This window comes from Arthrobacter sp. GQ119 (genome assembly GCF_059759125.1).
The window spans coordinates 115344-166958 of sequence record NZ_JCAXEA010000011.1; the positions used below are offsets into that span (position 1 = coordinate 115344).

Annotated in this window: 43 protein-coding genes and 1 pseudogene (1 of these 44 cut by a window edge); 25 read left to right on the forward strand and 19 right to left on the reverse strand. The window is 63.0% G+C overall.

All coding sequences use genetic code 11. The annotated features are described in order from the left end of the window. The 14 genes from AC6CH3_RS12005 to AC6CH3_RS12070 all read left to right on the forward strand — a co-directional run. Positions 1-1409, forward strand: the 3' portion of a protein-coding gene (locus AC6CH3_RS12005) for an IlvD/Edd family dehydratase (RefSeq protein ID WP_498132639.1). 352 nt of this gene lie to the left of the window's left edge; the window shows 1409 of its 1761 coding nt (coding positions 353-1761); its start codon lies beyond the left edge, outside the window; its stop codon occupies positions 1407-1409. Between the two features lie 65 nt (positions 1410-1474). After that, complete coding sequence (locus tag AC6CH3_RS12010; RefSeq protein WP_498132640.1) at positions 1475-2488, forward strand: D-2-hydroxyacid dehydrogenase; 1014 nt, start codon at positions 1475-1477, stop codon at positions 2486-2488. 32 nt (positions 2489-2520) lie between these two features. After that, positions 2521-3978 carry an APC family permease gene (locus tag AC6CH3_RS12015; protein WP_498132641.1) on the forward strand — a complete coding sequence of 486 codons (1458 nt, stop codon included), beginning with the start codon at positions 2521-2523 and terminating at the stop codon, positions 3976-3978. Positions 3979-4013: 35 nt separating this feature from the next. Further along, positions 4014-5021, forward strand: a complete 1008-nt coding sequence (locus tag AC6CH3_RS12020) for a Gfo/Idh/MocA family oxidoreductase (protein WP_498132642.1) — start codon at positions 4014-4016, stop codon at positions 5019-5021. A 310-nt stretch (positions 5022-5331) separates the two neighbouring features. Continuing rightward, positions 5332-6219: an ATP-binding cassette domain-containing protein gene (locus AC6CH3_RS12025; RefSeq protein WP_494035172.1), complete on the forward strand. Its 888-nt coding sequence runs from the start codon at positions 5332-5334 to the stop codon at positions 6217-6219. Continuing rightward, the gene (locus AC6CH3_RS12030) at positions 6216-7214 is read left to right on the forward strand and encodes an ABC transporter permease (RefSeq protein ID WP_498132643.1); all 999 of its coding nucleotides are present in this window, start codon (positions 6216-6218) and stop codon (positions 7212-7214) included. Before AC6CH3_RS12025 ends, AC6CH3_RS12030 begins: the two co-directional genes overlap by 4 nt. 91 nt (positions 7215-7305) lie before the next feature. Then, positions 7306-8274: a substrate-binding domain-containing protein gene (locus tag AC6CH3_RS12035; RefSeq protein ID WP_494035170.1), complete on the forward strand. Its 969-nt coding sequence runs from the start codon at positions 7306-7308 to the stop codon at positions 8272-8274. A gap of 109 nt (positions 8275-8383) precedes the next feature. Further along, positions 8384-11335, forward strand: a complete 2952-nt coding sequence (locus AC6CH3_RS12040) for an FAD-binding and (Fe-S)-binding domain-containing protein (RefSeq protein ID WP_498132644.1) — start codon at positions 8384-8386, stop codon at positions 11333-11335. After that, positions 11336-11533 (forward strand): hypothetical protein, encoded by a 198-nt coding sequence (locus tag AC6CH3_RS12045; protein WP_498132645.1) that lies wholly within the window; start codon positions 11336-11338, stop codon positions 11531-11533. A 375-nt stretch (positions 11534-11908) separates the two neighbouring features. Then, the gene (locus AC6CH3_RS12050) at positions 11909-12640 is read left to right on the forward strand and encodes a TetR/AcrR family transcriptional regulator (RefSeq protein WP_498132646.1); all 732 of its coding nucleotides are present in this window, start codon (positions 11909-11911) and stop codon (positions 12638-12640) included. A gap of 210 nt (positions 12641-12850) precedes the next feature. Continuing rightward, positions 12851-14335 (forward strand): APC family permease, encoded by a 1485-nt coding sequence (locus AC6CH3_RS12055; RefSeq protein WP_498132647.1) that lies wholly within the window; start codon positions 12851-12853, stop codon positions 14333-14335. A gap of 47 nt (positions 14336-14382) precedes the next feature. Beyond that, positions 14383-15129 carry a glucose 1-dehydrogenase gene (locus tag AC6CH3_RS12060; RefSeq protein WP_498132648.1) on the forward strand — a complete coding sequence of 249 codons (747 nt, stop codon included), beginning with the start codon at positions 14383-14385 and terminating at the stop codon, positions 15127-15129. A 28-nt stretch (positions 15130-15157) separates the two neighbouring features. Beyond that, positions 15158-15901 (forward strand): SDR family NAD(P)-dependent oxidoreductase, encoded by a 744-nt coding sequence (locus AC6CH3_RS12065; RefSeq protein WP_498132649.1) that lies wholly within the window; start codon positions 15158-15160, stop codon positions 15899-15901. Between the two features lie 355 nt (positions 15902-16256). Next, entirely contained in the window at positions 16257-18410 is a 2154-nt protein-coding gene (locus AC6CH3_RS12070; protein ID WP_498132650.1) for an amylo-alpha-1,6-glucosidase, read from the forward strand. Positions 18411-18518: 108 nt separating this feature from the next. On the opposite strand, the gene tpiA is transcribed toward AC6CH3_RS12070, so the two are convergent. The 3 genes from tpiA to AC6CH3_RS12085 all read right to left on the reverse strand — a co-directional run bounded on the left by tpiA (position 18519) and on the right by AC6CH3_RS12085 (position 20480). Continuing rightward, positions 18519-19331: a triose-phosphate isomerase gene (gene tpiA / locus AC6CH3_RS12075; RefSeq protein ID WP_498132651.1), complete on the reverse strand. Its 813-nt coding sequence runs from the start codon at positions 19329-19331 to the stop codon at positions 18519-18521. Between the two features lie 103 nt (positions 19332-19434). Further along, on the reverse strand, positions 19435-19698 hold the full coding sequence (locus AC6CH3_RS12080) for a hypothetical protein (RefSeq protein ID WP_498132652.1): 264 nt from the start codon (positions 19696-19698) through the stop codon (positions 19435-19437). Continuing rightward, positions 19695-20480, reverse strand: coding sequence for a transaldolase family protein (locus AC6CH3_RS12085; protein WP_498132653.1), 786 nt, complete (start codon positions 20478-20480; stop codon positions 19695-19697). Before AC6CH3_RS12085 ends, AC6CH3_RS12080 begins: the two co-directional genes overlap by 4 nt. 171 nt (positions 20481-20651) lie before the next feature. Here AC6CH3_RS12085 and ribB point away from each other — a divergent pair. Next, positions 20652-21251, forward strand: a pseudogene (gene ribB / locus AC6CH3_RS12090) (3,4-dihydroxy-2-butanone-4-phosphate synthase); the annotation flags it as partial. Between the two features lie 31 nt (positions 21252-21282). Here ribB and AC6CH3_RS12095 read toward each other — a convergent pair. The 9 genes from AC6CH3_RS12095 to AC6CH3_RS12135 all read right to left on the reverse strand — a co-directional run bounded on the left by AC6CH3_RS12095 (position 21283) and on the right by AC6CH3_RS12135 (position 30951). Then, positions 21283-22053, reverse strand: coding sequence for an SDR family oxidoreductase (locus AC6CH3_RS12095; RefSeq protein WP_498132654.1), 771 nt, complete (start codon positions 22051-22053; stop codon positions 21283-21285). Between the two features lie 18 nt (positions 22054-22071). Beyond that, positions 22072-23052 carry a sugar-binding transcriptional regulator gene (locus AC6CH3_RS12100; RefSeq protein ID WP_498132655.1) on the reverse strand — a complete coding sequence of 327 codons (981 nt, stop codon included), beginning with the start codon at positions 23050-23052 and terminating at the stop codon, positions 22072-22074. Between the two features lie 58 nt (positions 23053-23110). Then, entirely contained in the window at positions 23111-24598 is a 1488-nt protein-coding gene (locus tag AC6CH3_RS12105) for a sugar ABC transporter ATP-binding protein (protein WP_498132656.1), read from the reverse strand. A 70-nt stretch (positions 24599-24668) separates the two neighbouring features. Then, entirely contained in the window at positions 24669-25625 is a 957-nt protein-coding gene (locus AC6CH3_RS12110; protein WP_498132657.1) for a substrate-binding domain-containing protein, read from the reverse strand. Positions 25626-25693: 68 nt separating this feature from the next. After that, complete coding sequence (locus AC6CH3_RS12115; protein ID WP_498132658.1) at positions 25694-26707, reverse strand: ABC transporter permease; 1014 nt, start codon at positions 26705-26707, stop codon at positions 25694-25696. A gap of 30 nt (positions 26708-26737) precedes the next feature. Then, complete coding sequence (locus tag AC6CH3_RS12120) at positions 26738-27547, reverse strand: SDR family NAD(P)-dependent oxidoreductase (protein WP_498132659.1); 810 nt, start codon at positions 27545-27547, stop codon at positions 26738-26740. Between the two features lie 5 nt (positions 27548-27552). After that, a complete protein-coding gene (locus tag AC6CH3_RS12125) occupies positions 27553-29112 on the reverse strand; it encodes an FGGY-family carbohydrate kinase (protein WP_498132660.1) in 1560 nt (519 codons plus the stop codon). Beyond that, on the reverse strand, positions 29105-30076 hold the full coding sequence (locus AC6CH3_RS12130; protein WP_498132661.1) for a transketolase family protein: 972 nt from the start codon (positions 30074-30076) through the stop codon (positions 29105-29107). The genes AC6CH3_RS12125 and AC6CH3_RS12130 overlap by 8 nt, the downstream gene beginning before the upstream one ends. Continuing rightward, positions 30073-30951, reverse strand: coding sequence for a transketolase (locus AC6CH3_RS12135; RefSeq protein WP_498132662.1), 879 nt, complete (start codon positions 30949-30951; stop codon positions 30073-30075). The genes AC6CH3_RS12130 and AC6CH3_RS12135 overlap by 4 nt, the downstream gene beginning before the upstream one ends. A gap of 168 nt (positions 30952-31119) precedes the next feature. Here AC6CH3_RS12135 and AC6CH3_RS12140 point away from each other — a divergent pair, with 168 nt between their 5' ends. Both AC6CH3_RS12140 and AC6CH3_RS12145 read left to right on the forward strand, forming a co-directional pair. Then, positions 31120-31614: a ribose-5-phosphate isomerase gene (locus AC6CH3_RS12140; protein WP_498132663.1), complete on the forward strand. Its 495-nt coding sequence runs from the start codon at positions 31120-31122 to the stop codon at positions 31612-31614. 157 nt (positions 31615-31771) lie between these two features. Next, complete coding sequence (locus tag AC6CH3_RS12145; RefSeq protein ID WP_498132664.1) at positions 31772-32251, forward strand: 6,7-dimethyl-8-ribityllumazine synthase; 480 nt, start codon at positions 31772-31774, stop codon at positions 32249-32251. Between the two features lie 462 nt (positions 32252-32713). On the opposite strand, the gene AC6CH3_RS12150 is transcribed toward AC6CH3_RS12145, so the two are convergent. The 3 genes from AC6CH3_RS12150 to AC6CH3_RS12160 all read right to left on the reverse strand — a co-directional run bounded on the left by AC6CH3_RS12150 (position 32714) and on the right by AC6CH3_RS12160 (position 37925). Next, a complete protein-coding gene (locus tag AC6CH3_RS12150; protein WP_498132665.1) occupies positions 32714-33745 on the reverse strand; it encodes an NADPH:quinone reductase in 1032 nt (343 codons plus the stop codon). A 504-nt stretch (positions 33746-34249) separates the two neighbouring features. Further along, positions 34250-36406, reverse strand: coding sequence for an amylo-alpha-1,6-glucosidase (locus AC6CH3_RS12155; RefSeq protein ID WP_498132666.1), 2157 nt, complete (start codon positions 36404-36406; stop codon positions 34250-34252). Positions 36407-36596: 190 nt separating this feature from the next. Then, positions 36597-37925, reverse strand: coding sequence for an MFS transporter (locus tag AC6CH3_RS12160; protein WP_498132667.1), 1329 nt, complete (start codon positions 37923-37925; stop codon positions 36597-36599). 176 nt (positions 37926-38101) lie between these two features. On the opposite strand from AC6CH3_RS12160, the gene AC6CH3_RS12165 reads away from it, so the two are divergent. Further along, positions 38102-39319, forward strand: coding sequence for an integrase catalytic domain-containing protein (locus tag AC6CH3_RS12165; protein ID WP_498132668.1), 1218 nt, complete (start codon positions 38102-38104; stop codon positions 39317-39319). Positions 39320-39569: 250 nt separating this feature from the next. On the opposite strand, the gene AC6CH3_RS12170 is transcribed toward AC6CH3_RS12165, so the two are convergent. The 4 genes from AC6CH3_RS12170 to AC6CH3_RS12185 all read right to left on the reverse strand — a co-directional run bounded on the left by AC6CH3_RS12170 (position 39570) and on the right by AC6CH3_RS12185 (position 43688). Continuing rightward, positions 39570-41213: an FAD-dependent oxidoreductase gene (locus AC6CH3_RS12170; RefSeq protein ID WP_498132669.1), complete on the reverse strand. Its 1644-nt coding sequence runs from the start codon at positions 41211-41213 to the stop codon at positions 39570-39572. After that, complete coding sequence (locus tag AC6CH3_RS12175; protein WP_498132670.1) at positions 41210-42310, reverse strand: alcohol dehydrogenase catalytic domain-containing protein; 1101 nt, start codon at positions 42308-42310, stop codon at positions 41210-41212. Before AC6CH3_RS12175 ends, AC6CH3_RS12170 begins: the two co-directional genes overlap by 4 nt. Positions 42311-42317: 7 nt before the next feature. After that, entirely contained in the window at positions 42318-42608 is a 291-nt protein-coding gene (locus tag AC6CH3_RS12180) for a YciI family protein (RefSeq protein ID WP_498132671.1), read from the reverse strand. A gap of 183 nt (positions 42609-42791) precedes the next feature. Then, positions 42792-43688 carry a LysR family transcriptional regulator gene (locus AC6CH3_RS12185; RefSeq protein WP_498132672.1) on the reverse strand — a complete coding sequence of 299 codons (897 nt, stop codon included), beginning with the start codon at positions 43686-43688 and terminating at the stop codon, positions 42792-42794. A gap of 162 nt (positions 43689-43850) precedes the next feature. Between AC6CH3_RS12185 and AC6CH3_RS12190 the strand changes: the two genes are divergently transcribed. The 7 genes from AC6CH3_RS12190 to AC6CH3_RS12220 all read left to right on the forward strand — a co-directional run. Then, on the forward strand, positions 43851-44654 hold the full coding sequence (locus AC6CH3_RS12190) for an IclR family transcriptional regulator (protein WP_498132673.1): 804 nt from the start codon (positions 43851-43853) through the stop codon (positions 44652-44654). Between the two features lie 260 nt (positions 44655-44914). Further along, entirely contained in the window at positions 44915-46267 is a 1353-nt protein-coding gene (locus AC6CH3_RS12195) for an MFS transporter (RefSeq protein WP_498132674.1), read from the forward strand. A gap of 75 nt (positions 46268-46342) precedes the next feature. Further along, on the forward strand, positions 46343-47500 hold the full coding sequence (locus tag AC6CH3_RS12200) for a Gfo/Idh/MocA family protein (protein ID WP_498132675.1): 1158 nt from the start codon (positions 46343-46345) through the stop codon (positions 47498-47500). Positions 47501-47503: 3 nt separating this feature from the next. Beyond that, positions 47504-49627 (forward strand): FAD-dependent oxidoreductase, encoded by a 2124-nt coding sequence (locus AC6CH3_RS12205; RefSeq protein WP_498132676.1) that lies wholly within the window; start codon positions 47504-47506, stop codon positions 49625-49627. Continuing rightward, a complete protein-coding gene (locus tag AC6CH3_RS12210) occupies positions 49624-50472 on the forward strand; it encodes a sugar phosphate isomerase/epimerase family protein (RefSeq protein WP_498132677.1) in 849 nt (282 codons plus the stop codon). Before AC6CH3_RS12205 ends, AC6CH3_RS12210 begins: the two co-directional genes overlap by 4 nt. Next, a complete protein-coding gene (locus tag AC6CH3_RS12215; protein ID WP_498132678.1) occupies positions 50472-51308 on the forward strand; it encodes an aldo/keto reductase in 837 nt (278 codons plus the stop codon). The genes AC6CH3_RS12210 and AC6CH3_RS12215 overlap by 1 nt, the downstream gene beginning before the upstream one ends. A gap of 22 nt (positions 51309-51330) precedes the next feature. Beyond that, on the forward strand, positions 51331-51615 hold a 285-nt coding region (locus tag AC6CH3_RS12220), incomplete at its 3' end, for an FAD-dependent oxidoreductase (RefSeq protein ID WP_498132679.1).

Sequence of the window (51615 nt, forward strand, 5' to 3'; positions counted from 1 at the left end):
CAATCGTGCTGCTGGGAGGCTGTGACAAGACTGTTCCCGCCCAGCTGATGGGCGCAGCCAGTGCCGATATCCCGGCCATCATGTTGACCGGTGGGCCGCAGGAGCCTGCGCACTTCCGGGGGAAGCAGCTCGGGGTTGGCACGGATACGTGGAAGTACGCGGACGAACTGCGGGCAGGCAAAATCACAGAGGCAGACTTTGACGAACTTGAGTCGGCCGCGAAGCCTTCTGCCGGACACTGCAGCGAGATGGGCACAGCGTCCACCATGACGTCCCTTGTTGAGGCACTCGGCATGTGCCTGCCCGGCACCGCGTCCATCCCTGCAGTCGACGCGCGTCGCGGCGCAGCAGCCGAAGCGACCGGCCGGAGGGCAGTGGAAATGGCATTGTCGCAGGGTCCAAAACCCAGCGAGGTGCTGACGAAAGAAGCCTTCGACAACGCCATCACACTGCTCATGGCCGTGGGCGGCTCAACCAATGCCGTTGTGCATCTCCTTGCGCTCGCCCGGAGGGTGGGTTACGAACTGCAGCTGGACCGATTCCACGAGATCTCGCAGCGGACACCGCGCATAGTTAACGTCCGCCCCTCCGGGGAATACCTTGTACAGCAATTGTTCCAGGCAGGCGGTATTCCCACGGTGCTTAAAGCCCTGGCACCGCTGCTCAACAAGGACGCGATCACCGTCACTGGCGAGTCCCTCGAGAAAGGCTTTAGTTCGGCGCCCGAGCCGGACGGCGCCGTCGTAAGTACACTGGAGGCGCCATTCGATGCCTCAGGAGGCATCGCCGTCGTCCGCGGCTCCCTGGCCCCGAACGGCGCGGTGATCAAGCGGAGCGCTGCGTCCAAGGACCTGTTGCAGCACAAAGGCTCCGCAATTGTTTTCGAGGACATCTACGACCTCGGACGCAGGATCGACGACCCGGACCTGGATATCACAGAGGACTCTGTGCTCGTGCTGCGCAACAGCGGTCCCGTCGGAGCGCCCGGCATGCCGGAGTGGGGCATGCTTCCCATCCCGCAGAAGCTGCTGCGCAGGGGAGTGCGCGACATCGTGCGCATTTCCGATGCCCGGATGAGCGGAACCGCGTTCGGTACGACCGTGCTGCATGTCTCGCCGGAGGCTGCCGTGGGCGGACCGCTTGCAATTGTCCGCGACGGAGACCCGATCGTGCTGGACGTGGAGAACCAGCGCCTGGACCTGGACCTCCCCGCTGAGGAGATCGAAGCCCGGCTCGCCGGACTCAAGCTCCCCGAGCCAAAGTACCGGCGCGGATACGGGCGCCTCTTCATAGACCACGTCAACCAGGCGCACGAGGGCTGTGATTTTGACTTCCTGAAGGGCTTGCCGGATGAGGAGCCGCAACGGCTGCCCTATGGACTGATGAGCGGTTGGCAGGGCGGCTGGTAAACAGCCGCAATCACGAACAAAGGATTGAGGGCAGTTCCTGCGGGAGCGGCCCGGAAGGAGACGGCGTGTCACGACCAACAGTGATGGTGATTGTCCAGGAGGGCCGCCCGGTTCCTCCTCTAGAGCGCTTGGATGAGGAGGCCGAGGTCGTCGTCGTTCGAACGGCAGATGAGTTCCGGTCTGCCCAGCCCGGAACTGAAATACTGTTCCTCAACGATTTCCGCACCAAGCTCCTGCGCGAAGTAGGCCCCGGGGATCTGCGGTGGATTCACACCTCCAGCATCGGCGTCGACAGCCTCATGACCGATGAGATCATCAACAGCGACATCGTGGTCAGCAACTCGCGGGGAGTGTGCGAGCGGCCCATTGCAGAGTGGGTGCTGGGCGTGCTGTTGATGTTCACCAAGGACCTGCGCCGCACCATAGAACTTCAGCGGGCGCGAACATGGCAGCACCGCGAAACAGAGCCGCTGCTGGACCGAAAGGTCCTGGTAGTTGGCCCGGGGCCGGTGGGGCGGGAAACGGTCCTCCTGCTGCGCGCGGCAGGCATGGAGGTGACCGTCGTAGGCAGGACTGCCCGGGACGACGCGCAGCTTGGGGCCATCGCGTCCTTCGACGACCTCGACGTACTCCTCGGGGAGGCCCAGGATGTGGTCTTGACGCTTCCGCTGACCGGGGAGACCCGGGGCCTGTTTAACGCGGCGCGGTTCGACAAAATGCGGCAGGGCGCCCGGTTGGTCAATGTTGGCCGCGGCGCTGTAGTGGTGGAACAGGATCTCCTCGACGCCATCGACGCAGGACATTTGGGTGCAGCAGCCCTGGATGTCTTTGAACATGAACCATTGGCAGCGGAAAACCCGCTGTGGAGCCGCAACAACATCCTGGTGTCCCCCCATGCCTCCGGCGACCTGATCGGATGGCGTGGCCGGGTGGTGGAATGCTTTGCACGGAACCTGCTGAACTGGAAGACAGGCCAGCCGCTCAACGACGTCGTTGACCTGAAAAAGCTGGGTCCAGCTGCTCCAAAAATCGTGTCCCAGGCTGGTACAGTGCTCCCACAATCCGCGTCGGTAGTGTGATTCTGCACTACAACTTCAGTGACGAGGATTACATGTCAAGCACAACAAAAGGTACGACGATAACGCCGACCCAAACCCAGGACAGCAAGCTCAGCGGAAACATGGGCGTGGGCGAGCTCGTGATGAACGTGCTCGCCTTCTCCTCCCCGCTGACCACCGTCGCGGGCACCCTGCCCGTGCTGCTCCTTTTCAGCGGCCACACTGCTCCGGGCATCTACCTTCTGGTGACCCTGATGCTGCTGATCTTCTCGGTAGGTTTCGTCAGAATGAGCCGGAGCGTCGAGGCCCCGGGAGGCTTCTACTCCTTCGTTACAGCAGGCCTGGGAAAGCCAGCCGGCCTGGGAGGGGCGCTCCTGGCCCTGGTGGGGTACGTCTTCATCGGGTTCTTCGCACCGTCCCTGTTCGCACTGACGCTGCAAAGCTTTGTGGTGAACACCCTCAACGGTCCGGATGTCCCCTGGTACTGGTACGGGCTCGGCATCATTGCCATCACCACCGTGTTGGCGTACAACCGCATCGACCTTTCCGCGAAAGTGTTGACCGTGGTCATGCTGCTCGAGTCCGCCGTCGTCATCGTCTTCGATGTTGCCGCATTCGCCTCGGGTGACGTCGCACAAGGCGTAGGGTTCTCCATGCCATGGATCACCGACGCCGGCCTGGGCCTCGCGCTGCTGTTCGCCGTTGGCAACTTCTTCGGCTTCGAAGCCACGGTTATTTACCGGGACGAGGTCAAGAACCCCGACCGGACCATCCCCAGGGCCACCTACCTGGCCGTGGTCGGTATCGGCCTGTTCTATGCAGTGGCGGCCTGGGCCTACACGGCGTTCCTGGGTGCGGATAACGTCCAGGCCGCGGCCGAGGCCAACACAGTGAACCTGTTCAACGACGGCGCCACTGCACTGGTCGGCAGGATCTTTGCAGATATCGGGGTAGTCCTGCTCGTCACATCGATCCTGGCGTCGATGCTCTCGATCCAGAACATCGCGGCCCGGTACAGCTTCTCGCTTGGGGCTGATGGAGCGCTTCCTAAGGCCCTTGGCCTGGTGCACCCCCGGCACAAGTCTCCTTACGTGTCCGCACTTGCCGTCGGCGTCCTGTGGGCCGTGGCCACAGTGGTATTCACCGTGGTGGGGGTTGCCCCTGAGGCGCTGTACCCGATCGCCAGCGGAAGCGGCACCTTCTCCGTCCTGCTCCTGATGTTCATCACGAGCTTCGCTGTACTGGTGTACTTCCTCCGCCGCCGCAGCTTCGCTCCGGAATCGGTATGGAAGACCATCGTGGCGCCAATCGTCAGCGTGATCTTCCTCGGCCTGATTACCTACCTGGCCATCGCGAATTACCCCGAGCTGATCGGCGGCTCCGCAGTTATGACGGTCATTTTCATGACCTTCACTTTCGCGTTGTTCATTGGCGGAATTGTTTATGCCTACTTCCTGCGCTCAAAGCGCCCGGATGTTTATGCCCGCTTAGGCCGGCAAAAGATCGACTAAAAATTCCCCCCGATTTAAATATCTGGAGATCTGCAATGACGCAACAGATCAGAGTTGGCCTGTTCGGGACCGGCAGGATCGGTCAAGTACACGCCATGAGTCTGGCAACCTTGGAAGAAGCAACGCTGACATGGGTATGCGACCCCTTTATCGAAGGCGCCAAGCGCACGGCTGGCGAGTTCGGTGGCAGGGTCAGTGATGACCCCGAGGAAGTGTTTGCCTCTGGGGAAGTCGATGCCGTCATTGTGGCCTCCCCAACCGCCACCCACGTGGACCTGATGGAAAAATCGATCGACGCCGGCATTCCGGTGCTGTGCGAGAAACCCATCGACCTGGAGATTTCCCGTGTGGACGCCCTCCGGGCCAAGGCAGCCGCCACGGACGTCCCCATTGCCTTGGGCTTCAACAAGCGCTTCGACAGGCACTTCGTGGAGCTCAAACGTCGCGTTGCGGCCGATGAAATCGGGGTGCTGGAGCAACTGGTGATCACCAGCCGTGACCCAGGGGAACCGCCGGGGGCCTATCTTCCGCAGTCAGGGGGCATCTTCCGGGACATGACTATCCATGACCTGGACATGGCCCGCTACTTCATTCCTGACATCGTTGAGGTGTCATCCCGGGGTGCGAACGTGTTCAGCGACAACATCCGCCAGGCCGATGACTTCGATTCGACTGTGGTCACCCTGCGGGGCTCCAGGGATGAACTCGTGACGATCCTTAACTCGCGTCATTCCGCGTACGGCTATGACCAGCGCATCGAAGCCTTCGGTTCAACGGGGTTGCTCCAGGTAGCCAACAAGAACGACAGCCTGGTCCGGCATTGGGGCGCCAGGTCCGTCGAGGGGATCAGCCCCTACCAGAGCTTCTTCCTGGAACGCTATGCGGAGGCCTACCGTCTGGAAGTCGCCGAATTCCTCCGGGCAGTCCGTGGGCTTCCATCAAGAAGCCCTGGATTCGAGGACGGACGCGCTGCGCTGATTCTTGCCGACGCGGCGGAGCAATCCGCCAGGACCGGTAAGGCGATAGCGGTCGATCTCAGCTAGCTGTTCAAAATGCCGCCTGCTCCGGGCTTCTGACGTTTTCGCAACAACGTCAGAAGCCCGGAGCAGGCTTTTTTATGCAAAAGCCGCTCGTTTTGAATCGTCTCAAAGAGCCTGTTCCAAACTGGCACACATGTCTTATTCCCCCATCCGTCAAAGTTCAAGTAAGTGAAACAGTGTGGCGAAGGTCACGGGCTGATGGGAACTCCTTGGAGTCACCCCCGAGCCTGCAGAATCAAACAACGTAGTTTGACTCTCCTTCGTCAGGGTTTTTCACCGGTTCATTTGCACGGCCCTATCTAACGAGGATGAGATGACCGACGCACCACCAGCGACCCCTCCCTTGGTCGCCCTCAAAGACATACATAAGACGTTCGGGGCGGTATCCGCATTACGCGGAGTCAGCATCGATGTCATGCCCGGCGAGACCTTCGCGCTCCTTGGAGACAATGCCGCCGGCAAATCCACGCTCATGAAAGTACTGACGGGCGTCTACCAGCCCGATCGGGGCTCCATCGAGCTGGATGGGAAAAAGACCGAATTCCCTACGCCTTCAGCATCCCGCGACCAGGGGGTGGAGATGGTGTACCAGGACTTTGCGCTGGCAGACAACCTGGACGTCCGGACCAACGTGTTCCTGGGACGGGAACCACAGAAGAACATCCTTGGTCCATTCCTGCGGATTATCGACCGCAAGAAGATGGAAGCCGAGACCAACCGAGTGCTTGAACGGCTGGATATTCCCATCAACCCCCGCCTCAAGGTCAAGCGCCTCTCCGGTGGCCAGCGGCAGGCCGTCGCAATTGGCCGCGCATTGGCCTTTGATGCCCGCTTGATCATCATGGACGAGCCCACGGCAAACCTGTCGGTGGCCAAAGTGGACAAGCTTATTGAGGTGACCCAGCGACTCAAGGACCTGGGTATCGCCGTCATCATCATCACGCACCGCCTGGACGAGGCGTTTGCTGTTGCCGACAGGTTCGCCGTTATGCGTCAGGGACAAGTCGTGGGGCGCTTCAATGTAGGAGACGTCAGCGAAGCCGAGGTCGCACACCTCATTTCCCACGGCACCCTGGACAACTATGTCGACAACGGGACCGGCATTCCCGAGGAGCGCCGCAAGATCGGCAGCACCTCTTCCTTGCCCGTTGTGGACGCCATGGCGGCACGTGGAACAACTTTTAACGGGAGCGACGCATGAGCCTCACCATGGAAAGCCTGAAGACGAAGCTGGGCCCCGCGGACCTCGCGGACGGTGCCCTGTCCACCAAGGTCAAGCGCTTCGTCGGGGACTACGGGATCCTGATCCTCTTCGCCCTCATCATCATTTTCCTTGCGGTTGCGGCACCGAACTTCCTGACGCTGAACAACGTCGTCAACGTAGTCCGGCAGTCATCAATCATCGGGCTGATCGCGTTGGGCATGACCTTCGTCATGATCACGGCCGGCATCGATCTGTCCGTAGGGTCCATCGTCGGCCTGGCCGGCATGGTGTTCGCCATCATGGCACCTGCAAGCGGCGGGGCCTTCTGGATACCCCTCTTTGCGGGCCTTGCAGTGGGCCTGCTCGTCGGCTTCCTGAGCGCAGCAATGGTGGTGTGGGGCGCCATCCTGCCTTTCCTGGCGACGTTGGCAACGATGGCGATCGCACGCACGGCCGCCTTGGTTATCACCGACGGGCAGGTGGTATCCGGACTCAGCGGACCCGCGGAATGGCTTGGATCCGGATTTGTCGGTCCGATCCCGGTTCCGGTCATCATCTTCCTGATCGCCGCCGTTATCTGCGAGTTCGTGCTGAGCCGCACCAAGTTCGGCTCCCACGTTTACGCAGTGGGCGGCAATGAGGAATCCGCAAAAAAGGTGGGCATCTCCACCTCCCGTGTGCTGTTCACCGTCTACCTGATTGGAGGCGCGACAGCAGCACTGGGCGGCCTGGTCCTCACGGCCCGTCTTGATGGTGCCGCACCAGTTGCAGGTACCGGCTACGAGCTCCAGGTGATTGCCGCCGTTGTAATTGGCGGCACGAGCCTCTTCGGTGGCGTAGGCACTGTCAGAGGCACGGTCATCGGCGTGCTGCTGCTCGGCGTCGTGATGAACGGCATGAACCTGCTGGGCGTCTCCTCGTATTACCAACAGGGCGTCCAGGGAGTCATCCTGGTCCTCGCCGTGCTCCTGAACCGCTGGAAGTCGGACTAACCACCGCGACACAAGATGGCCCGCACCTAGGGCTCTCGCAATCATCAACAAATCAACCTCCCAAGCATCAAACCCATTGAAAGGAACAACCATGGGAATGCGACAGAAGTTCGCTGCTGCCACCGCCATGCTGGCCGCTGGTGCCCTTACCCTGACGGGTTGCGCAGGCAACAGCGCTGCCAGCAGCTCCGGGGACTCAGGTAAGTCCTACAACATCGGCGTTGTAGTCCTCGACCTGCAGGATCCGGACCTGGCACACATGACGGATGCCATGAAAAAGGCTGCCGACGAAAAGGGCGTCAAGCTCAACATCACGGACTCCAAGAAGGACGTCGGCAGCGAACTCAACCAGGTGGAGGACCTGCTCACCCGCCAGGTGGACGCAGTTATCATGCAGCCACTGGACGGGGAAGGCAGCCAGAACGCCGCCAAGCGGGTCATTGAGGCTAACGTCCCCCTCTTCATCCTCTCCACTGAATTCGCAGAAGGCGCCGATGTGGCCTACAAGAGCTACATCGGTGTGGACGACACCGTGGCCGGTGAAATGCAGGCGGAGTACCTGAACAAGACCCTGCCCGAAGGCGGCAACATCGTCTTCGCCGCGGGCATCTACGGTGCCTCCTGGACCGATCGGCGCAAGAAGGGCTTCGACAGCAAGATCAACGAGAACTTCAAGGTGGTGGCGGAATTCCAGGCGAAGGGCAGCCGTGACGAGGCCAAGCGAAACATGGAAGACACCCTGCAGCGCCTCGGCAAGGGCAAGATCGATGCGGTGGTGGCCAACAATGACGAAATGGCCATCGGTGCAGCCTCAGCCATCGCCGATGCCGGCCGCACGGCCGAATTCAAGGCGGTAGTCGGCGTCGACGGCACCGAACCCGCACTCCAGAACATCAAGGCGGGCACCATGTCGGCAACGGTCCGCCAGGACTCTGCAGGGCAGGGCGTAAAAGCGGTGGAAGTTGTGACCGAATTCCTCAACGGCGCAAACGTCGACAACCGATACACGCTGCCGTTCACGCTCATCACCAAGGAAAACCTCTCCGAATTCCTGAAGTAGGCAGTTTCCAGCAGAACGGGCGCAACGGATCCATCCGTTGCGCCCGTTCTGTTTTGGCACACTCCGGCAGCACACCTTCCTGCCTACACTTCCTTGGGATAACCGACGAATGGAGAACGCGACCATGCCCGATGGCGGCGGAGACACGAAGCTGAGGCAGTTGACTGCCGCGTTGCAAGGGCACGGAATCGAGGTGGATGATTCTCCCCGGCGGCTCTCCGAGTACTCCTACGATGCCTCCAACTACCGCATCCGGCCCGCCGCCGTTGCCTTCCCGGCGACTGTCGAGGACGTGCGGGCAGTCCTGCGGGCATGCTCGGCATTGGGCGTCCCCGTCACTGCCCGCGGCGGCGGCACCTCGATGGCGGGCAACGCCATCGGCAACTCCTTGGTGATCGACCTCTCCCGTCGCATGACGTCGGTGGGAAGGCTCGACGCCGGCGATGCGGCGGTGTGGGCGGACGCGGGCGTTGTGCTGGGGGAGCTGCGCTCGTACGTTGAGAAGGCCACCCATGGGGTGCTGACGTTCGCACCGGACCCCTCCTCAATGACGAGGGCCACGATCGGAGGTTCGATCGGCAATGATGCCTGCGGAAACCACTCCGTGGCATACGGCCGCATGACCCATCACGTGCAGGAACTGGAACTCGTCACTGCCGAGGGCGCCCATCTCCACGCGGGGCGGGACTTCCTGCGGGCGGTGGATGAAACGGACCTGCACTCCGTTGCCCGGGCCATCCAACTGCTGCAGGGCCTGAAGGAGTTGGCACAGGCAAACCTGGCTCCACTCCGCATGGAGCTGCAATCCATACCCCGGCAGGTTTCCGGATACCACCTGGGACATCTGCTGCCGGAACACGGTCTTAATGTTGCCGCCGCCCTCGCAGGCAGCGAAGGTACATGCGCCGTTGTGGTGCGGGCCAAGGTGGGCCTGGTCCCTAGGCCGCGCACCACCGCCCTGTTGTGCCTTGGATACGAGAACACCATTGAATCGGCACGCGATGTGGTGACCATCCTGGCCGCGAACCCCAGCGCGATCGAAGGCCTCGATGCCTCGATCGTGGACATCATGCGCCACCGGCGCGGCGCCGCCAGCGTGGATTCCCTGCCGCAGGGCAAGGCCTTCCTCATGGTCGAGTTTTCCGCCGATACGCTGGAGCAGGCAGCGTCCGATTGTGAACGCCTGCTGCAGAAACTCGGCGCCGACGGCCGGGTGGTTGACCATGCCGTCGTCACGGAACCCGGAGAACGCGCAAAGCTGTGGCGGGTGCGCGAGGACGGTGCCGGGCTCTCATCACGGAGGATCGACGGGGTCCAGACCTGGCCGGGCTGGGAAGATTCCGCTGTGGCACCGGAGCGGCTGGCAGACTACCTCTCGGAATTGCTGCCTTTGGTGGAGAGGTACGGCTACACCGCTTTCATGTACGGCCACTTCGGCGCGGGCTGTGTCCACATGCGCCTGGATTACGATTTCCGCAGTGACGCGGGGCGGCAGGCTTTCGCCGACTTCACCCGCGAAGCGGCCAGACTGGTGGTAGCCCATGGCGGTTCGCTGTCCGGGGAACACGGTGACGGGCGGGCGCGCAGCGAACTGCTTGAGGTGATGTACTCCCGCGGGATGGTGGGCATCTTCAAGGCATTCAAGCACCTGTGGGATCCTGCGGGGATCCTCAACCCGGGGATCATCGTGGACCCGCAGCCTTTCGCTGCGTCGCTTGCTCTGGAAGGTGTACCCCAGCCCGCGACCGACCACCGTGAGCGGCACGCGGTCCCGCGTGCCGCCGTCGTACCTTCCTCCGACAACCGAAGCTTGCTCCCGGTGGTGGATCCCTTTGTTGGCAATACCCATGCCTGCATCGGGGTGGGCCGCTGCAGGGCGACAACCGGCGGGTTCATGTGCCCCAGTTACCGGGCCACCAAGGACGAGAAGGACTCCACACGCGGCAGGGCAAGGGTCCTGCAGGAACTGACGCGGACCAGGGGAACCAGCCACAACGGCTGGTCGAGCCCGGAAGTCCGGGAGGCCCTGGACCTCTGCCTGTCCTGCAAAGCCTGTTCCGCGGACTGTCCCACGGGTGTGGACATTGCAGAGGCCAAGTCGCAGTTGGTGGATGAGCACTACCGCGGCAGGATCCGCCCGTTCACGCATTACTCCATCGGCTGGCTGCCCCGGTGGCTGCCGCTGTTGACCAGGGTCTCCGCACTGGCGAACCTCGGCACCCGGATCCGGCCGTTCCGGTTCGTGGGGGAGTTGCTGGGCGTCAGTGCACGACGGCGGCTCCCGGACTTCGCGCAGTCCAGCCGTATCCGCCGGCGGGTGCTGGAAGCCGGCTTCGCCGGCGACGCCGATGTCCTTCTGTTCATCGACAGCTTCACCCGCGCCTTCCGGCCCGAGGTAATTCCGGCAGCAGCGCGGGTGCTTCGCGATTCCGGCAGCTCTGTGGGATGTGCACCGGACGCCTGTTGCGGCCTGACGTGGATCTCCACCGGGCAGCGTGATGCTGCACGACGGCGGCTGGCCCGGTTGATCGGCAAGCTCGATGACGGCACGGAGCGGGACATTGTCGTCCTCGAGCCCAGCTGTGCGGCGACTATCCGCGACGAAGGTCCTAAGCTGGTGGGCGGTGCTGCCGCAGCACGCGTGGCCGCACGGGTGCGCTCTTTCTCCGTGGCGATCGATGAGGCCATCAAGAGCGGGTGGAAGCCGAAAACGATCCCTCCCGAAACGGCAGTACTCCAAACGCATTGCCATGAGCATGCCGTCTTCGGTTCAGGTGCACAGAAGCGGGTCTTGGAAGCATGGGGAGTGCCCAACCTCGTGGAATCGTCCTCATGCTGCGGCGTAGCGGGCAACTTCGGCTTCGAGGCTGAACACTTCGAGATGTCCATGAAAGTTGCGGAACACTCCATCGTTCCCGCCCTTAACAGAGGCGACGGAGAAGCTCTGGTGCTCACCGACGGGTTCAGTTGCGCGATGCAGGTTTCGCAGGTCGATCCTGACCGTTACAGCCGGCACCTCGCTGTAGCGCTGGACCCGGACAGCGCCAGTGCGGCGGAGTAAATGGAATACTTCGGAATCTTCCTGATTCTCGTGGCGGCCGTTCTGCGCCTGGCCGGCCGCCACTCCCGCAGGCCTACTCGGGAGACACGCAGCACTCCAACAATGCGCGCCGTCTACGTGATTCCACCAGGCGCGGCCGCGGTCATGGTGGCCGCCGCCGGAGTATTTATCTTCGCCACGAGCATCAACTCCCGGTAAACCTCCCGGCGACGGCGGTTGACGCCTGGTCGTGTCTCAAACTGACACGGTGGGCTCGGCGTCCGGGGCCGGATGCTGGAAGGGACCCAATAGTCCCACTAGTTTTGAGAGTTGATCTCGATGATGAACAGGAAGCTCGCACAAGGACGGCACGTTGAGTGGTTGCGAGCATCGGCACAGCCCAAGGAGACACATTCTGGAGAGCGCACTGGCCATCAGCTGAAGCGCTCCGGAAGGGTCGTGTACCACCTACTTCAGGAGATGGCAGAAGGCCGTGACATCAAGGACGTCATGCCTGCGCCATCGTCGGGTTCGTAATGCCTCAGAAGACTTGGTTGGGGGAACCCTAGTTAGCTTCTTCAGAATCGACCGGGCATGCGCCAGCTGCTAACGATCGTTAGTTACAATGGTGGTAACCGGGTCGAAGAGTTGAAGGATGAGATGAACCAGTTGCCGCGCGAGCGAGCAAACGCTGCTGTCAGGGAATTTCTGTCGAGTCGCGATTGGTCTACGCAAACACCGGCCAGGCGACGCATCCTTTCAGCATTCCTGCAGCTTGCGACGACAAAGGGTTTCGAATCAGTGACGATGAGAACCTTGGGCCGAGAGCTGAATATGAAGGCTCCGAGCCTCTACTCGAGCTTCCCTCAGGGCAAGGACGAAATCGTTGCCGAATCGCTTCGATGGTTTACGCACAGCTTCGCCCAGGACCTCCTCGCTGCAGCGGAAAAAGCCCACTCAGCGGAGGATTACTGGGCAGCACTTGTTCGCTTCCACCTTGCCCAGCAACTCCAGCGGCCGGAGGCCGACCTCTGGGACCTTTTGGTTGCCACAGACAGAGTGGCGCGTTTTTTGAGCGATGACATCCGCGATGAAGTCGAATTGTGGTCAAGTCTTCATGAGGATATGTATGCTGCGGCAGCCGAAGAAATGGGTTATCAGCTCTCTCCCCAAACCACCCGTGTGATTTTCACGCTGCTGGACGGAGCAGGGCGGTGGGCTGACTGGAGCGGCAACCATGCAGACCTTCCTGACCTGTTGGACGCCACAGTCGCACTGAGCCGCTCCATTCTCGAAGTCAGCAGCGGCAGCCGTTCCCCCGCCTGACTCGCAACCCTTGAAACCACGCACTGATGTCAGGGCGTGACCTTGGCGTGCCCGGGCGCGGTGCCACTAAAGACCGGCAATCGAAAATTTGGGGCAAAGTGTTGCCTAACTAACGCTCGTTAGCCTAGAGTCGTCACCAGGTCCGATGATGTGCCTGCAGGAACTCTCGACCTACCCAATTACCTGACGTAATTCGATAGGGAAGCAAAAATGAGCCAACACACTAGTGCCGAACGCGATGAGTCGGCCCTCCCCACCAGCCCAGAATTATCAAGCGAACTTCGCGGTCAACTTGGCGTGGGGAGTATTCTGTTCTCCGTTGTCGCGTGGGCCGCGCCGCTACTTGTCGTTGTGGGTCTGATGCCGTCGATGATTGCCTTCGGCGGCAGCGGCATCATCGCCGCCCTTGCAGTCTCCACGGTCATTCTGCTCTTGTTCTCGGTCGGGTACACGGCCGTCACCAGGTACGTTGAGCGCCCTGGCGCCTTCTACGCCTACATAACCGCAGGACTGGGAAAAGACGTCGGGCTTGGCGGCGCGTTCCTCGCCATGTCGGGGTACCTTGTGCTCTTGCTCTCCACATGGGCAGCGTTCGGAGTGTATGGGCGCCAGCTCGTCGTCGACACATTTCACGGGCCGGACTTGCCGTGGTACCTCTACGGGCTGCTTGGCGCTGTCCTTACCGGAGTAGCTGCGTACCGGAAGATCGAATTCTCGGCAAGGACGCTGGGCGTTGCCCTGATCTTGGAAGTCGTACTCGTCCTCGTGTTCAACCTCAGGGTCTTCTTAGACGGAGGCCCCGACGGTCCGCCGCTGAATGCCTTGACCTGGGAAGCCGCAAGTACCGGCAATTTCGGCTTGGTGCTGTTGTTCGCCATGCTTTGCTTCGGCGGGTTCGAGTCCTCGGCTATCTACCGCGAGGAAGCTAAAGACCCCAACAAGACGATCCCCAGGGCCACTTACGTTGCCGTTATCCTGATAGGGCTGTTCTACATAGTGGCAGCATGGGTAATGCTGACTGCCCTGGGCCCGCAGGGCGTCGCGGACGCCCGCGCCGGCGGCGCCGTGGCCTCCATGTTCGGCGAGCTAGCCGCCTCCTATGTCGGCAGCGTGGTTCCGGGCATCATCAATGTTCTCGTGATCTCCTCGACGTTCGCATGCCTGCTTGCCCAGCACAACGCCGTGGCCCGCTACGCCTACTCACTGGGCAAGGATGGCGCCTTGCCGCCCATCCTTGGAGTTGCACACGCCCGGCACCATTCCCCGTTTGTTGCGTCCCTCATTGTCAGCGCCCTCGAAGTCGCAGCAGTCATTGCCATTGCGGCAGGTACGGCCTTCGACGCTACGGGCGCGGACGCTTTTACGGTCTACATCCGCCTGAACGGACTTGGAGCGATCGTCGTCGTAGCGCTGCTGGTCCTCGTTTCGGTAGCGGTGCTCATCTACTTCAGACAGCACAACGTCCCAGGCCGCGGTGTATGGAAGACAAGGGTAGCCCCGGTGCTGGCCTTGGGCAGCCTGACCTTGGTGCTCGTGCTCAGCTTTCTGAACGTTGACGCACTCATCGGCGCAGGACCGCTAGCCTCCCTGTCCTTCACCCTCTTCATCCCCTTGGTCTGGGTGGGTGGAATTGTGTACGCGCGCTGGCTGAAGAAGTCGAAGCCGGGTGTCTACGAAAAAATCGGCCGCCAGTAGGCGGATTTGTCACGACCTGTTACATGACTACTGAAAAGGACATCAACATGACACAACGCCTCTCCGACAAGATCGCTGTCATCAGCGGCGGAGCCAGCGGCATGGGCGTCAGCCACACGCGCCGGATGATTCAAGAGGGGGCCCGTGTTATCTCCTTCGACCTCAACGAGGGTTTCGGCCCGCAGCTCGTGGAGGAATTGGGTGAAGACAACTTGCTCTTCCTTCGCGGAGACGTACGGCAAGCCGCGGATTGGGATCGGGTGGTGTCTGCCGGCCGGCAGCATTTCGGCACCCCAAACGTGCTGGTCAACAACGCGGGTATCTCTCCACTGCAACGGCTGGAGAAGGTGACCGAGGAAGAGTACCGGCATGTCATGGATATCAACCAGGTGGGCACCTTCCTGGGTATGCGGGCGCTAATTCCATCACTGCGGGAAGCTGGCGGATCCATCATCAACATCGCCTCGACGGCGGGGCTGGTGGCGTTTGCCGATTTGTTCCCTTACGTCGCCTCGAAATGGGCCGTGCGGGGGATGACGAAGGCCGCAGCGCTCGAACTGGCACGAGATGGCATCCGGGTTAACGCAGTGTGCCCCGGAGACACGGACACCCCGATGATCCGCGCGATTGCCGATACTCCCTCGGGGGCTCTCCCGCCTGCCGACAACCTGCCCTTCAAAAGGTGGGCGCAGCCGGAGGAGATCAGTGCCGCCGTCGTATTCCTTGCCTCGGATGAATCGTCCTACATGAGCGGCAGCGAACTTGTCATTGACGGTGCCTACACCGCGCAGTAGCACTCCAATGAACAGAAGGGAGAAAGACATGGATCGAGTCAAAGGCAAGATCGCGATCGTTAGCGGTGCCGGAAGCGGCATGGGCGTAGAGCACGTCCGCGCTTTGGTGCGCGAGGGAGCAAGAGTGGTGGGCTTTGATATCACGGAAGGGGAGGGGTCCAACCTTGTTGACGAGTTGGGCGGCGACCGCTTTCAGTTCCTTGCTAACCGCAGTGTCGCCTCAACATCAGACTGGGCCGAAGTGGTACGCCACTGTAATTTCACTTTTGGGGCGCCCACGGTCCTGGTCAATAACGCCGGCATTTTTCGATCGACGCGGGTCGAAAGCGCCACCGAGCAGACCTATCGTTCTGTCATTGACGTGAACCAAGTGGGTCCGTTCCTGGGCATGCAAAGTGTCATCGCAGCAATGAGGTTCGCAGGCGGTGGCTCCATCGTGAACATCTGTTCTACTTCCGGTCTCGTCGCCTTCGAGGACAACTTCGCATACGTGGCTTCGAAATGGGCGGTGCGGGGGATGACAAAGGCCGCGGCACTTGAGCTAGCCGCGGACGGCATCCGTGTAAACGCTGTCTGCCCGGGTGAGACCGAGACGCCCATGCTGCTCAACAGCGCCGAACCCGGCACGTCATTGCCGCCGGAGAGCTTCCCCTTCGGCAGGTGGGCCCGCCCCGAAGAGATTGCGTCCGCCGTGCTGTTCCTCGCCTCAGACGAGTCCTCGTACATGAGTGGCAGCGAATTGGTAGTGGACGGGGCCTATACCGCGGCCTAAGCCAGTCAGCGAGCTTGCCCGCCCCGTCGCTGACGGGGCGGGCAGGTAAGAAATGCTCAGCCGCCGCTGCCACAAAAGGCAGCAGTTCCGACCTCCGACGTCGGCCTCATGCTTCTATCTTTTTCGTGCGATTGGTGGTGGCAATGCAGGGGATGCAGAAGCGGAGGGTAAGTAGCGTCCGCTGAAGCCTTGGAAGGGCACGGTGGCCGTGGAGTGGAAGACCTCTCTTCAAATAGTCAATGCGGGTCTGGCACCTGGGGACTGACAGGAGTAGCTTCGTTGCAACGGATGGAGACCGGCTGGAAACTTGGATTTGCCGTGCGAACCGTCGGTGTAAAACCCAAAGGAGCCTGCGATGGCAGGATGGAACGCTGATACAGCAGCCGGGCCATTAGGCGCGACAGTCACGCTGGTCGAAGGATCCAACTTTTGCATTTCCTCAACCAACGGAGACATCCTTCCCGAATACCCACACGGAGTTTTCTATGAGGACATGCGCATCCTCTCGCGCTGGAATCTGAAGGTGAACGAGCAGTCGCTGGAGCCGCTGGCGGCAGAAACCAAGGAGCCCTACCGAGCGCTTTTCGCGGGCCGCGTGCCACGCATTGACGGGCAGGCGGACAGCCCGCTGATCGTAGAACGACTGCGGGAAGTCGGCACCGGCATCTTGGAGCAGATCACCATTCGGAACCACTCGGGACAATCCGCCGAGTGCGTGGTCGCCCTGATCGTCGAATCTGATTTTGCGGATCTCTTCGAAGTCAAAGAGGCGAGGGTGCAACGTCGCTGGGCTGAAACCCGCGAACGGGACGGGCACTCGCTGATCATCCATGCAGCGTGGCAGGACGTCGTTAAGGCTGTAGTCATTCACGCTGACGAAGCAACAGTCGAGGCTGAAGCCTTAACTTTTAGAGTGAGCATCCCGCGGCACGGCCACTGGACGACGCAGGTGAGCGTGGTCCCGGGAACGGACAGTGCGGGCAGTGTCTCGCTCTTTGAGCATCGGGACGAGGGCGGGTTGTCCCGACGCGATCGCCGTCGGCTGGAGTGGGTGGCCAAGATACCAGTGCTGCAAATGGGAAATCGCTCGATCGAGCGGACTCTTCGACGCAGCTACGACGACCTCGGCGCTTTGCGGATCGAGGATCCGCAACATCCTGACCGGGTGGTGGTGGCTGCCGGGGCGCCTTGGTTCATGACCCTGTTCGGACGGGACTCGCTGTGGGCATCGACAATGGCACTCCCGGTAGATCCGTCTCTGGCCCTTGGTACATTGCAGACCTTGGCGCAGCGCCAGGGTGCGGTGGTCGACCAGATGACCGAGGAGGAGCCGGGCAAGATCCTGCATGAGGTCAGGCTGGACGTATCCAGCGGGTTAGCCTTGGGCGGGAAATCGGTTTACTACGGCAGCGTGGATGCCACGCCGTTGTTCCTCATGGTGCTGGGCGAAGTGAGCCGCTGGGGGTTTGCCAAGGAGAGCATCGCCGCGCTCCAGCCCCACGCGGACCGAGCCAGGTCCTGGATTCAGGACTACGGCGACAAAGACGGAGACGGCTTCGTCGAGTATGCACGCCTCAACGATCGAGGGTTGATCAATCAGGGCTGGAAGGACTCCTGGGATGGGATTAACTTCGCGGATGGAACCCTTGCCGAGCCGCCTATTGCGCTCTGTGAGGTGCAGGGCTACGTATATGGCGCTCTTCTGGCCTCAGCGTGGATGGCCCATGATGCCGGCGACTCGGCTAAGGCGGCCGAGTTGCGAGAGCGGGCGGCCCGCCTGAAGCGGCAGTTCAACGAACAGTTCTGGTTGCCGGACAAAGGCTACTATGCCGTAGCACTGGACAAAGACAAGCGGCCCGTCGATGCCTGCGCTTCCAACATGGGCCACTGCCTGACGACCGGCATTGTTGATGGCGACAAGGCGCCGCTGGTGGTGGAGCGGTTGATGTCCCCCGAGATGTTCAGCGGTTGGGGCATACGCACACTGGCTTCCGATATGGACGCCTACAACCCTGCCAGTTATCACAACGGTTCTGTCTGGCCTCATGACAACGCGATTATCCAAGTGGGCCTCATGCGCTACGGCTTTGTCGCGGAGGCGCAGCGAGTCTCCACAGCGTTGTTGGAGGCCGCAGAGTTTTCGGAGGGGCGACTGCCCGAACTGTTCTGCGGCTTCAGCCGGGAGCAGTTCGCCACTCCCGTGCCCTACCCGACTGCGTGCTCGCCTCAGGCCTGGGCAGCTACGACACCCATCATGCTGGTGACAACTCTGATGCGCTACGACCCGGACGTTTCCCAAGGGGGAGTTTGGATGGATCCTGTGCTCCCGGAATCCTATGGCAACCTGCACATCACCAACGCGCCGATGGGCGCTGGCCCGATCACCATCGACATTTCCGGGTCCGCCGTATCCATCCAGGGATTACCCGAAGGAATGGCTTTCCACCGGGGCTATCTGCCGTGGGTCGGCGACCTGATGGAAGAAGACAGGCACGAAACCGAGAAGTAGCGGCAGCCCGTCCGGGCACAACGCCCGGGGGTGCAGCCGCAAGCGCAGCTGCACGCCTGGGCTATGCCCGCACGGCCGGGTCGGCCGGGCATGGGAACTGAACCTGAGTCAGCTGGCCAGTTGGCGCTCGAAACCTGCAATGTTGGCGAACTCGGCGGCATCAAGGCTCGCGCCCCCGACTAGGACGCCGTCGACGTCGGTCTCGTTCAGGATGGATGCGGCGTTGCCGCCCTTGACTGAACCGCCGTAGAGGAGCCTGGTCTTGGCGGCGACATCTGCATCGAACAGATTGCTGAGTTCGGTGCGGATCGCGGCGCACATCTCCTGTGCGTCTTCGGGCCCGGCGACTTCCCCGGTGCCGATGGCCCACACGGGCTCGTACGCAACCACGAGCCCTGCGGCCTCGTCGGGTGTGAGTCCCTCGACGCCGGCGCGCAGCTGGGTCAGGGTGTGCTGGACGTGAGTGCGGGCCTGGCGGATGTCCAGGCCTTCACCTACGCAGAGTACCGGGGTGAGTGTGTGGCGGTAGGCGGCCTTGACCTTGGCGTTGAGGGTTCCGTCGGTTTCGCTGTGGATGGTGCGGCGTTCGCTGTGACCTACGAGAACGTATTTGCAGCCGAGTTTGGCCAGGAACTGGCCGCTGATGTCGCCGGTGTAGGCGCCTGAGTCGAACTGGGACAGGTCCTGGCCGCCGGAGACGAGGTCCAAACCGTCATCCTGGATTAGGGTCTGCACCGCACTAAGGGTAGTGAAGGGCGGGAAGACAGCGACTTCCACACGGCCGTAGTCGTGCTTTGCCTCGGACAGGGTCTCTGCGAGATGCTGCAGCAGGCTGCTGCCCTGGACATGGTCCATGTTCATCTTCCAGTTGCCGGCGATCAAGGGCGTCCGGTCAAAGGCGCTGTTGGTGGGCGTGCTCATGTGTTCCTCCGTATTGCTTGTTGTGAATAGCGCATTTCTTTCGCTTCAGCCACGTGGGTTGCTGGCCGAAATGCGTGCCCCTGGGGGCGATGTCGTCGGCAGGTTATTGCTTCCGGGGCTGTTCGATTGTTGGCCTGGCCTGCAGCCGGGTGCCGTCCTGATTGTGCAGCAAATGCCGGGTGCCCATGCCAGGGCTTCGGATCCAGAGGATGTCCGATTTCTCGGTTTTGGTCTCGATCCTCGCCATGTAGGTGTATCCGCTGGGTACGGTGACTTCCACGAGGTCGCCCGGGTGGAGCGAGGTCCAGTCCTCGGCGACCGGATCGCTGGTGTCACCGCTGTCCGTATGTCTGGTTGAGTGCATCATGTCCGCGTTTCTCCCGGTGCAGAGGAGGCTGTGCCCTTCCGTGCGTTGGCGAGGGCGCCCTCGACGTCGGCCAGCAGTTCCTTCCAGCTGGCAACGAACTTGTCGAGGCCTTCGGACTCCAGCAGGGCCACGACGTCGTTGTAGGAGACGCCGAGGGCCTCCAGGGCGTTGAGCGTGTTGTTTGCCTCGGCGTAGGTGCCGGTGACGGTGTCGCCGGTGACCACGCCGTGGTCGAAGGTGGCGTCCAGGGTCTTTTCCGGCATGGTGTTCACGACGCCGGGGGCAACGAGTTCGGTGATGTCCTTGTTGACCTTCTTGTAGAGGTGCTTGGCCTCGGCGATCGTTCCGGCGCTGTCCCAAGCGAGGCGGGGGTCAACCTCGATGGACACGCGGCCGTCAACACCGTTGGTTGCCGCGGCGACCGGTGCGAACAGGTCGCAGGCGTCGGCGACGTCCGTCGTCGTGATCTCGGAGATGGTGTCCTCGATGGACGCGCCCGCCGCGGCTTCCCTAGCGATGACGGCGTCGTAGTCGTGGCCGGTGGTGATGGCGGCGTGGAAGATCGACGGGTTCGTGGTGACGCCCACGACGTTCTTCTCTTCGATCAGCTTCTGCAGGGTGCCGGTCTTGAGGCGGCCCCGGGAGAGGTCATCGAGCCAGATGGAAACACCGGCGTCGGAAAGCTGCTGGGTGGGAGTGGTAGGGGCGGGGTCAGGACTGGAGTCCGGGGAGAGCGCGCCGGAGGCATTGCGGCCGGATCTGGGAAGGTTTTCTGTTGACATGTGAATCGTGCTCTCGTTTGGACGCAGGGGCGGGATGAGGCTGTGCTTCCGGGATCTGGGAGGATGGATCAGCCGCCGGCGTGCTCTTTCCGGGGTGATGCAACAGTGAATGGCTATTCACTTTTGCAATAGTATGAATCGGTAGTTTTTGAAGAACCAGACAGGAAAAACATGGCACTTGCAGAGATCGATGTGGCAGTTGCTGCCCTGAAAGCCGGGCAGCCGATCATCGCTGTGGATGATGAGGACCGCGAAAACGAGGGCGACATCATCATGGCCGCTGAGCACGCGACCCCTGAATGGCTGGCCTGGATCATCCGGGTTTCCAGCGGCTTCGTGTGCGCGCCGATGACGAACGAACTGGCCGATGCACTGAAGCTGCCGCTGATGACCGAGGACAACAAGGACTCCCTCCGCACCGCATACACGATCACCGTGGATGCGGCCGGACAGTCAACGACCGGCATCAGCGCGACCGACAGGGCACGGACCCTGCGGGTGCTGGCCGATCCTTCCTCCGGCCCGGGTGATCTGATTCGTCCGGGACATGTGCTTCCCCTTCGTGCCGTTAACGGGGGAGTGCGGGAGCGTCCCGGCCACACGGAAGCCGCCGTCGACCTGCTCAAGCTTGCCGACCTCACCCCGGTCGGTGTCATCGCCGAGGTGGTGGACGATGACGGTGAAATGATGCGGCTTCCAGGCCTCCTGGAACTGGGGCGCGAAAAGGGCCTTCCCGTGGTCAGTATCGCCCAGCTGGTGGCCGCCCTGGATCACTGATCCAGGGCCGCCACGGGCGGCACATCTACTGGGCGCAGAAGCCGCCATCGACGAGGAGGTCGATGCCGGTACAGAACGATGCTGCGTCCGAGAGAAGGAACACGGCCGGTCCAGCCATTTCGGAAGGGTCGGCTATCCGCTTCATCGGTGTCTCCTGGGCGAAGATCTCCATCTGATGAACCATCTCTGGGCGTGAGTTCATCTTGGTCATGGTGTACCCGGGACTGAGGGCGTTGACGCGGACGCCGCGTTCAGCCCATTCCATGGCAAGGGACTTGCTCAGGTGGATGACAGCGGCTTTGGCGCTGTTGTAGTGTGCCTGCAGCAGGCCACGGTTGACGATGGTCCCGGACATGGAGGCGATGTTCACGATCGATCCGCCGCCATTCCTGAGCATGGCGCGGCCTTCGGCTTGGCAGCTGAGGAAGACGCCGGTGACGTCAATGTCGTAGACCTTCTGCCACTGTGCCAGCGGCATTTCCTCGGCGGGCGCGGCGTTGGCTATTCCTGCGGAATTAACGGCCAGGGTGAGCGGGCCAAGGTCGGCTTCAATCTTGGCGACGGCTTCCTCAAGCTCATCCGCTTTCGTCACGTCGGCCGCGACAAAGATGGCCCGGCCTCCGGCTTCCTTGATGCGGTGCACCGTTTCGTCCGGTCCATCTCCGGGAAGGTCAACGATGCCGATGGCGCCGCTCTGCTGGGCGATGCCGAATGCGATGGCCTGCCCGATACCGGAGCCGCCCCCGGTCACGAGAGCTGTCCGTCCGTCCAGGGCGAAGCTGAGTTTCGGGTTCAATTGCTGTCCTTTAAGGTTTTAGGGCGCCTTGTCTGATTCCAGCTTTAGCGCAGTGTTTTTGTCCGTGATGAGTATGTTGATCCAGTTGCCTTCTGCGGCCGCCCGTATCGCGGCGTACTTCCTGGCACCTCCAGCGATGCCGATGCGCCTGTCCACCCTGAGCATCTGCTCCGGGCTGATGCCCAGGACCCTGTCATTGAGTTCGGATTCGATGAGCGTTCCGTTCTTGTCAAAGAACCGCAGGCAGATATCGCCAACCGCTCCCGACGCGGCGAGGGCTTTGAGGTTGGATTCGTTGAGTGAATTGCCCGACTCGCGCAGAAGCGGTGATGGTTCGATGCTTCCGATACCCACGAGGAGGGTGTCCAGCCTGTCCCAGTCAGCGGCAACGTCAGCGACGAACGGATCCTCGAGCAGGGCGTCGCGGCCGCCACGGCTGGAAACAATGCCGGGAGCGGGAAGATAGCGTGGCGTGCCTTTGGTGACGGTAGCCAGCCGGTCCGCGAGGTGCGTGGCCCGCACCTGAACTTCAGGATTCCCTACACCGCCGATGACCTGGACGATGCTGTCCGCGGTCTTGACATTCCTCGGGGACATGGCATCCACCGTGGCCAGAAGAGTCGACGACCAGGACGACAGGCCGACCCTGTTGGCCCCCGTGAGCGTCACTTCGAGGTACCCCGCGGCTGCCGCGCCGATGCCTCGGATGATGGCTGCTTCATCGTCGGTCTGCAAGTCCGCGATGACCACGGCCCGCAGGCCGTACTTGGCCGCCACTGCGTCCTCCAGGTCCGATTCGGTTCCGGCAGGTGCCACCACAATGGTCCGGACGATGCCTTCTCGCACCGCATCGGTCAGCCACCGGGAGACCCTGGACTGGGAGACGTTGAGCTTTTCCGCAATGTACGCCTGGCTCAGGTTCTGCTCGTGGTACATCCTCGCAGCCTTGACCATCAGGCCAAGTTGTTGGGAACTGAAAGTCCTGGTTCTCGGTGCCACGGCGTTCCTTCGGTTGTCGTCAGGCAAGGGTCCAATTATTTCACGTTCCTCCTTTCTCTTAGAGTGTGGCCAGTGACATGACTTTTGAGGGCGTGGCCTCGGCGGCGTCGAGGATTCCCTGGTTTTGTCCGCGAGCGAGGACCATGACCCGGTGGGCGAGACCAAGCACTTCCTCAAGGTCGGAGCTGACCACGATGACGGCGTTTCCGTTGCGGGCCAGGTCGGCAACGACTTCGTAGATGGAGGCCCTTGCGCCGACGTCGATGCCGCGGGTGGGTTCATCGAGGATGATCAGCCGCGGGTCACGTTGCAGCCATTTTCCGATCACAACTTTTTGCTGGTTGCCGCCGGAGAGCGAGGACACGGGCAGCGCCACGTTGCCCTTCATCCCGATGCCCTTCGCCACTGTTGCGGCGAAGCTGCGCACCTTGGAGGGGGCGATCCAGCCCGATGAGCTGACCTTTCCCAGGTTGGGGAGGGCGATATTGTTCTCGATGGTGTCGCTGACCACCAGGCCCTGCTGCTTGCGGTCCTCGGGAATCAGGACGACGCCGGCTTTGATCGCGGCCATCGGGTCGTCGGCCTTCAGGTTTTTGCCGTCGACGACGACCGTTCCCAGCCTGTGCTCGGCGCCGGCGATCGCGCGGACGAGCTCGGTGCGTCCGGCGCCCACGATGCCGGCGATGCCGAAGATTTCGCCGGCCCGGACCGTGAAGGATACGTCGGTGAAGTCGCCGGCCTTGTCATGGAGGTCCTTGACTTCCAGCACGATCTCCTCCGTGGGCGGGGGCACTTCGGGGAAGAGCCGCTCGACGGGGCGGCCGACCATTTCTTCCACTAGTTGGTGGGGGGAGACTTCACCGGAAGCGTGCTCGGTGATCTTCTTGCCATCCCTGAGCACGACGATGCGGTCGGCGATCAGGGCGATTTCCGCTAGGCGGTGGCTGACGTAGATGAACGACACGCCTTCGGCTTTCAGTGCCCGGACGCACTCGAAGAGGGCGTCCGTTTCGGCTTGGCCCAGCGCGGCGGTGGGCTCATCGAGGATGAGCAGTGAGGCGTCGAGCATGAGGGCCTTGGCGATTTCGACCTGTTGCTGGCCGGCGACGCTGAGGTCGCGTACTTTGGCGTCCATGCTGCCGTTGAAGCCCAGGCGCTTGAGCTGGTTTTTGGCCTTCTCGCGCATCGTGCGTGCGTCGAGGAATCCGTTACGCATGGGCCATCGTCCGACCATGACGTTTTCGGCAACGGTCAGGTCGGGCAACAACCGCATTTCCTGGTGGATCAGGCCGATTCCGGCGGCTATGGCGTCCCCGGGGGACGTCGGTGCGTAGGGTTCCCCGTTCCAGGTCATGGTTCCCGTGGTCGGTTGCGTGACTCCGGCGATGATGCTGGAGAGGGTGGACTTGCCGGCCCCGTTTTCTCCGAGGAGGGCAACGACTTCTCCGGGGTTGATGTCCAGGTCAATGTCCTGAACGGCGATGGTGCCGGGATATTCTTTCGTGGCGCCGCGGACGCGAAGTCCACGGTTGTCCGCTGTAGGCATTTTGAGCTCCATTGGCTAGAGAAACGGCCTGGGCGGGTGGTGCCCCGGCGGGGCACCACCCGTGGGACGGTCAGGGGTGCTTGGTGATGAAGGGGGCGACGTTGTCCTTGGTGGTCAGGACGCCTTCCTGGAGCTGCTCGGCCGGAAGCTTTTCGCCATTGGCCAGCTTGATTGCAGATTCGAGGGCGAGTTTGCCCATGCCTTGCGTCGGCTGAGTGATGGTCGCGGCCAGGGTGCCGTTCTTTACCGCTTCCAGTCCGGCCTTGTCGCCGTCGAAGCCGACGATGGTGACGCCCTTGACGCCGGCGTTACGGACAGCTTGGGCTGCCCCGAGGGCCAGGGCGTCGGCACGGCCGAAGAAGATGTTGATGCTCGGGTTGGCCTGAAGCATGTCGGTGGCGAGCTGGTAGCCCTCGTCCTGGGCCCACTGCTGGGAGGCCTGGCGGGCGACTTCCTTGATACCGGGGAACTGTGTCATGGCCTCCTTGAAGCCGGTGTCACGGGCGACCTCAGGGGTCGTTCCGATCTGGCCCTGGATGACGCCGAGCTGTCCCTTGCCGTTGACCTGCTTTCCGACCCATTCGCCCAGGGTCTTGGCGGCCCCGACGCTGTCGGTGGCGATGAAGGTGTCACCGGGTGCGCCTTCGGGATTGCGGTCGACGGCGACGATGGGGATGTTCGCCGACTTGGCCGCGCGGACCGGGACGGTTGCCGCGGTCGCACCGGCGGGGATGTAGATGATCGCGTCCACCTGCTGGGTGATGAAGTCCTGAATCTGCGAAACCTGGGTGTTGGAATCGCCCTTGGCGTCGGCGACGACGACCTTGACGTTTTGTTCCTTGGCGGCCGCTTCGACCGACTGGCGGATCTGGTTGAAGAAGTCTGCCTGCTGGTTGGCTACCGCCAGGCCAATCGTCTTTTGCTGCTCGCCGCCGCCTCCGCCGGCGCCCGCGTTTCCGCCCCCGCAGGCTGCCAGGGAAAAGGTGGTGGCCACGGCAACCGCGGCTACTGCGATTTTTCTAAACATGTTCATCTCCATTGATAAATCCGATTTGGGTACTGCTGTTTGGTGAATCTGGTGAGGGATGGGACCGGTCAGGCCTTCTTGCGGCGCAGCACGTCTGCCATCACGGCGATGGCGATGACGAGGCCGATGACGATCTGCTGGATGAACGGTGACACTCCCATGAGGTTCAGGCCGTTACGCAGTACGCCGATGATCAGCACGCCGATGATGGTCCCGCCGATGCGTCCGACTCCACCATTCAGGCTGGCCCCGCCGATGACGACGGCTGCGATGACGTCAAGCTCATATCCCAGTCCGGCGCTGGGCTGGGAGGAGTCCAGACGGCTGGCAAGGACGATGCCGCCAAGCCCGGCCAGGGCACCTGCTGCCACGTAGACCCAGATGGTGACTTTCTTGACGTGGATACCCGCCAGTCGGGCGACTTCTGCACCGCCGCCGATGGCGTAGATGGAGCGTCCGGAGGCCCTGTATTTCAGCCATGCCCAGGCGATGAGGTACAAGGCCAGTACGACCAGCAGCGTGACGGAGAAGAATCCGAGGTACCTTTCGGAGGAGAAGCTGAAGAACCACTCCGGGTAGCCCACGATCTGCTGGCCGTCGGTGATCAGGTTTGCCATGCCCCTGCCGATGGACATCATCGCCAGGGTCGCGATGAAGGGTGGCAGGTTGGCGTAGGTGATGCCTAGGCCGTTGAGGGAACCGGCGAGGGCGCCCACGGCGATGGCTGCCAGCATGGCGGACCACATCGGCCAGCCGCCCTGATGGGAGAGCCAGCCCAGGACCATCGTGGAGAGTCCGAGGATGGAACCCACTGACAGATCGATGCCGCCGGTGATGATGACTGCTGTTGCTCCCACAGAGAGGATGCCGAGAACGGTCACCTGGTCCAGGATGTTGATGATGTTGCGGGTTGTCAGGAAGAAGGGCGAGGCAAAGCTCAGGATGATGATCAGGGCGATCAGGCCCAGCAGGGCACCACCGCTGCCCGAAAACATGCGTGCGCTGAGTTGTGAAAACATGGGCGCCTTTGTGGCGTTTTCCTGGGGTGCACCACCGGGCCGGTGGGCTAGTTGTTGACTCATGATTGACTCCGTTGGCAGTAGAGGTGGGCCCTAGTTCATGAACATTCCGCCATCAATGTTGATGGCCTGTCCGGTGATGTAGCTGCCTGCGTCCGATGCGAGGAACAAGAGCAGGTTTGCCACGTCGGTTGCTTCGGCGGGGCGCTTGAGCGGTATGCCGTCGATCCACTCTTGGATCAGTTCGCCGGGCTTGTAGTCACCCAGCCGGCTTCCCCATTCACGGTCGTTGTATTCCCACATCTCGGTCTTGACGATGCCGGGGCAGTAGCTGTTGACGCGGACACCGGACGGGGCGAGTTCTTTCGCCAGGGATTGCGTGAGGCCGATGACGCCGAACTTGCTGGCCGCGTAGTGGGGCGTGAAGATAAAGCCTTGCCGGCCCTGTCCGCTGGATGCGTTGAGAATGACCCCGTGGTCGCTGGCTTTCAGCAGCGGTGCGGCTTCCCGGCAGCACAGGAAGACAGCAGTGGTGTTGACGGCGAGGACTTTGTTGAATTCGTCCAGGCTGAGGTCTTCAAGGTTCGAGATGGTGATGATCCCGGCATTGTTGACCAGGATGTCCAGCCCGCCCCAGAGCTCGACGATCTTGGCGAACGCCGCCTTGACCTGCGCCTCGTCGGTGACATCGGCCACTGCGTGTTCGACGTCAAAGCCGGCTGCCCGAAGCTTTTCCGCCGACTCGTTGACCTGCTGGCTGCGATCGACAAGGAGCACCGATGCGCCGGCTTCGGCGAACGCCTGCCCAATGCCGTAGCCGATGCCGCTGGCTCCGCCCGTCACCAGGGCACGGCGCCCTTTGAAGTGGCCCTGAAAAATCTCAGATCCGATCATCGTGTTCATTGCTGTCACTCCGTTACTGCGGGGGCCAATGCGTCGTGCATTGTGCCGGATGAGTTGGGGACAAGGGTGGTGGGGTCTTCAGGGGACCAGCGTGCCTTGGCCACCGCCCGGGACCAGCTGGATTGTCTCCGGTCGGCATCCTGAACGGGCATGGCCGGCGCGATCGCCGTCCTGTTCCTCGGGAGCTCTTCGACTGTCTCCTGGCTGAGCAGTCCGGTCTCGATCGCGGCCATGTGGGCGACACCCAGTGCTGAAAGGTCCGGCACCGTGCTGCGCAGCACGGTGCGTTGGCTCAGGTCGGACTGCAGCTGCATCAGCCACCTGTTCGATGTCGGTCCGCCATCGGCCAGAACGGAACTGATGCGCGGAGAGACGGACTTCTCGGCCGCCCGCAACACATCTTCTATCTGCAGGGCGATCGATTCGAACGCGGCCCGGGCCAGATGGGCCGAGGTCGTGCCGAGGTTGAACCCGCTGATCGTGGCTTCTGCACGTTCATCCCACCAGGGGGCGCCGAGTCCGGCGAACGCCGGGACAAGGTTGACCCCGCCGCTGTCCTCGACAGTGCGGGCCAGCGAGTCCAGATGCGCAACGTCACAATCAAACACCTGCGACAGCCACACAGCGGTCGCACCCGTGGCGAGAATGTTCCCTTCGAAGGCATACCGGGGCGTCCCGTCATGCCATGCCAGCGTCCGGACCAGCCCGCCCATGTCGCCGGGGTGAACCTCGCCCTGAAGCAGGCCCATGACCGAGCTGCCCGTACCGTAGGTCGCCTTGACCGTGCCGGGGCCGCGGACACCATGTGCGTACAGTGCCGAGTGCGAGTCGCCCATGACGGCGTGGACCCGGGAGCTGCCGGCCAGACCACCCAGCAAGGGGGAGCTCACCGCGTTGGATGCCACGACCTCCGGGAGGACCTCGCGGGGAACGTTGAAGAGCTCCAGAAGTTGCAGGTCCCAATCGACTGCATCCAGGTTCAAGAGCTGGCTCCGGCTTGCGTTGCCCGCCTCGATCCGATGTTCGCCGGTGAGGCAGCTCAACAGCCATGAATCGACGGTTCCGGCCGCGATTTTTCCCGCCTTGCTGAGGCGGCGGTCCGGGTCGGCGCTGTCGAGCAGCCACTGGATTTTCAGGGCCGAAAACATGGGGTCGATCGGCAGACCGGTGGACCGGCGAACCAGATCGCCCGCGCCGTCGCCGATCAGGTTTTTCGCCTGTTCGGCGGTGCGGCGGTCCTGCCATCCCAGAACCGGTCCCAGAGGCTGTCCGGTTTCACGGTCCCAGATCATTGCTGACTCGCGCTGGGTGCTCACGCCGAGACCCAGGACTGTGTTGTCCAGTCCATTGAGGCTGTCAGTGACTGCCTTAGTTACGCTGTCACGTATGGCGAGTGGGTCCTGTTCGACCCACCCGGGCTGAGGGTGCTGCTGCGTGAGACTGACCTGCGCCCGGGCGATGATTTCACCCGAGCCATCCATGACCAGGGCCTTCGTAGCGCTTGTGCCTTGGTCCACCGCAACCACGACGGCGGATCCGGCAGCGGCAGGGGCCAAGTTAGTCACGGTTCAGGACCTCGCGTGCTGCGGCCGCAATATGGTCTGCGGTGAGGCCGAAGTGGTCCAGGAGGAAGGCAGTGCTGCCGGTGGGAGCAAAGTGATCTTTCAGACCGAGGATGCGGATGGGGACGCGGGCACTGTCTTCCAGTTGGCCTACGACGCTGGCTACTGCAGCCCCCAGGCCGCCGGCGACGTTGGCTTCCTCTGCTGTGATGATTGCACCGGTCTGACGGGCCGCCTCTTTAATGGCATCCTCGTCGAGCGGGCTAAGGTAGGCCGCGTTCAGGACCCGCGCCGAGACTCCTTCGGAAGCAAGGGTTCCGGCGGCCCAGAGGGCGCGGGACACTTCGGTGCCGGTGGCGATGATGGTTACGTCAGTGCCTTCCTGGGCGACGACGAACTTTCCGCGTTCCAGCCCGGCGTCGTCCTCGGAGACATGCGGGACCTTGAAGCGGCCAACACGGATGTAGGTCGGTCGCGGATCGGCCACGGCATTGCGGACCGCGGCGCGGGTCTGTGCGCCGTCGGCGGGTACGACGATATCCAGGCCCGGGAGCGGGCGCAGCCAGGAGAAGTCCTCAACGGAGTGGTGGGTCGGGCCCAGCTCGCCGTAGGCCATGCCCGGGCTCATGCCGCACAGGATGACGTTGTGCTGGCTGTAGGCCACGTCGGCTTTGATCTGTTCCAAGGAACGGCCGGTCAGGAAGGGGCCGGCGGCGCAAACAAAGGGGATGAGGCCTGCGTTCGCAAGTCCTGCCCCGACACCGACCATGTTCTGTTCGGCGATGCCGACGTTGATCAGACGGTCAGGGAACTCGTCACGGAATTTGGTCAGGTTGCTGGAGCCAACCGAGTCGTTGCACACCGCGACGATTCTGTCGTTGGTCCGGGCCAGCGCGATGAGTTCGTCGGCGAAGTCTTGGCGGTTGTCGAATGTGGGTGCGTCGTTCAGCACTGTGGTTGTCGTCATGACAGCTCCTGAAAAGCCTGAAGGGTTTGTTCTTTGGACGGTACTTTGTGGTGCCATTCGACGCGGTCCTCGATGAACGAGACGCCTTTGCCCTTGATGGTATTGGCGATGACGGCGACGGGGGAGCCTGTCGTGGACGGAGCCAGGGCGTCGATGAGTGCGTTGTAGTCGTGACCATCAACGACCCGTACTTCCATGCCGAATGCGGCCAGACGGGCGTCAAGGGGGTCCAGCCCGTTGGTCTCTTCAGTCCGCGCGCCCTGCTGCAGGCGGTTGCGGTCAACAACGAGGGTCAGGTTGTCCAGCTTCTGGTGGGAGGCTGACATCAGCGCCTCCCAGTTGCTGCCTTCCTGCATTTCGCCGTCACCGGTAACGACGAAAACACGCGAACCGTTGTCCAGGAGCTTGACGCCTATCGCGGTGCCGACCGCTACGGGGAGGCCATGACCCAGCGGGCCGGTGTTCGTTTCGACGCCGGGGACCTTCACCCTGTTCGGGTGCCCGTTCAGCGCCGACAGCGGCGCCATGAAAGTGTCCAGCTCAGAGACAGGGAAGAAGCCGCTATGGGCCAGGGACGAGTACAGCGCGGCTGCGCAGTGGCCCTTGCTAAGGATGAAGTGGTCGCGGTCTTCCTTACGGGGATGTTCCGGGTCGACATTCATCACGGCGTCAAAAAGGACGGTCAGGATGTCGGTGACGGAGAAGTCACCGCCGATGTGGCCCTGACCCGACTCAGAAATCATTTTCAGGATCGAGCGGCGGGTGGTCTGGGCGCGCTCGTGCAGTGTTGCGGCACGGAAAGCGGCATCACCGTCCAGGACCTCTTGGCGGAGGGATCGCCAGGACGTGGCCTGGGAAGCATCTGCAGTTAACATTGTGCATATCCATTCAGTAGTGACTGTATGTGCAATAATGTTACGCATGCCACATTTCATCTGTCAATGCACACCAGTGCCGGCAGGCGAGAGATGGCTGTCGCACTAACTACTTGGGGAACTCGTGCCCCTTGACGGGGCCGCCCCGATGGATGGAAGGAAGCCAACATGACCGAAAACCTCGCATTTCCGCGGGTACACATCGCTACCGATCACGCCGGCATGAAGCTGAGCGCCCATCTGGTCAGGCACTTGTCGGGGAAAGGCCATGAGGTTATGGATCACGGCCCCAAGGAATACGACGCCCTGGACGACTATCCGTCGTTCTGCATCAACGCGGCCTTAGCAGTGGCAGCGGATCAAGAAGCAGGCATCCACGCGCTGGGCATTGTCTGGGGCGGGTCCGGGAACGGCGAGCAAATCGCCGCCAACAAGGTTAAGGGCGTTCGCGCCGCCCTGGCATGGAACCACTCCACCGCCACACTGGCCCGGCAGCACAACGACGCCAATGTCGTGGCCATCGGCGGACGCCAACACAGCATGGAAGAAGCAACAGCCCTGATCGAGGCCTTCCTGCAGGAACCCTTCAGCAACGACGAACGCCACATCCGCCGCATCGGCAAGATCGCGACCTACGAAGCAACCGGCGAAGTCATCGGGTAACTCCCACCAAGGGAACGACCTACGCTGCGGTCCTGGGTGGCGCGGCATCCGGTCGCCATCCAAAGGAAGACGGGAACAAAATCACCATGAGCATGTGCCCGCCCATACCTTGGACACATACCCGCAAAAGTCGGTATCAGCGTGAAAGAATCCTCCAATGGCCTCCAAAAGAAAGGACCTCACCTTGTCACCTCTCGACCCTTCCTCTTTCCGAGTAGCGATCGTTAGTGCCCAATGGCACGCCGACATCGTTGATCGTGCAGTCGACAGCTTCCAGGCGCGGCTCAAGGAACTCGGCATCACCAACGTCGATGTCCACAAAGTGCCCGGAGCCTTCGAAATTCCGCTACACGTCCGACGGCTCGCAGCGTCCGGCCGCTATGACGCTGTAGCCACCTCCGCCTTGGTGGTTGACGGGGGTATTTATCGCCATGAATTTGTCGCACAAAGTGTCGTGGACGCCCTCATGAGAGTGCAGTTGGAAACGGACGTACCTGTATTCTCCGGCGTCCTAACTCCTCACCATTTTCACGAGCACGAAGAGCACCGCAACTACTTTTCCCAGCATTTCGTGACCAAGGGCAAGGAACTGGCAGACGCTCTCGCCTCAACTCTCACGTCATTGGCGTCCCTGTAGGTTCAACCCAACCTTGTGGATGAGCTCGCTGGAGCTCTGGTCCTGCTTGGCGGCATCACTGCAGGGCTATGAGATCAACCGGGGCCGACCTCCGGCCGGCGCCTAACTCGTCCAGTTACTCCTCTGCCATCTTGAAATGACGACTGGTTCCGGCACCAGGCTCTGGGTTCGGGGCACGCGGCAACTCGTTAAACGGGGGACGTCTCTGACTGGGTTGTTACTGTCGAAGGCGGCCTCGCCCGCGGCGAGACCGGCCAGAGGGGGGCGTCTGCCACTACAGGTCTGCCTCTTCTCAGCGGAGTGGAGGTAACGCCCATAAGCGTGATTCCGTCAACGGCCGCGCGGACGATTGGGTCCCAGGCCGCACGGTCACTGGTTTACAATCCCGGCTTTGGTTGAACTGCCGCTCGTTCTCGTCGGGCCATGAATGGCCCGGGTCCGGCGGGTCGGGAGGCCATGGGGTCAGAATGACGGTGTGACGTCGATGAGCACCTTCCCGATGGTTCCGTGCTCCACGGCGTCATGTGCCGCGGCGGTCGCTTCGAGCGGGAAGCGGGTCAGCGGAAGGCCGTGTTCTTCGCCGATGCGCAGCGCACCGGCCTTCAGCGCCTCGGAGACGGCGGCCACGGCGTGCTGTTTCTGTTCGTCGGTGACGGTGTAGGTGAGGATGAACTGGTATCGGACGTTCTTGGTCATGCTTTCACGGATGGGAACCGTTACTGATTCTCCGGGGTTCGCCGCGTAGATGGCTATGGTTCCGCTTGGCTTGAGTACCTGCACGTCGGAGTCGATGTTGGCTGGAGCGTTTACGTCGACGATGGTGTCGACTCCGCCGGGGGCGGAGCGACGGACGCCAGTCACGACGTCGTCGGTGCGGTAGTTGATGACGGTATGGGCTCCGGCGCGGCGTGCGAGTTCCGCTTTCCGGTCTCCGCTGACGGTGGTGATGACGGTTGCTCCGGCCCAATTTGCGAGCTGAATGGCAGCGTGTCCCACTGCGCCTGCGCCGCCGGTGACCAGTACCGTTCGTCCCGCCAGGGCCCCGGGGGAGAGCACGGCAGGGCCGTCCTCGTGCGAGGTCAGCGCCCGGTGCGCTGTCAGGGCGGGGATGCCGATGGACGCGCCGGTGTCGAAGGATTCAGCGTCCGGAAGCGTCACTGCTTTGGCCGCCGGTACAACCGCATATTCCTGTGCCGTGCCCTCATGGCTGCCCCAGGCGACGTCCCAGAGCCAGACGCGGTCTCCGATGCTGAGTCCTGTCACTCCGGAGCCGATATCGTCGATTACGCCGGCGCCGTCCTGGTTAGGAACCTTCGGTGCTTCCAGCGGGGTGCTTCCTCCTCCTCCGCCTGCCCGGGACTTCCAGTCGGTGGGGTTCACCCCGGAGACGACCACGCGGACGCGGACTTCACCCGTGCCGGGATCAGCCAGCGGCTTGTCCTGAAGCTTCAGCACTGAGGACGAACCTGTCTCTTCGTACACAATCGCTTTCACGTCTTCTCCAATGAATCGGGTACCCGTGGCCGACCTTACCGAACCAACCTATCGAAGGACGACGGCGGCCAACTTCCCGTGCAGATGGGCTGTCCAAGAGCTCGACGAGATTTGCGGTCCGCTGACGTGTCTTTCGGGAAGCTGCTCACCAGCAAACGTTCCCTGGAAACGGGTGCCCAGACGGGACGTGCCCATGATCCTCTCGCCTTCTGGCACGGTTGAGGAGGAAATCGGGCGGGAAAGTGGTGGTGCGGCATATCGATGAAGTTCAACTAATGCGCAAAAGAGGGTGTGCACAATGTGCACACCCTGGGCTTCAGATTCAGTTGTATCGGCCTAGGACTGGGCGCGTTCGAATTCGGCAACGCGCCAAGGACCGGAAGCATCGGGCCCCTTCCGTTGCACTCGGGCGGCGAAGGTCTCCAGCGCTCCCGTCTTTTCATTTTCTGACAGGCCGTCGGCAGCCATATGCGGCCCCCGTACCGGCGATATTCGTCAACTCGGCTAGCTCTTTTCGTGTTTTATGGAATGTTCGACGAGGTCAGCGGCCCAAGGGCGGGATCCGCGATGGAAGACAATTCCCTCAGGAAGTCCGCGGACGGACGCAGTGGAACTGGAGATGTCGATGGTGATCCTGCCGTCCGCCATGGGGGCGTTGGTGATGTGCAGGTCCCCATAGGATTCCGGTAGCACCGGGTCCATCCAGAGCCCGCCGAGCGCAACGTCCGGATAGTATCCCATCAGGCTTTTAATCAACTGGATGGGGCTTGTGGCGGCCCACGCCTGTGGCGAGCAAGCCGTGGGGTAGGGCACAGGTTCGTCGAAGTGCTCGCGGCTGAAGCCGCAGAACAGTTCGGGCAGCCGTCCGTCTGAGTACTCGGCCGCCTCGAACAGGGCTGTGGAGATCCGTTGTGCTTCCGCGACGAAGCCGTAGCGGAGCAAGCCGGCCTGGATGATTGCATTGTCGTGGGGCCAGACGGATCCGTTGTGGTAGCTCGCGGGATTGTAGGCGCCCATATCGCTGGCCAGGGTTCGCACGCCCCAGCCGCTGAACATCTCCGGGGACATGAGCCTTTCCGCTACCAGCGGCGCCTTGTCCTTGTCCACGATGCCGAAGAGCAGGCCGTGTCCCATGTTGGAAGCGCACGCATCAACCGGCCGTTTGTCCCGGTCCAGCGCGATCGCGTAATAGCCGTGCTCAGGCAGCCAGAACTGTTCGTTGAACTGCCTCTTCAGCCGTGCAGCAAGCTCGCGGTACTGGGCGGCCACATCCACGTCACCGGCGTCGAGGGCCAGCCAGGAACGGGCGAGATACGCGCTGTAAACGTAGGCCTGCACCTCGCACAGTGCGATTGGCGGCTCAGCCATCCTGCCGTCGGCGAAATTGATTCCGTCCCAGGAATCCTTCCAGCCCTGATTGATCAACCCCTGGGGATTGAGGCGTTCATACTCGACGAACCCGTCACCGTCCTTGTCTCCGAAGTCCTTGATCCACGCCAGCGCCCGGTCTACATGGGGCATCAAGGCGTCTATGGTGTCTTTGGTAAAACCCCAGCGGCTGACTTCCCCCAGCAGCGCCACGAACAGCGGCGTGGCGTCGACGCTGCCGTAGTAGGCGGATTTGCCGCCGAGCGCCAGTCCGCTGGAAACGTCGAGCCTGACTTCGTGCAGGATCTTGCCGGGTTCCTCCTCGCTCATTGGGTTCGCCACGCTGCCTTGGCGGTCGGCCAGCGTCTGGATGGTGCCAAGGGCAAGGGATGGATCCACAGGCAGTGCCATGAGGGACGCCCATAGCGAGTCACGTCCGAACAGCGCCATAAACCATGGGGCACCGGCAGCCACGACAATCCGGTCCGGGTGGCTTGGGTCCTCAATGCGCAGTGCGCCCAGATCGTCATAGCTGCGCCGAAGCGTCCGCTCAATGGAGCGGTTGCTCATTTGCAGCACCGGAATCTTGGCCACCCACTCCTGCCGGCGCCGGTCCCACGGAGAGATTTGGCCGTTGTTCGGATGGACGAAGGGTGTCAGCGGACCGGTTCCGCCCCCAGTAGGCGCCACATTCACAGTGGCACTCCATTGCCCATGGGGCGGAACAACGGCATGATACGTCAAGGCCTCGGGTGCGACCACAGCGCCGCTGGATGAAACAACGACGCCCTTCCGGATGTCCTGCCAAGCTGCCCTGATTGTCAGTGATTCGCCCTCGGCTTCACGGGACTCATCCCAGCGCCGCTGAATGCGTGCTTCCTTCACCTCAAAGAGGTCCGCGAAGTCCGCCTCGACTTTGAGGGAGACAAGGCAATCGGCAGAGGTCGGTGAGTAGTTCCAGATTGTGATCCGCTCCAGTACTCCGGCACCTACCTCCCGTAGACGTTCTACGATCAGCGGGCTATCCGCGTAACCGTCAGAGCGCAATACCCGGCCAGCAAACAGGGCTCTATATGGTTCCTTGGTCTTGGCTGTCAATGGCTCTAACGGCTGGTCATTGACCAGCAGATTCCAGCGAGACAGGATGCGGGTGTCCTCGAAGAAGAAGCCGTGGGGATACTCAGGATGGATATCTCCGTTTGCTGAGGAGATGCAAAAGGAGGAGCCCTCCACTAGGGTGATCGTCCCGGGCCCCAGCGGCCCGGCAGCAGTATCAGAATTCCATCCAGCCATCCGGGTTCCTCCCTAGGATCGACTTCAATCGCTGCCTCTACTTCTCCAACCGACGCTACGCGCGGCAGTGGATGAGTGCCACCTCCTTGTGACCTGGTTAGACGGTTCGGGACCGTTCGGACTCCATCTGCCCTTTGGAGTTCAGTGAGAGGGGCGGGACCGCTCGTGCTGTGACCCCGCCCCTCCCTGTTCAGCGGACGGGGTTTCCCAGTTCCCGCAGTGGGGTCTTGCTGGTCTCTTTGGCCCATAGCGCGCCGCTGACGGCCAGGACGGAGGAGGCAGCGACGATCCAGGCGGCAGGTCCCCAGTTGGCTTTGTCCACACCGACGAGGGCGGTGCCCAGTAGCGGGGTAAAGCCTGCGCACAGGATGCCGACCTGCAGGCCGATCGCCATGCCGGAGTAGCGGACCTTGACGTTGAAGAGCTCTGAGAACCAAGCTGGATAGATCGCGTTGGACATGGCATAGGTGCCGGCCGTGATCAGCGTGCTGGTGAGGAAGATCATCGGGATGTTTCCGGTGGAGATGACGGAGAAGTATACGAAGATCATGATCCCGGATCCCAGGACGCCGGCGATGAAGACGGGCCGCCGTCCGAAGCTGTCGGAGAGGCACGCCATGAGCGGCTGGGTGGCGATGGCCAGGACGTTGCCGGCGATGCTGACCCAGAGCATGGTGGAGGCGGGCACTCCGACCGTAACCGCGTAGGCGAGTCCGAAGGACTGCATGAAGGTGTTGGTGACTGTTTCGAAGGACATGAGTGCAACCTGGAAGAACTGCGCCGGGTGGGTCTTGAACATCTTCGCGAAGGGGAGTTTCACCAGCTCGCCGTGATCATGCTTTTCTTCGAAGACTTCCGGTTCGTCCAAGGAACGGCGGACCAGGTAGGCGACAATGAGCACGATGACCGAGAGCCAGAACGGGATGCGCCAGCCCCAGGCGAGGCGGTCAGCTTCGCTCATGGCCGCCACCGGAAGGAAAGCGAGGGAGGCCAGGACGATGCCGGCGGAGATGCCGCTCATCGCGAAGCTGGCGAAGAAGCCGCGCCGGCCTTCCGGGGCTTCCTCCGTTGAAAGGGCTGAAGCCCCCGCCGTTTCGGCGCCCGCGGAGAGGCCCTGCATGAGGCGCAGCAGCACCAGCAGGGCGGGGGCCCAGTAGCCGGCAGTGCTGAAGTCCGGCAGGACGCCGATGAGGAAGGTTGCGGCTCCCATCAGGAGCAGGGTCAGCACCAGGGTATTCTTGCGGCCGATCTTGTCGCCCAGGTGGCCAAACACGACGGCGCCGAAGGGGCGGGCGATGTAGGCCACGCCGAAGGTGGCGAATGATGCCAGTAGGGCGACCGTTGAGTCCCCGGCAGGGAAGAAGATCTTGGAGAAGATCAACGACGCCGCTGTGGCATAGATGAAGAAGTCGTAATACTCGAGGGCGCCGCCAAGGAACGCGGCCAGGGCGGCTTTCTTGGCACGCTTGAGCTGCCGCTGCGCCTCGTGAGTTTGGGGGGGTGTTGAAAGGTTAGTCATGCTGAGGGTCCTTCCGCGATGGTAGTGCCGCCGCCGATAAAGGGGAAGGGGACGCGTTGACTCATCAAAGATGCCCGCGTAGCTGTATTCGAAGAATCATTTGAGAATGCCCGCGTGGCGGCGTGTCCGCCGGGGTGGTGTCTGCTGCTTCGGCATTGTGAGCCATGGAGCTTTCGATGAGTGAACGCAAGGCTGTCACGAAGACCATCGCGACCCGGTACGCACGCTCGTCCAAGGCGGTGAAGAAGCAGATTCTGGATGAGCTGTGCGCAACGACCGGCTGGCACCGGGACCATGCCCGGAAGGCTCTGCGGATGGCGCTGGTACTCAAGGTTGCCCGGCCCAGGGGGCCCCGGCCGCCGCTCTACGGGGAGGCGGTAATCGAGGCGCTGCGGTTCTGCTGGGCGGTCCAGGGTACCCCGTGTGGTCGGCTCCTCGCTGCCGGGCTGCCGGACCTGGTGCCGCGCCTGCGGCGGTTCAAAGAGCTTCAGCTTGATGCCGGTACGGCCGAGCAGCTGTTGAAGATTGCGCCGGCGACCATTGACCGCCGGCTCAAGGCCGATCGGGCGAAACTGGAGCCCCGCGGCCGCTCCCATACCAAGCCTGGAACGCTGCTGAAGGACTCGATTCCGATGCGGACCTGGGCCGAGTGGGATGACGCAGTTCCCGGTTTCGTCGAGATCGATCTGGTCGGGCACGAGGGCGGCAACAACCAAGGGGAATTCTGTTTCACCCTTGATATCACTGACATCGCGACCGGTTGGACGGAAACCCGCTCAGTGAAAAACAAGGCCCAGAAATGGGTGTTCGCGGCCATTAAAGACGCCACCGCTTCGTTCCCGTTTCCGGTCCTGGGCATCGATTCGGATAACGGCTCGGAGTTCATCAATTGGGAGCTGTTCCGCTGGTGCGAACGGGAGAAACTCACGTTCACCCGGTCCCGGTCCGGGAACAAGAACGTCGGCGCCCACGTGGAGCAGAAAAACTGGCACATCGTCCGCCAGACCGTCGGCTACCACCGCTACGACACCGCTGCCGAGCTGGAACTGCTGAACCGGATCTGGGCCCTCCAACGGCTGCTGACCAACCACTTCGCGCCGCAGCAGAAACTCCTCGCGAAAGTCCGGACCGGGGCAAAGATCAGCAAGAAATACGATCCACCCGCCACCCCGTACCAGCGCGTCCTGGCCGACACCGGCACCGTCCACCGGGACGTGAAGGCCCGGCTGAAACGAGAGAACAGGCCACTGAACCCCGCCGCCATCCAGCGTCAGATCCAAGCATTATGCGCAGACCTGCTGGCACTGACCACCGCGAAACAAGGTCCAAAAACACGACCTGCTATCCGGGCAAAATCAAATGATTCCACGAATCAGCCCAGGCGGGCATCTTGACATGATTCCCCGGGGGGGGACCTGATCGATTACCACGGCCGCGGAGGCGCAAAAGAAGCCGCTGTGGTATTCCAAAGCCGCTGAGGCAGGCGGCCGCCCGGTTGGACTGGTTGGGGGTGCGCTGGCGCGCTGGGGCGCCGGCGGTGCGCAAAGTCTCCGTGGACATTGTTGCTCCTGGTTGGTGCGGGGAAGGCCAGCCGGGTAGGGAACGGCGGGTGTGGCTGCTCAGGCATTGGCCGGCCGGGGGTGGCTAGATGGGGGCGAGAGTGGTTGCCAAGTGCTCCCCGACGGCGAAGCCCCTCGTGATGGCAGAGCCAAGGGTGGCGCCTCCACCGGGGTAGTTGTTTCGGAAGACGCTGGCTGCCACGTTTCCGGCGGCGTAGAGCCCTGGGATCGGCTGCTGGTGGCGGTCTAGGACGCGCCCGTCGAAATCGGTGGCGAGACCGCCGGAGGTACCCAGGACCCCTGCCTGGATGGGCACGGCGTAGAACGGCGCCTCGAGGAGGGGTGCCAGGCATGGGTTTGGGGTGTTTGCGGCGTCGCCGAGGAACCGGTCCTGGGGTGTGGCGCCACGGTGGAATTCCCGGTCTATGCCCGTGGCGGCGTCTTCGTTGAACCTGCGGACTGTCGAGGTTAGCCCGTCCGGATCCACGCCGATGTTCCGTGCCAGCTCCTCCAGCGTGGCTGCGCTGGCCATCCAGCTCGTGGGCTGGCCGGGTGTGGAACCGGCCACGGGGTACTTCCGCTGGTAGGAGGAGTCGAAGACGAGCCAGGCCGGATTGTTTTCCTGCCGGCCAGTCTGCGGGTCGATCGAGGCGAAGACCCGGCTGACATCGTGATAGTTCAGCGCCTCGTTGACGAACCGGCACCCCTTGGCATTGACGGTGATGGATCCGGGCAGGGTCATTTCCACGTTGCCCATGCGGCCGGATTGCCGGCCGTCATACTGGTGTTCCGGTGTGGAAATTACCGGCACACCCCAGACGGCGGTCATATCAGCGACGGCGGCCCCGGCTTTGAGCCCAAGCTCCAGCCCGTCCCCTTCGTTGGAGGGGGCACTGATGGGTGTTACGGGGAAGGGAAGGAAAGCGTGGCGGAGCCTGCTGTTCCATTCGAATCCCCCGGATGCAAGCACAACCGCGGAGGCGATGATCCGCTTCCCGCCGGCTTGTCCACCAACGTCGACGGACCATCGTCCTTCCGATTCTTCAATTTCCTTCACCGGAGCAGTGACGGCGAGCTGCACTCCCCGGTCCAGCGCGCTGGCCACCAGGCTCCCTACGAGTGCGCCTCCCATGGTCCGGACCCCCCGGGATGCCCGCTCGCCAAGGAGGGCCGGGTCCGCGGCCCGGCCGTTCAGGGCGTCCCGCTCCGTCATGGTGAGCAGGGGAAAGTACGAGGAGGGGCGGATCAGGGCTGACAGGCCAGGGTAGCCGGCCGGATCGAAAGGGCTGTTGTCCAGCCCCCGGCCCCCGTCAGCCGATCCTTCCCATTCCATGTGGTAGTCCGGGCGGGAGATGGGAACCATGGCCACCTTGGTGGATGCGTTCAGGTAGCTAACCGCCCGGGGAGCCATAGCCACATACCATTCAATCTCATCAATGCTGAGCACATGCCCGGCTGCTTCAGTTAGATAGGCAATGCCTTCGGCCTGGCTGTCAGAATAGCCTGCGGCCTTGGCCAGGTGGTTGTTGGGCGCCCACATCACGCCGCCGCCCGCGGCGGTGGTTCCGCCCAGCAGGGCTGCCTTTTCAAGGACGACGACGGACAGTCCGGCGTCCGCTGCCCGAATGGCTGCGACCAGTCCGGCGGCGCCGCTGCCCATGACCACCACGTCGTAGGTGTCGGAGAGCCGGTCTGCAGGGGTGGGTATGCTTTCCGGGACGCCGTTCATGGCCGCGATCCTGAGGTCACAGGGTCGGCTGCGCTGCTGTGCAAAGCAGGGCCCGCCTGCCGTGAGGCGGGCATTTCAATAAGGATCTTGCCCACCTTTTCGGTGCGGTCCTGCATTAGGTGGAAGGCCTGCTGGAGATCTTCGAAGGCGAAGCGGTGGGTCATCAGAGCCTGCGCCCGCTGGGGGTACTTGGCCAGCAGGGTGAGACCGTCCGGGATGAGGTTGAGGCTGTTGCGGCTGCCCATGAGATCGAGTTCCTTGAAAGGGATGTCCTTCATGGAGACGGCGGCCTGCCGGGCGGAGATGCCCACCTGGACAATCCTGCCGGCGCTGGCAACAAACCTGATGGCATTTTCCAGGGAGGATGGAACACCGGTGGCCTCGATGACGAGTTGCGGCCCATAGCCATCGGTCAGTGCCTCCAACCGGGATCCCTGGTCCGGGTCAGGGAATGAGGCACCGGGCGTGACCAACAGAGTGTCTACAGCGCCGAACTCGGTGGCGAGCTCGAGCCGGTCCACTTCAGTGTCTGCGCAGACCACCTGCACCCCCAGATCGGTCAGGTACAGGGTGGCGAGCAGGCCGATGGGTCCGCTGCCCAGCACCAGGGCAACCTCGCCGGCGTCGGGGCGTCCGCGGTTTACGGCTTGCATGGCGATGGAGGTCGGTTCGCCCATGGCGGCCAGGTCCAGTGGCAGGCCGACCGGAACGGCGCATAGTTTCTCCAGCGGCACGCTAAGTAATTCCACGAGAGCGCCGTCGGAATAGCAGCCGATGCAGCCGATGTTCCTGCAGACGTTGGGGCGTCCCGTGCGGCACGGCCGGCATTCTCCGCAGTAGGTCATGGGGCTGACCGCCACCTGGTCTCCGACGCGGACACCGGCTTCGTTGAGTCCCACAGCTTCTATGACGCCGGAGAATTCGTGGCCTTGGATGATGGGAAGATCGGTCGGGTAGTCATCCTCCCAGATGTGAAGGTCGGTGCCGCAGAGGGTGACGTTGTGAACGCGGACCAGCGCGTGGCCGGCTGCGAGTTCGGGTTCTGCGGATTCTTCGAAGCGGATGGTTTCTTTGGCTATGGTGCGGGCGGAAAACACGACCACCTCAGTTCTGGCCGGCGCCGAAGAAGATGTTCCATTGGCGGATGGTCCGCTCCTGGATCAGACCGGCCAGGTGGAACGGGTCCTGGTTCATCAGTGCTTCCACATCTGCCTTGGACTGGCCCGCGATGATCAGCAGGGCGCCCGGCGACTCCTCGGGCCCGAAGGGGCCGCTCTTAAGGAGCCGGCCGCCGTCGAATTGGGCCTGAAGAAATTCAACGTGGGCCGGTCGTCTCTCATCCCGCTGCTGCGAGCTGGAACCGGTGTAGGTGTAAGTAACGGCAAACGTGGGCATGGGTAGTCCTCATCATTGAGCAGATGGTGGTGGGGCAGCTTCCCGGCCAGAGGTTCCGGGAGCACCTGTGGGACTGAGCACGTCCCTCTGCGCTCCATACTGGCCCGACGTATTAGGACTTGTCCAATACGTAATTGATCAATAACTATGTGGTTTTCCTACATAATTGGGATGGCCGCCCAGTCATGAGGGCGGCGTCGGCAGAACTTCCAGGGCAACGTCGAGGGCTGCGCTCAGGGCGGGGGACATGGCGGATGGGCTCCAGGCCAACCCCGAAAACAGCGGAATGGCACCGCCGGATATCGGCAGAAACACCGTTCCACCGGGCATGATCCCGGCGATGGAATCGGGCATGAGGCTGACGCCGACGCCACCGGCCACCAGGGAGAGTGCCGTGTAGGGGTCTGCCACCTCCTGGCCGATATGGGGCCGGAAGCCTGCGGCATTGCAGGCCGCCACCGTTGCTTCTCGCAGAGTGGAGCCTTGGGCCGCAGGCATGGTAATGAAGGTGTCGCCCTCGAGTTCGGCCAGGTCTATAGACTCCCTCCCGGCGAGGGGATGATCCACCGGGACTGTGGCGCCCAGGCCTTCCTTGGCGATGGTCCGGGTTTCAAGGGAGGGTGCGTCTACCGGCAGCCCAACGAACGCCAGATCAAGAGACCCGTGGATGAGCTGCTGCAGGGCTTCCTGGGTCAGCAGCCCGCCGTGCAGCGTGACATCCAGCTGGGGGTGGCGGTGCCGCAACGCGCGGGTCAGCGGGGGCAACGTCTTGTGGTTCAGCGCTCCGGAAAAGCCGATGCTGAGCCGGCCGTAGATCGTTCCGCTATCGGCGCGGACCGCCCGCTGTCCCAGGTCAACTTCTTCCAGGATCTTCCTGGCATGCGGCAGGAAGGAGTGCCCGGCGCTGGTGAGGGTGACGGTGCGTGTGTTGCGTTCGAAGAGTGCGGCCCCGAGGCTCTTCTCCAACTTTCGGATGGTCTGGCTGAGGGGTGACTGGGCAATTCGGAGCCGCTCCGCGGCGCGGCCGAAGTGCAATTCCTCGGCCACGGCCAGAAAGGCCTCAACCTGCCTCAGTTCCACATGCCCTCCTTTGCCTGCCGTTGTTTTCGCTGGTCCGGGTGCCGGACGCGGGAAGGCTCCGGCACCCGTCCGGCCCTTACACTGCAAGGCTATATTGGTTCTGGGATCCGCGGATTCCGGCCGGGCAAGGCATCTTACCGGCCCCCAGCGGCAGGAGGCATCGTGGCAAACTCGGCGTCGGGGGAGTCCGTCATTGAGCGGGTAGTGAAGATCATGGAGGCCTTCTCCAAGGGCAACCCGCGCCTGCCGCTGCGTGAGCTGGTCCGTATGACAGGAATGTCCAGCAGTACCGTGCATCGGTTGGCCAATGATCTTGCCGCCAGCGGACTGTTGGAGCGTGACGAGTCCGGCGAGTACGGCGTGGGCGCGCGGATGTGGGAGCTTGCCTCGCGCAGCAACCCGCTCGAAGATTTCCGGCGGCGGGGGCTGCCGTTTCTGGAAGGTGTCCACGCCGCCGTGCGCGAGCATGTTTCCCTGTCCGTGCCGGACGTGGAGTCCGGGAGCGTGCTCTACCTGGAACGCCTCGACCGGCACGGAAGCGTGATGAACCTCGCGGAGGTAGCCGGCAGGCTGGAAATCCACAGCACCTCTTCCGGCATGGCGATGATGGCCCACATGCCGGCATTCGTCCAGGAGCGTTTTCTCGCAGGAGGCCTGAAAAAGACCACGCCAGCCACCGAGACGGACCCGGCGCGCCTCCGTAAGCAGATGGCCCATATCAGGGAGCTCGGCTACGCCCGGATGGCCGGCGTGCTGGTTGCTGAAAACACCGCCTATGCCGTTCCGGTGTTTGGTGAGGGCCACTCGGTGATCGGCGCGATATCCGTCGTGGTGCCGTCCGGGGAAGAGAACCCCGGACTGATCCTGCCCGTCCTGGTCGCGGCCGGCCGTGGACTGTCCCGCACCATGGGGGCCGAGCGCCGCCCCTACGGGACCAGGCCCTGGCTCGAATCACGGGGCGAGTGAGACTTTCACCGAAAGCCCGAGAATTCACATCCCGTTGAACGGGAAGCCTGGCCTCCGGGTGTGATCTCGGTCCTACAGTCGATACCAGAGAAACAACCGCTTGTGACCTGAAAGCACAATGCGCTGGACGGCTTTCCTGCATCAAATGATGAGGAGGCTGCCGCCGAAGGCAGCCAGCCAGCGAACGTAACTCAGACACCATCTTTCACGCAGCTCCGCCCCATGGCGGTGCCGGCCCCCACTCTCAATGAGGAGACATTATGGGACACGTGCACCAGCACCCGCCCACAGCCGTTCGCAACAACCCTCCAGCACCAGGCGAGCACGTCAAGATGCCGAAAAAGGCAGCCCTCGCGTCCTTCCTTGGATCCACTTTGGAGTACTACGACTTCTTCATCTATGGCACCGCGGCCGCGCTGATCTTCCCCAAGATCTTCTTCCCTGCCGGAGACCCCGTCGTCGCCCTGCTCGGCGCGATGGCAACATTCGGCGTCGGCTATCTGGCCCGCCCGCTGGGCGGCATCGTCATGAGCCACTTCGGTGACAAGATCGGCCGCAAACAAGCCCTCCTGATCACCTTGGTCATCATGGGCGTGGCCTCGATAGGGATCGGCTTCCTCCCCACTTACGGGCAGATCGGCTACTGGGCCACGGCGCTGCTCCTGGTGGGGCGCCTTGCGCAGGGGTTCTCTGCCGGGGCGGAGGCCGCCGGCGCATCCACCCTCACCATGGAACACTCGCCCGAAGGCCGCCGCGGGTTCTTCACCAGCTTTGTGATGACCGGCTACGCCTCAGGCATGGTTCTGTCCACGGTGGTGTTCATCCCGCTGGCCGCCCTGCCTGAGGCGCAGTTGCTCAGCTGGGGCTGGCGCGTCCCGTTCTGGCTGTCAGTCCTCGTCCTGGCCGTGGCTTACTGGATCCGAACCCGGCTCGAAGAACCACCGGTCTTCGAGGAAATCGTGGAGCATGAGAAACCACAGTCCGTACCCGCCGTGGCAGTTCTCAGGACACAGTGGCGCGACGTGCTGCGCGTGGCCGTAGTGATGCTGTTTTCCGTCATGCAGACCACTTTCACCGTCTACGCATTGGCCTACGCTACTGGTCCGGCGGTCGGCCTGGACCGGACCCTGATGCTCACCGTTAACGCCGTGACCATCGGCCTGTCCATGGTGACAATCCCGCTCGCCGGGATCATCTCCGACCGGATCGGCCGCAAGAAGGTCCTCCTCGTGGGCGCCGCGGGCTGCGCGGTCACCTCATTCGGTTACTTCTGGTCGATCAGCGAGCAGAATGTGGTGCTGATCTTCCTCTTCGGCTTCCTGAACATGTCCGTCTTCTACTCCTGCTGGAACGGTGTCTGGACCGTGTTCTTCCCGGAGATGTTCCCAGCCGAAGTCCGGTACTCCGGCATGGCCATCGGCAGCCAGATAGGCCTGATCCTGGCCGGGTTCACGCCCGCCATCGCCACCCTTCTCGCCCAGCCGGGCCCCGGCGGCTGGATCCCGGTAGCGGGGTTCACCGTCTTCTGCCTCCTGGCTTCGTCCATTGCCATCATGACCGCCCGAGAAACGTACAACGTCCCGCTGGAGGAGCTTGGCCAGCCACACCGCTGACCCAACCCTCTGCCCGTCCCGCCTCCTGACCCCGGAAACTCCGGAAATCACGCACCACCGAAAGTTGGCTATCCCATGACCCCGTCAACAGCAACCCCCCGCATCTTCCGCGTCGGCATCGCCGGTTGCGGCGCCATCTCCCGCAACCATTTGGAAGCCTTCAGCGCCCTGGACAACGTCCGGATCGTGGGCGTCTGCGACGTAGACGAGGAGCGGGCCCGCGCGACTGCAACGGCATGGGATGTTCCGGCTGCGGTAACCACCGTCGACGATCTCCTGGACCTGGGCCTGGATATCGTCTCGGTGTGCACGCCTCACCCCACCCACGAAACCGTTGTCCTGAAGGCGGCTGCAGCCGGCGTCCACGTCCTGTGCGAGAAGCCCATTGCCACCAGGTTGGAGGCCGCGGAGCGGATGGTCGCGGCATGTGATGAAGCCGGCGTCCGGTTCGGGGCGCTCTTCCAGCGACGGTTCTGGCCGGCAGCACAAAAGATCCGGACCGCGATCGACGACGGCACCCTGGGCCGGCCCATTATGGCCCAGTGCTCGGTGATGCTGCACCGGGCCCCGGACTACTACAACCGCGACGCCTGGCGCGGTACTTGGGAGAACGACGGCGGCGGGGTACTGATGTCCCAGGCGGTCCATCAGATCGACCTGCTTCAGTGGTACCTGGGCGAGGTGGCCGAAGTCTTTGGCCGGGTCAGCACCTACCGGCACGGTGACTACATCGACGTGGAGGACTCAGCCACCGCCGTTATCACTTTCACCTCCGGTGCCATGGCCACCGTTGAGGCGACAACCGCTGTCACCACCAACCTGGGCATCCAGCTGCGGATCACCGGGGAGACCGGGGCCTCCGCCTCGTTGACCGAATTTCCAGAGGGCAGTGAGGGCCGGCTGGACCTCTGGGCGATGGACGGCAGGATCCAGCAGGAGCGGGTCCACCCAGAAGGCGTTGAACCCAACGTGGATCTCTCCATGATCAACGGACAGCTGATCCCGTTCCACACCATCCAGGTCCGCGACTTCGTGACAGCCCTGGAAAGCGGACGCAAACCCGCCATCACCGGAAAGGACGCACTGAAATCACTGCGGATCCTGCTGGCAGTCTACGAATCTTCCAGGACGGGCCGGCCCGTCAGCTTCGCCCCCGTGGACGGCTTTGCCAGGTCGCGGGTCGAAATCCCCGCGCTTGCCCTCGCCGGGGTACCGGCTGAGGCCGGAGTCTAGTCCATGACAGTACAACGCCATGCAGCCCGCCCATTGATCCTCGGCCGCAACGGCCGCACTCCCAGGACCCTACGGAACCGCCTCGCTTCAGCACCCATGGAGCGGAACTATGGCACCGCCAACGGGTTCATCACCGAGCAGTACATCGACTACCTGGTAACCCGCGCCCACGCAGGGCTTGGAATGGTCACCACAGAAGCAACTTTCGTACGGGCCGACGGCAAGGGCCGGACCCACCAACTGGGCCTCCACACCGACGACATGATTCCTGGCCTGCGGACACTCACCGACGCCCTGCACGCCGAAGGCGCGCTGGCCGCCGTCGAACTTAACCACGGAGGCCGCACCGCCCAGGCCGCAGTATCCGGATTCAAGAACGTGGCCCCCTCACCGGTCGGATGCGACGTGGCGGGCGGGGAAATCCCTGACGAACTGACACAGGAAGGCTGCCATGAGCTGGTCGAGGCCTATGCTCAAGCTGCCCGGCGGGCCGTTACCGCAGGTTTCGACGTCATCAACATCCATGGCGCCCACGGCTACCTCATCCACCAGTTCATGTCACCCATCTCAAACCACCGAACCGACGAATTCCGCAAACCGGAATACTTCATGAACCTCGTCATCGACGCTGTCCGTGAAGCCGTACCGGACACCATCGTGGGCATGCGAGTCTCGGTGCTGGAAGGCCCCGCCGAAGGCATCACCGCGGCAGACCAGCTGGACATCATCGGCAAGGCACACCTGGACAAACTCGACTTCCTGGACATCTCCGCCGGCAGCTACGAAGCGGGCGAATGGATCGTGCAGTCGGGGGAGTGGAAGCCCGGGGTCCTGGCCAAGTACGCCAAGGAATACCGCCGATTCGGGCTTCCGTTGGGGATGGCGGGGCGCCTCAACTCTCCGGCCATCATCGAGGAGGTCCTAGGCGAGGGCACCTGCGACTTCGTTAGCCTTGCCCGGGCAATCCACGCAGATCCGGCCTTCGTCGGCGGAGTCCTGCGGGATGAGCCCTACCGCCCCTGCATCGCATGTAACGTCTGCATCGACAACCTTGGCCTGGGCCAGGTCACCTGCAGTGTCAACCCCGCCGTGGGACGTTCGCGCGTCCCGATGCCGACACCGAAGGTCCGCACGGGCTCTCGGGTCCTGGTGGTCGGAGCCGGTCCGGCGGGCCTTACAGCCGCCCGGGAACTCGCCCAAGCTGGCGCCCACGTGGCAGTGCTAGACGCCGGCACCCGCCCCGGCGGCCAGTTTGCTTTGGCCGAGCGGATGAGATCCACGCCCGACTTCCACCGGTTTGCGGACTGGTCTGAGGGCGAAAACGCCCGGCTGGGCATTGAGATGCACCTCGGCAACCGGGCCGACACATCCGACATCAAGGCCCTGGCTCGCGAACACAGCGCCGATGCGGTGGTCCTGGCGATGGGAGGGGAACGGCCCGGGGAATCATTTATCGGGGCAGACTTGCCGCAGGTTATGGACGTCCGCGATTGGCTGGATGCACACCCCGAAGCTTTGCAGGGAGGTGACCTTCCGGAAGCACTGACGCTTTGGGGTGCAGATTCCGTAGCCATGTCCGTGGCCGACACTCTGGCCTCCCGCGGCACAGCCGTGCTGCTGGTGGGCCCCCAGGAGGCCATCGCTCCGGAATCCGGGCGGAGGGCCAAGATTCTGGCTGTGCCCCGCCTGATCTCCAACCCGAAGGTTCGCCTGCTCCTGGGCTGCAGCGTCGAGGAATTCGACGGCCGGCAGGTGCGCGTCAGAGCTGTCACCGCCCCCGACCAACGTTCATCCCTACCTGCCGAAGGCACGGTCTCCCCTTCCGCCACGCAGGAGGACCAATGGCTGGAAGCCCCGGGCCCGCTGTTGATCTCCCGGTCTGTCCTGCCCTTGGCCGCACCGCCCACCCACGAGGAGCGTGAAGCCGCCCTGTCATTGTCGGCCGGCATTCCAGTCACCCTCGCCGGCACCATGGTCGACCGGTCCCCGGCCATTGTTTCCAACGCAGTGAAGAGCGGGTACGACGCCGCGCAAAGGTTGTCCGCCGCCCTTGCCGACACTCTTCCTCCCAGCCCGCATACCACCAGACCGGCTGACCGATTGGCCCTGAACGGAGCAACGTCGTGACCACTGCAAAGTCTTCCCATACCCCAGCGCGCCGGCTCGGCCTGGCCCAGCTTTCGCTGGTGGACACCGCTCCGCCGCAGCTCGTGAACATCGCCGCCGAAGCGGGCTTCGACTTCATCGGCGCCCGCGTACGCCCCGTCACGCCCACCGAGCGGCCCTACGACCTGCAGCCCGGCTCGCCCATGCTCAAGGAAACGATCGCGCGCATGCAAGACACCGGAGTGACTGTTGAGGACATAGAGTTCCTGCTCCTGGATGGAACTGACCAGCGGGCAGCCTGGCTGCAGATGATGGAAGCCGGGCAGGCCCTGGGCGCCCGGACCATGACCGTGGCCTGCGCGGACCCCGACGCCTCCCGTTTCGCAGACACCCTGGCACAGCTGAGCCTGGACGGCCGCGGTTTCGGAATATTGCCAACATTGGAACCGATTTCCTATCAGGTAGTCCGCTCGATCCCTGACGCTGCAGGGCGCGCGGGGCAGGCAGGAACCGGGATCGTGGTGGACGCGCTGCACGTCAACCGCTTCGGCGGCACGCTGGAGGAGGTGAGAGCCTGCACTTCACTCGTGCCGCTGCTGCAGCTGTGCGACGGCCCCGCTGCACGCCCTGCCGGACACGCTGGCCTGGTCCTTGAATCGCGCTCGGAGCGGCACGTTCCCGGTGAAGGGGAGTTTGATCTTGCCTCCCTGGTGGCCGCCTTTCCGGCGGATCTTCCCGTAAGCGTAGAGACGCCCTCCGAGCGCCGTGTCGCAGAACTCGGCGAAGCGGGCTGGGCCCGAATGCTCAAGACCGGTGCTGACGCTGTCCTCGCATCGGCGGCCGGACTGCCGAAGGCAGGAACCTGATGAGCAACCTGCCTCAGAGACGGACGGCGGAGATCGCCCCGGGCGTCCACGCTCCACTGATCGGTTTGGGCACCTGGCCAATGATGGGGAAGGAAGCCACCGACGCGGTGGCGCGCGCAATCAGCCATGGCTACCGGCACATTGATACCGCCGAGAAGTACGGCAATGAAGAGGCCGTCGGCGAAGGCCTGCGCCGCAGCGGTGCCGCCCGAGACGATATCTTCCTTACCACCAAGTTCAACAAGGACTCCCACAGCAGGGACGGCGTCCGGGCAGCCTTCACCGCGGCGGCAGGCCGGTTGGGCGTGGACTACCTCGATCTCTTTCTGGTGCATTGGCCAAACCCCCGGCAAGGCAGATTTGTGGAGGCCTGCGAAGGCCTGCAGCAACTGGCCGAGAAGGGAAACATCCGCTCGTGGGGCGTATCAAACTTCACGCCCGAACACTTGCGGCAGGTGCAGGCGGCCGGGCTCAGCCCCGCCCTCAACCAGATCCAGCTGGACCCGGAAACAGGCCAGCGGGACCAGCTTGCCTTCCACCGCCGGCACGGCATTACCACCGCTGCCTACAGCCCGCTCGGCCGCAAAGGCGCATTCATGGACTCTCCGGCCATTAAAGTCCCGGCGGCGCAGCTGCAAGTATCCCCTGGGCAGATTGTGCTGCGGTGGCATCTCCAGCATGGCCGCATAGCGGTCCCTAAGTCAGCTGATAGCAAACGCCAGCAACAGAATCTCGATGTCTTCGGATTCCGCCTGATGGAGCCCCAGATGGCTGGCATCGATGCCCTGGACCGGGACCTCCCTCCGCGCCTCAACCCCCTCGAATACGGCCACTGACATGACACGCATGGAGAACTACATGAAGACCCCAGAAGGACCTGCATCCACCCCGGACCCGTCAGAAAGCAGCAGACGCATTACCGACTGCGACGTACTGGTGGTCGGCTCGGGTGCCGGCGGTCTGTCCGCAGCAGTAACAGCCGCCTACCACGGCCTTAAAGTCATCGTGGTGGAAAAAGCGGCCGTCTGCGGCGGGGCAACCTCCTGGTCCGGCGGCTGGGCATGGACTCCCGGCAGCCCCTTAGCCAAGGCAGCAGGAATCAATGAAGACAAGGACACCTTCCGCACCTACCTGCGCCACGTC

Excerpts from the sequence above, each read along its gene's own strand:
- AC6CH3_RS12015 (WP_498132641.1), top strand. The coding sequence starts at position 2,521 with ATGTCAAGCACAACAAAAGGTACGACGATAACGCCGACCCAAACCCAG.
- AC6CH3_RS12020 (WP_498132642.1), top strand. The coding sequence starts at position 4,014 with ATGACGCAACAGATCAGAGTTGGCCTGTTCGGGACCGGCAGGATCGGT.
- AC6CH3_RS12025 (WP_494035172.1), top strand. The coding sequence starts at position 5,332 with ATGACCGACGCACCACCAGCGACCCCTCCCTTGGTCGCCCTCAAAGAC.
- AC6CH3_RS12030 (WP_498132643.1), top strand. The coding sequence starts at position 6,216 with ATGAGCCTCACCATGGAAAGCCTGAAGACGAAGCTGGGCCCCGCGGAC.
- AC6CH3_RS12035 (WP_494035170.1), top strand. The coding sequence starts at position 7,306 with ATGGGAATGCGACAGAAGTTCGCTGCTGCCACCGCCATGCTGGCCGCT.
- AC6CH3_RS12040 (WP_498132644.1), top strand. The coding sequence starts at position 8,384 with ATGGAGAACGCGACCATGCCCGATGGCGGCGGAGACACGAAGCTGAGG.
- AC6CH3_RS12045 (WP_498132645.1), top strand. The coding sequence starts at position 11,336 with ATGGAATACTTCGGAATCTTCCTGATTCTCGTGGCGGCCGTTCTGCGC.
- AC6CH3_RS12050 (WP_498132646.1), top strand. The coding sequence starts at position 11,909 with ATGCGCCAGCTGCTAACGATCGTTAGTTACAATGGTGGTAACCGGGTC.
- AC6CH3_RS12055 (WP_498132647.1), top strand. The coding sequence starts at position 12,851 with ATGAGCCAACACACTAGTGCCGAACGCGATGAGTCGGCCCTCCCCACC.
- AC6CH3_RS12060 (WP_498132648.1), top strand. The coding sequence starts at position 14,383 with ATGACACAACGCCTCTCCGACAAGATCGCTGTCATCAGCGGCGGAGCC.
- AC6CH3_RS12065 (WP_498132649.1), top strand. The coding sequence starts at position 15,158 with ATGGATCGAGTCAAAGGCAAGATCGCGATCGTTAGCGGTGCCGGAAGC.
- AC6CH3_RS12070 (WP_498132650.1), top strand. The coding sequence starts at position 16,257 with ATGGCAGGATGGAACGCTGATACAGCAGCCGGGCCATTAGGCGCGACA.
- tpiA (WP_498132651.1), bottom strand. The coding sequence starts at position 19,331 with ATGAGCACGCCCACCAACAGCGCCTTTGACCGGACGCCCTTGATCGCC.
- AC6CH3_RS12080 (WP_498132652.1), bottom strand. The coding sequence starts at position 19,698 with ATGATGCACTCAACCAGACATACGGACAGCGGTGACACCAGCGATCCG.
- AC6CH3_RS12085 (WP_498132653.1), bottom strand. The coding sequence starts at position 20,480 with ATGTCAACAGAAAACCTTCCCAGATCCGGCCGCAATGCCTCCGGCGCG.
- AC6CH3_RS12105 (WP_498132656.1), bottom strand. The coding sequence starts at position 24,598 with ATGCCTACAGCGGACAACCGTGGACTTCGCGTCCGCGGCGCCACGAAA.
- AC6CH3_RS12110 (WP_498132657.1), bottom strand. The coding sequence starts at position 25,625 with ATGTTTAGAAAAATCGCAGTAGCCGCGGTTGCCGTGGCCACCACCTTT.
- AC6CH3_RS12115 (WP_498132658.1), bottom strand. The coding sequence starts at position 26,707 with ATGAGTCAACAACTAGCCCACCGGCCCGGTGGTGCACCCCAGGAAAAC.
- AC6CH3_RS12120 (WP_498132659.1), bottom strand. The coding sequence starts at position 27,547 with ATGAACACGATGATCGGATCTGAGATTTTTCAGGGCCACTTCAAAGGG.
- AC6CH3_RS12130 (WP_498132661.1), bottom strand. The coding sequence starts at position 30,076 with ATGACGACAACCACAGTGCTGAACGACGCACCCACATTCGACAACCGC.
- AC6CH3_RS12135 (WP_498132662.1), bottom strand. The coding sequence starts at position 30,951 with ATGTTAACTGCAGATGCTTCCCAGGCCACGTCCTGGCGATCCCTCCGC.
- AC6CH3_RS12140 (WP_498132663.1), top strand. The coding sequence starts at position 31,120 with ATGACCGAAAACCTCGCATTTCCGCGGGTACACATCGCTACCGATCAC.
- AC6CH3_RS12145 (WP_498132664.1), top strand. The coding sequence starts at position 31,772 with ATGGCCTCCAAAAGAAAGGACCTCACCTTGTCACCTCTCGACCCTTCC.
- AC6CH3_RS12155 (WP_498132666.1), bottom strand. The coding sequence starts at position 36,406 with ATGGCTGGATGGAATTCTGATACTGCTGCCGGGCCGCTGGGGCCCGGG.
- AC6CH3_RS12160 (WP_498132667.1), bottom strand. The coding sequence starts at position 37,925 with ATGACTAACCTTTCAACACCCCCCCAAACTCACGAGGCGCAGCGGCAG.
- AC6CH3_RS12165 (WP_498132668.1), top strand. The coding sequence starts at position 38,102 with ATGAGTGAACGCAAGGCTGTCACGAAGACCATCGCGACCCGGTACGCA.
- AC6CH3_RS12170 (WP_498132669.1), bottom strand. The coding sequence starts at position 41,213 with ATGAACGGCGTCCCGGAAAGCATACCCACCCCTGCAGACCGGCTCTCC.
- AC6CH3_RS12180 (WP_498132671.1), bottom strand. The coding sequence starts at position 42,608 with ATGCCCACGTTTGCCGTTACTTACACCTACACCGGTTCCAGCTCGCAG.
- AC6CH3_RS12195 (WP_498132674.1), top strand. The coding sequence starts at position 44,915 with ATGGGACACGTGCACCAGCACCCGCCCACAGCCGTTCGCAACAACCCT.
- AC6CH3_RS12200 (WP_498132675.1), top strand. The coding sequence starts at position 46,343 with ATGACCCCGTCAACAGCAACCCCCCGCATCTTCCGCGTCGGCATCGCC.
- AC6CH3_RS12205 (WP_498132676.1), top strand. The coding sequence starts at position 47,504 with ATGACAGTACAACGCCATGCAGCCCGCCCATTGATCCTCGGCCGCAAC.
- AC6CH3_RS12215 (WP_498132678.1), top strand. The coding sequence starts at position 50,472 with ATGAGCAACCTGCCTCAGAGACGGACGGCGGAGATCGCCCCGGGCGTC.